This window comes from Kingella kingae ATCC 23330 (genome assembly GCF_900111845.1).
Taxonomy (GTDB): Bacteria; Pseudomonadota; Gammaproteobacteria; order Burkholderiales; family Neisseriaceae; genus Kingella; species Kingella kingae.
Window position 1 is genome coordinate 1 of record NZ_FOJK01000002.1, and the last position, 57,671, is coordinate 57,671.

Genomic DNA, 57,671 nt, shown 5'->3' on the forward strand with positions numbered 1-57,671 from the left:
TCTTTTTCTAGCAAACAAATTATTAACCATAAATCTATATTATAATGGCAAGGATTTTTTCAATGAAAAAAATATTATTTAGTTTATTGGGATTAACTATACTCTTATGCGGATGTCATTATGAAAAAAGTTATTTCTATGAGTTAGGTGATTTAAATAATAAAATTGATGTTTATTATTTTATAGATATTGACAAGAGCGATACTTATTCAATTTATATTAATTACTTTGTGGATGACATAAATAAGTGGGGAGAAACAATAGATCTTATAAGAACCGAAAGTAATACAGGAAAATATAAATCATCAATTTCAATATTCGATGAAAACAATAAATTAATTTATTCCATAACTGAATACCCCATACGGTTGCATCACCATAGTTCTAATCCAGCTGACAGAGTCATTTCTGTGGATGCATTTCCTAAATATTTTTATTTAGAAAAAGGGAGAAAATATTACTTTAAAATTAATATTGATAATATAGACTTAAGCTCTCTTGATAATTATCGAAAACAAATTGAAATTACTCTTTTATACAAAGCAAAGTAACGAGGTAAATGATGACTTATTCAGTAACCATCCATATTGCAAATAGAGGAACACCTTTGAAAAAAGGCGGAACTTCTTCAGTTGGTCATATGTGGTATGAAATCAATGATTATAAATCCAAACCCAAAAGTTACGGATTCGCACCTCTTGAACATGGAAAAGCATTTGGAAAAGGTCATGTATACGATGATGACAGTGACAACTACTTATCGACTTCTTATTCTAGAACAATAGAAATTACAAAAGAACAATATGAGCGATTAAAAGACTTTGGAGAACATTCCTCTAATTATGGTTTTGATAGAGACTATAATGGGTTATGGAATAGTTGCATTGATTTTACTTGGAGAGCATTAAATGTCGGGGGTATTAATCCTGTTAAAGATTTTGATGGAATGTTATGGCCAACATGGAATGAGTCTTGGTCTAATATGTTACCTGGAAGTGAGCCACTTTTCCCATATGGAGATGATGGTTACCAATGTTTAAAACCTTGGGTGGAACAGCCACCACGCACTAACAAAGCCCACGGCTACGACCCATTGGTTATCAACCTAGACGGCAAAGGCATTCAAACTCTCGCCCCCTCTTCTGTCAGCGCACGCTTCGACCACAACGCAGACGGCATCGCAACCGCTACGGGTTGGACAGCAGCAGGTAATGGTATTTTGGCATTGGATTTGGATAACAACGGCAAGATTGATTAGTGGTAAAGAAATTTTTGGTAATCATTCGGTTTTGTCTAATGGTGCGACAGCCGCTCATGGTTATGCAGCACCGGCAGAATTAGACAGCAATCACGATAATCTCATCAATCAAGCAGATGAATTGTTTAGCAGCCTGAAAGTATGGCAAGACATCAATCAAGATGGTATCTCCCAAGCCAATGAATTGTTCACTCTGGACGCATTAGATATTCAATCGCTTAATTTAGAACATCAAGAAAATAGCAAAGATTTAGGTAATGGCAACCGTTTAACTCATATCGGCAGCTACACTAAAATAGACGATACAACTGGTGAAATGGGCGATGTAGAATTTGCTAGCAACAGTTTGTATAGCCGTTACACCGATACGGTAGAGCTGACACCTGAACAATTAAAAGCTCCTAATTTACAGGGTTTAGGTCGCTTACGTGATTTACGCTGAATTAACCAGTAATGTTAAATAGTTTTGATATTTCAGGCAGCCTGAAAGCTAATTGAAGTATCAGAATTATAAAAATAAGAACAAGTCTTAAAGATGTTGACTGTAATTTTAAATTGTGATAATTTTTGTAAAATTTCTGTTGCAAGGATAAGTTAATGAGTAACTTGAAATGCGTGGGTGCAAGCACCCACCCTACGCTTGCTATTCAAGCAACAAATAGTTTTTTAGGTAGTATTGGTAGAGATAATAAAATACAAACACAGTTTCCTTATATGCTTCTCTTGATAATATATTCTTGAATTTAAAAAGCGTATCAGGATACCCAAGAACTTTTAAATAAGGATAATTTTATGTTTAATCCAAAAATATTTTTATATTCTATTTTAATTTTTTTTGTGGTTGCCTGTGATTTTGGATTTCCTAAAATGAAGGTGGATTTTTCCCTTTTGCCAGATAATGAAATAAGCAACTACATTATCAATGTATATCCCAACAACCCAAATAATCTTAAGTATATTTTTGAAGAAAAATTAGCTGGTAATCACAACTCGGAAAATATTAAAAATGTGGCATCTGGAATGGGTATGACTTGTACGGATACTCTATGCTCATATAGGGCGGTAGTAAAGCAGAGTATCGTTATTCATGGAGAGAAAAAAAATTCAACATTTAATTTTTATATAGAAATTGATCCGAATAGAGGGTTGGATTCTTTTGTGAGCAAGAAGTTTTAATTTTGTTATTTTAGGATGATAATTATGAGTCAATCAGAAAACTATAGAATTGTAAAATCACAACTTCCATTAGTCGGTGGGATGGGCGGACATAATTTTATAGCCGTTTTAGATCCTAGTGGAAAGGTTGTTCACGAACTTAATGGATTAGCAACATCTGAAGATGGGGCAATCAAACCTATAGGTTACTTGCCTTCAGATAGATTAAAAGTTTATTCCGAAACAGAAGCTGGAGGTTTTTTCTACAATCCATCACAACGTCAACAGACTTTGTATGAGGGTTCTTACGAAAGCGTAATGGATAAATACAATAAAGGTTATGAAGCAGGCAAGAAAATCAATGATCAGAATCTTCCTTACCCTTTCTTTGGATTAGGCAAAAACAGCAATTCCGTAGCATCAACATTACTAAATCAGATGGGTTTGGACGACCCAGATTTAGGTAATGCATTGACACCAGGCGAAGGTTCTTTATTACTTCCTGAAAAAAATTGGTGCGATCCGAGCGATTGGAAAGATTGGCAAGATGAAGTAAACCGAGACGGCAAAGCCTACGGCTACGACCCCCTAATCCTAAACCTAGACGGCAAAGGCATTCAAACTCTCGCCCCCTCTTCTGTCAGCGCACGCTTCGACCACAACGCAGACGGTATCGCAACCGCTACGGGTTGGGCAGCAGCAGGTAACGGTATTTTGGCGTTAGATTTGAATAACAACGGCAAAATCGACAGCGGCAAGGAAATCTTTGGTAACCATTCTGTTTTGTCTAATGGTGCGACAGCAGCTCATGGTTATGCAGCACTGGCAGAATTAGACAGTAATCACGATAATCTCATCAATCAAGCAGATGAATTGTTTAGCAGCCTGAAAGTATGACAAGACATCAATCAAGACGGCATCTCACAAGCCAATGAATTGTTTACATTACAAGCATTGGGTATTCAATCTCTTAATTTAGAACATCAAGAAAATAGCAAAGATTTAGGCAATGGCAACCGTTTAACCCATATTGGTAGCTACACTAAAATAGATGGTACAACTAGTGAAATGGGCGATGTAGAATTTGCTAGCAACAGTTTGTATAGTCGTTACACAGATACGGTAGAGCTGACACCTGAACAATTACAAGCTCCTAATTTACAGGGTTTGGGACGTTTGCGCGATTTGCGCGAGGCTGCCGCATTGAACGCTGAATTAGCAGATACGTTAAAAACCTATGCTGCTGCTCAAACCAAAGAAGAACAAACAGCATTGTTGAGTGAGTTGGTTACTAAATGGGGTGCAACTGACCCATTCAAATCCAAAACAGATGCGTTTACTTTATCTAGTGATTTGATTTTGACTGATAACGAGGGCATTGGGTTGACACCCACTCAAATCGCAGAATGGCGCAAAGGTATTGTGTTAGATGCTCAAACCAAAGCCGATTTTGAAGCTGTACGCAGCAAAATTGCCGTTCTTGATGCGTTTACAGGCGAAAAATCTGAAACGCTCTACTTTGGTACGCAAGCACAAGCTCGTCAAATTATTGATACGGTTAATCAAACTTATGATTCATTGGCAAATAATATCTATCAGGGTTTGTTATTCCAAACACGTTTACAGCCTTATTTGAATGAAATCGGCTTTAAATTAGATGATAAACAACAATTTACGTTAGATTACACCGATGTTCAAACCAAATTTCAAGAAACTTTTGCAACCAATGCTCAAAAAGCCTTTGTAGATTTAGGCGAATTTTTGGCTTTTGGTAGTGCAAAAGATTGGACTGCTGGAATGTCGTTGCTTTCTGATTTCGCTAAACAGGGTAAAGAGAGCGGTCAATTACAAGACTGGCTGAATGTACTAGGTGATAAAGCAGCTACCATTTTGGCAGAACAAAATGGTGATGCTGCTAACAATGTCTTACAAGCAGTTGGTTTGCTCGGTCGTGATGTATTGAATGGTAATGGGGGCGATGACCGTTTAATCGTAGGTTCTGCTACTGCTGTTGTGAATGGTGGTAATGGCTCTGATGTGTACGAGTTTAATAAAGGTTTTGGTGCAACCACGATTTACAATAGCGATACATCAGACAAACGTCATGATGTGGTACGTTTGAACGGTGTGAGCAAAGATGCCATTTCTTATAAACGCAATGGTAATGACCTGATTATTCGTGTATCTGGTGAGCAAAACAGTATTACTGTTAGCAATATGTTTGCTGGCGATGTTTTAACTCAACATATTGATGCGATTGAATATGACGGTGGTCAAATCAGCCTAGCAGAAATCAAAGAAACGCTGTTACGTGGTACAGATGGTAACGATTTCTTACAGGGTTATGGCGATGATGATACGGTTCATGCAGGGGCAGGAAATGACCATATTGAAACCTACAATGGCAATGACACCATTTACGCAGGGTTAGGCGATGACAATATTGATGCGGGCGGCGGTAACGATAGGATTTACCTAGAAACAGGAAATAATCGCGCTTATGGTGGAGATGGGGACGATACCATTGTTTCAGGCAGCCTGAATGATATTTTAGAAGGTGGAATGGGTTCTGATACCTATATTTTTGGTAAACAATTCGGTCAAGATACCGTTTTAAACTTCAATCCGCAACACGATAAAGATGTGCTGAAATTTACTCATACACGATTAAACGATGTCACCATTCACCGCAATGAAGCTGATTTATTGATTACGCAAAAAGACGGTCAGCAAGTTACTGTTCAAAACTTCTTTGAAAAAGACGGTAAGGGCGATTACACCGTTCAACGTATTGAATTTGCTGATGGCAAACAACTCAACACCGAGCAACTGCGTCAATGGGTCATCAGTCCGACTCGTGGTGATGATAAGCTGTATGCTTATACAGATGGCGGTAAATTGTATGGTGGTAACGGTAACGATACCTTAATAGGTAATGCAAGCATTGATTACCTTGTAGGCAATAATGGTCATGATACCTTAGCCGGTGGCAAAAATGATGACCGCTTAGAAGGGGGTTCTGGTAACGATACCTATCTTTTCAATCTTGGTGATGGCAATGACCGAATTTATGATAGTGCTGGTAATGATACTTTAAAACTAGGATCAGGTATTGCAAAACAAGATTTATGGTTTAGCCGCAATGGTCGTGATTTGACAGTTCAAGTATTGGGTCAAACAGACAGCGTAACCGTTGAAGATTGGTTTGGCATTATTCCGCGTAGGATTGAAACCATTCAAACCCATGACGGCTCACATCTTGATGTGAGTGCAGTACAAAAATTGGTACAAGCAATGGCGTCATTCGCTCCTGAAACAGGAAGTGGGTTAGGTGTTCTTGAACAAATGAAAGAATATTCACAGCAGGTATTCGCTGCAAATAACCTGTAATGTTTTGCGTAAAATCTGACTAAAGCCGCCTCATAATTTAGGGTGGCTTTTTGTTATATTAGCAAATATGAAACCACGATACTAAGAACCTGTATTCGCAAAAATGATAAAATATCTTGGGGCTATCCTAGATAACTGGGGAAATTCAAATTAAGTTAGAATTATCCCTATGAGAAAACGTAGTTTCAGCAAAGCTAAAAAGTCGTCTAAGTCAGTACAAACAAAATAAACTCATTGAGTTATTTGTCGCAGGCGTAACTGTAAGAACAGCAGCAGAGTTAGTAGGTGTTATAGTGAATTAAATTTAGATTAGTACAGCGTTGCCAACTCCCTTATGTACTAGGTGTACACGGCGGTCGTTGTCGCCTTGTCCTAATCTAAATTTAATCCACTATAATAAAAATACCGCAGCCTATTATTTTCATCGTTTACGATTACTTATCTATCAAAACAGTCCACATTTAGAAATGTTTGATGGCGAAGTAGAAGCAGATGAAAGTTATTTTGATGGGCAGCGAAAAGGTAAATGCGGTCGCGGTGCTGCTGGTAAAGTCGCTGTATTCGGGCTCTTGAAGCGAAATGGTAAAGTTTACACTGTTACCGTACCGAATACTAAAACAGCCACTTTGTTACCCATTATTCGTGAACAAGTTAAACCTGACAGCATCGTTTATACGGATTGTTATCGTAGCTATGATGTATTAGATGTGAGCAACAAAGCTATTTTAACTCCGCTGAAACTTCGTTTTCGTATCAATCACAGCACACATTTTGCTGAACGACAAAACCATATCAACGGAATTGAGAACTTTTGGAACCAAGCAAAACGTCATTTACGCAAGTTTAACGGCATTCCCAAAGAGCATTTTGAGCTGTATTTAAAGGAGTGCGAATGGCGTTTTAACAACAGTGAGATAAAAGTTCTTGTTCTATTTTAAAACAATTAGTAAAATCGAGTTTGTCCTAGTTATCTAGGACAGCCCCAAAATGAAAAAGCAGCCTGCACTTTTAATCAACCAAAAGTGCAGGCTGCTTTGTCTATTTCAGGAAAATTGTCTAGGTCATGCGCTGCGCTCTAAATTCAAGCAGCCTGCACTTTTTTCCAATGCAAATCTTGCGCGACCAAACGCACAGGCGTATTGGCTGCACCATACGCATCGTAGCCGCCAATGCGTTGAATCACTTCCAAGAAAAAGCGGTTTTCAATGATTTGCGAATAAACGTGCAAAAACTCGCCGCCCTTACCGTCTATGTCATACAGCATATGATGGGCGCGAAGTTTTGCCACAAATGCATCGTCCAAATCAAAACGTGCTTGCAAATCATCATAATAATTTTCGGGAATGTCCAACAGCTGTGCGCCGTTTTCACGCAGCGTTTTCACGGTGCTAAAAATGTTATCGCTGGCAAAGGCAATATGCTGCACGCCGCTGCCTTTATAGTTTGCCATAGAACGCGACACCACCGTGTTTTGGTTGTCCGATGCGTTCAGCGGAATGTGAATCGCGCCATTTTCACTGCGAACCAAGCGGCTTTTCATCAAGCCATAGAGGTCGGGCAAACTCATATCGGCGTCGTGGCGGAATCCAAAAATAGAGCGGAAATGCAGCGTCCAGCCGTCAATGCGGTCGGCAGGAATGCCCCACGCCAAGGCTTCGTAGCCCACTTGCACATCGTGTTTTTTGGCGACTTCGCCCAGCGCAAACAAATCGCCCGCCACAATATCATCGTTATGAATCGTGGTGGGCTGCACATTGCTGCACACCAAAATTTTATTTGTACCCAATTCGTGCATCAAATCAAATTTGCGCTCGGCTCGTTCCAATTGTTGCGCCAAACGCCCACGCGCACGCCTTCAAAATCGCGAAACAGCTGAAACAGCATGATTTCCAGCCCCAAGTCTTTGCACATTTTGCGAACATCGGCAGGGCTGCCATCAAAATAAAGCAAGTCGTTTTCAAAAATTTCCACGCCATCAAAACCCACGCCTGCAATGGCGCGAAGTTTTTCGGGCAAAGTGCCGCTCAACGACACGGTGGCGATGCTGTGTTTCATACAAACCTTTCAATATTGCACAATACTTAATGCTAAAAATTTTGAATTTTTGAAATAAAATAATAAAAATTAGATGATTTTTATTATTAAATATACATAAATAGTTGTTTTATAGCTAAAAAATGCAACGCATAATGTTGCACAAAATCGCCAAATTAAACAGCCTTATTCTGATGATTTTATTTTGCTTATTTTTTAGGCAATTTTATTTTTTAATTTGATTTCAATCGTGTAATATAGTTATCCACAACTTATTAAGTGTTTTGTCCTGTTTTAAATTAAGTAAATTTGTACAAAAATGCTTGTTACAGCAAATTGATAGCGTTATAGTCAGTCTTGCCTTCGGGCAATTTTCTATTACTTTTGAAAAGGATTGCATGATGAAACGTGATTTTGAAGCACAAAAAGAAGCACTCTTGAAAGAAATTCGCACCGTATTGAATGATGTCGAAGCCTTGTATGATGAAGGCGTAGAACGCGGCGCGGAAGAAACTCAAGCCTTAAAAGCGAAATTGCAAGCACGATTGGGCAACGCGCAATCTACTTTGCAAAATTTGGAAGACCGCACGGTGGAACAGGTTAAATACCACGCCAAACGCGCCGATGAATATGTAAACGATAAGCCTTATTACGCCATGGGCTTTGCCGCTTTGGCTGGCTTGGTGGTGGGCGTGTTGCTCAATCGCCGTTAATTGGGTTGTTTAGATAACCAAAGCAGCCTGCATTTTTGTATGTTTACAAAAGTGCAGGCTGCTTTTTTCACGTTTTTTATATATCAGGGGCAAAATACCTGTTTACAAATCAAACCACGCCGACACAGGTGCATGGTCGCTGGGTCGTTCTTGGGCGCGTTCTTCCAAATCCACACGCACATCGTGCAGGCTGCTTGCCAAACTTTGGCTGGCTAAAATGTGGTCAATACGTAAACCTAATTTACGTTGGAACATCGCGCCACGATAGTCAAACCAAGTGTAGTGCACACCCGTTGGGTGAATTTGGCGCAGGCAATCGGTTAAACCCAAATCCAGCAAAGTTTGAAACCAAGCGCGTTCTTCGCTGGAACAATGGATTTGCTCGCGCCATTTTTCGGGGTCGTACACATCGTCATCAGCAGGCGCAATATTGAAATCGCCCAACAAAACCAGTTTGTCATATTGCTGCATTTGCTCGCGTACCCATTGCGTGAGCGCGGCAAACCATTGGCGTTTGTAGACAAATTTGTCGCTTTCTAGCGATTCGCCGTTCACGCAATACACGTTAATCACGCGCACGCCGTTGATGGTTGCACTAATCACACGGCGTTGTGGGTCATCGGGTAGCGCAGGCAAGCCTGTTTGCACATCTTCAATCGCATGACGGCTAATGATTGCCACACCGTTATAGGTTTTTTGACCGCTCCACGCGCATTGCCAGCCCATCATCTGCAAGGCGGCAGCAGGGAATTTGTCTTGTTCCAACTTCAATTCTTGCAGCACCAACACATCGGGCTGATGCTGACTTAACCAGTTGCTCACATGCGGCAGGCGCACGTTGAGCGAGTTCACATTCCAAGTCGTGATATTCATGTTATTTCTTTCGGGTTGATAGAAAGCGCGCGCAACACGTTTTTGATTTCATCAGATGTGATGCGATATTGCATAATTCGCATAAAGCGCGTGTAGTCTACCATACCAAGCTGCCGCATTTTGTACAAATGGTTACCCACTTGCGTGGCAGTCAAACCCGTGGCTTGCACCAATTCTTGCAGGCTGCTTTCGTGTTCCAGCAGCAACAGCAAAATCGACAATCGCTCGCTATTGGACATGGCTTTGAGCATATCCGATGCGTTATTTAAATTTGAATGGCTTTTTGTGTTCATCATTATTGCAACTTATTTTGATTACTTATTACTATTGCTTTATACGATTGCAGGCTGCTTGACACGATATCGAAGCAGCCTGCATTTTTTATAACAATGTTTATTTAACTTGCGCGTTTGGATTAGGGTTAATCAAAATCTCCACACGACGGTTTTGAGCGCGGCCATAATCGGTGCTGTTGTCGGCGATTGGCTGACGCGAACCTTGACCCGATACGCTCATGCGATTAGCGGCTACGCCACGTTGATTCAAATACGAAGCAACGGCATTAGCGCGGTTGTATGACAATGGATTGTTAATCGCGTCTGAACCTGTGCTGTCGGTGTGACCTACAATCGTAATCGTGGTTTCGTTATACGTTGCCAAAGTTTGCGCCGCGTTTGCCAAAGCCGATTGTGCCGCTGGCGACAAATCGTAACGACCCGTGGCAAACGTTACGTTTTCTGGCATCGTCAATTTGATTTGGTTGCCTTGGCGTTCTACTTCTACGCCTGTGTTGGCAAGTTGTTCACGCAATTTGGTTTCTTGGTAATCCATGTAACCGCCCACGCCCGCACCCAACGCGCCACACGCCAACGCAGAGTTACGCGCACCTGTGCTGCCATGTGTTAATGCACCCACGATACCACACGCCACTGCCGCACCTACGCCATAAACCGCGGTTTTGCTGGCTTGTTGCTGACCTTGTGCGTTGGTTACGCAACCGCTCAATGCCAAAGCAGAAGTCGTTGCGATGATGATGAGTTTTTGAGACATTTTCATGATGTTTTTTCCTTGTGTGAAGACAGTTAAATGGAATAAGCCAAATGTGCAGGCTGCTTTTGATGCTGTCTGCACAATATAAATTGGTCGCGCAATATAGCTTATTTTTATCAAGTCGCGGATTTTTTAACGCTAAATTACGTTTTACAACTTGGCTTGGCGCAACTGCTTGTCCGACAAAGTCCACAGCAAAATCATGCCCACCACCGTGCTGGCAAACATACCGCCAGCCATCACATTTGCCGTACCATTGTGTAACAAAGTCACCACAAAACCTGCGCCTGCACCAATGAGCGATTGCGATGACGACAACACGGCGTTTGCGCTGCCACCCATTTCGGGCTTGAAGTTGCCCATAAACAAGGCTTGCGAATTGGCGGCAATTAAACCTTGTGCGCCCACCGAACACACCACGCACGGCACAAACCACCAAAATGCAGGCTGCTTGGCAATCATCACGCTGCTAAACAGCAATAAATTGGCGGTAAATTGAATGATGATGCCTACCAACAACAAATGGTGCGATTCCCAGTTGCGCTTCAAACCAAACGCGGTCAGTCGGTTGCACGACATCATCATCACGATATTGCAACCAAACACCCATGCGTATTGCGTGGGCGACAAGCCGTACAGTTTCATGTAAACAAACGGCGATTCGCTCAAAAACACCAGCATAGATGCGAATGATGCAGCTTGATAGAACAAAAATCCCAACGCAGCTTTATTGCTCAAAACGGCATAATAACGGCTGCCGATTTGACGGACTTGTTCGCGCGTAATCGGCTCGGCAGCTTTGCGTTGTGGCAAAAAGCGGAACAGTAAAATGGTTACAAAAGTCGCGTAAATAAACAAAAACGCAAAAATACTGCGCCAACCAGCCAATCCGCGCAAAAATGAGCCAAACAACGGCGCAATCAATGGTGCTGCCATAACGATAATGCCGATTAGGGCGAACATTTGTGCGGCTTCGCGTCCTTGATAGTTATCGCGCACCACCGCGCCGACCACGACCGCACTCATGCCTGCACCCAATGCCTGCACGATGCGTAGGGTTAGCAACTGGTCGGCGGTTTGCACAAAAATCAAGCCAAAACTGCCGATTAAGTAAATACACAAGCCAACCAATGCGATGTTGCGGCGACCTTTGATGTCGGATAGCGAGCCGCCTGTAATCTGCCCAATGGCAATGCCGAGCATGAAGCTGCTTAAACTTTGCTCAATGTGATGAATGTCGGCATTGAGCGCAGTGGAAATGTCCAACAATGCAGGCAAATAGGCATCAATGGAAAACGGCATAATGGTGATGAGCATAGCGAGTAAGGCTGCCATGTGTCCGCGTGAAAGCGGTTTGGTGGGTTTATAGAGTTTCATAATGTTTTGGGATTAAACCCTGAAAATTAAAATTTGTTTTATAGTGAAATGGAATCGCAATAGTACGGCGTTGCGAACGCCCTTATGTGCTATTTGCACACGGCGGTCGTTGTCGCCTTGTCCTAATCTAAATTTAATCCACTATATTTTCTGTTACCTAAATTGTACGTTAGATTCCTGCCTACGCAGGAATGACGGCGGATAGCATTTCACATTAAAGTGCAGGCTGCTTTTTGTCGGGGTCAAGACCCCGACCTACGAAACAACTGCCTATCCACCAGCCAAATCAGCAACAAAATCGGCAAGCCAATTAGCGTAGTAAACAAGAAAAATTGCGGATAGCCAATTTCCTGCACAATCGCGCCCGAATAGCCACCCAAGATTTTGGGCGACAGCGTCATCAAAGACGACAACAGCGCGTATTGCACCGCCGTGAAGCGGATATTGGTCAGGCTAGACAAAAATACGACAAACACGGTGGTTGCCAAGCCGCCAGCCAAATTGTCCAAGCCCACGGCAATATACAGCCATGCGGTGTTTTTTTCGTGCAACGCCAGCCACATAAACAGCAAATTGGTTGAAGCTGCCAAAATCGCGCCCAGCATCATCATGTGCATAATGCGAATTTTTTGCGCCAACACGCCACCTGCAAAACCGCCCAGCAACGACATCAACACGCCAAAAGTTTTGACGGCAGCGGCAATTTGTTCTTTATCAAAGCCCAAATGAACGTAAAAAATATTGGAAATCACGCCTGCGACAATGTCGGAAATGCGATACAAGCCAATCAATGCCAGCAACAGCAAGGCGCGTTTGCCATAGCGTTGAAAGAAATCGGCAACAGGCGTAACCCATGTTTGATAGACTTTTTGCTGACTCGCTACGCCCAGTTTGACCAAAAAGCAGCCTGCACCCGATGCGCCTGCAATCGCCAATAATAAATGTCCGCTTTCCAACGCAAAGGCGGTTAAAGGCGCGTTTTTGACGCTGGGAAACCAATCGGACGATGCGCGATACACACCAATCAATGCACACACCGATAGCAAAAACACAGCAAACAATCGGGCATTGTCTAGCGCGTTAATGGGTGCAGGCTGCCTGTGTTGTTCGGGTTCGTGCGCCAACCACGTTGCCAACAAACCCACGCTCATAACGGCTGCCATCGTCCAATAGGTTTGTTGCCACGCGGCATACACATATTGCTGTTCGGTTGAGCCAAACCAGCTTGCCAACCACAAACTGCCTGCGCCTGCAACAATCATGCCCAAGCGATAACCTGCGGCATAAGTAGACGACAACACGGTTTGCAAAGCAGGATTGTCGGGCGCGAGTTCAATGCGATAGGCATCAATCACCACATCTTGTGTGGCAGACGAAAAACCCAGCAACACCGCCGCCAATGCCATCAAGTGCAGGCTGCTTTCGTTTTGAGGATTGATGTTCGCCATCAACACAATCGCCAACATAATCAAACTTTGCGACAAAACCAGCCAAGCGCGGCGTTTGCCTAAACTGCGCGTCAAAAACGGCAACGATAAGCTGTCTATCAGCGGCGACCAGATGAATTTGAACGAATAGCCCAAGGCTGCCCAGCTAAACTGCGTAACCGTTTTGATGTTGATACCTGCTTCGTTGAGCCAAAACGACAAAGTAGAAAAAATCAACAAAATAGGCACGCCAGCCGAAAAACCCAGCAGCAGCAACAAACCTGCGCGGCGGTCTAAATACGCAGCAAGCGATTGGGCGACTTTGTTTGTCATATCAAAATCCGTTTTCCAAAATAATTTGCCCTGCCAATTTGTTGCGGTGCATGGCAAAGCCTTGTTCCAGCAGCGTTTTGAATGTGTCTTGTACCATGGCTGGGTTGCCGCAAATCATAAAACGGCTGGTTTGTGGATTAAATGGCAAACCAATGGCTTGGGCAAGTTGTCCATTTTGCAAACCAGCAGGCAGCCTGCAATGCAGCATGTCGGCATCGGTTTCGCGCGTGGTAACGGGGACAAAACGCAATTTGGCATAAAACTCGCCCACCAAAGGGTGTTCGGCAAGGTTGGCGATAAAATCGTTGAAAATCAAATCGTTTTGGTGCGACACGCTATGCACCAACGCCAAATGTTCAAAACGTTGCCAAATTTCGGGCTGCTGCAACATGGACAAAAACGGCGCAATGCCCGAACCTGTGGACAGCATAATCAAATCTTGCCCATCGGGAAAACGCTGTGGCATAAAAAAGCCTTGTGCGGTTTTGTCCAACAAAATTTCATCGCCTGCTTGCAAGTTGGCAAAATTTGCCGACATTGCGCCGCCTTCAATCAAAATCACAAAAAATTCCAATTCATCGGCGTATTCGGCAGACGTTACCGAATAGGCGCGCCAAATATAACCCTGCCCTTCGCGAAAGCCCAAACGCGAAAATTGCCCAGCGGCAAAACGGTAGCTGCTGGGGCGCGTCATGGCAAAGGTTAGGTGTTTGGGGCTATGGCGTTTGACCCATAGGACTTTTTCGCTGGTGAATTTTTGTTCGCTGGTCATGGTGTTTCTTTCTGGTTGCAGGCTGCTTTTGGGGCGCGATGTGGGTTAAATGCAATACCATCAAAGCAGCCTGCACTTTATTGATACTGGATTACGGTTTCATCTATACGAATTAGCCTTGCGTTGCAAAAACTGGAATCTTAATTTGCCGTCATTCCCGCGCAGGTGGGAATCTATCTAACTGATTTAGTTATTTAGATTTATCATCTATTACTTAAATATTACGTTAGATTCCTGCCTACGCAGGAATGATGGCGTGGTCGTAACGTGCAGGCTGCTTTTTAACTATAACTATCGCCCAAAATCATCGTACCAATACCCTTATCGGTAAAGATTTCCAACAGCAACACATTTGGCACTCTGCCATCAATAATATGCACCGCTTTCACGCCATTTTGCGCAGCTTCCAATGCCGATGCGATTTTGGGCAACATGCCGCCCGACAGCGTGCCATCGGCAACCAATGCGTCAATTTTGCTGGGCGTTAAGTTGGTCAAAAGATTGCCTTGTTTGTCCATTACGCCTGTGATGTTGGTCATCAACACCAATTTTTCGGCATTGAGTTCTTGCGCCAAGCGTCCTGCCACTAAATCGGCATTGATATTGAACGCTTCGCCATTTTCGCCCACACCAATCGGTGCAATCACAGGAATGTAGCCAGCCGCCGCCATTTGATGAATTAGCGTGCAGTCCATGCTTTCAATTTCGCCTACTTGTCCGATGTCTACCGCTTTTTGTTCGGGCGTGTCCACCGTCAATTTTTTGGCGCGAATAAAATGGTTGTCGCGCCCTGTAACGCCCACCGCTTTGCCGCCGTGTACGTTCAACAGCGACACGATTTCTTTGTTTACATGACCGCCCAACACCATTTCTACGATGTTCATGGTTTCGGTATCGGTTACGCGCATACCCTGTACAAACTCGCCCACTTTGCCGACCTTTTCCAGCATTTCGTTGATTTGCGGGCCGCCGCCATGCACGATAACAGGGTTAATCCCCACTAATTTGAGTAACACAATATCTTTGGCAAAACCTTCTTTTAGGTGCGGTTCGGTCATGGCGTTGCCGCCGTATTTGATGACCAAGGTGCAGCCTGCAAAACGGCGAATATAGGGCAAGGCTTCGGACAAAATCCCTGCTTTGTCTTGTGCGGATACAGTTTGAATAGACACGATGACATTCTCAAAAAATCAATAAAATCGTGCATTATACACTTCAAAAGCAGCCTGCAACTTTCAGATAGATTTTATCCAGTGTTACAGCGCACAACAAAAAATCACACAATCGTAGGGTGCGCATGGCACACCCTACATCAACATCATCAAACACAAAAGCAGCCTGCACTTTTTGCGTTATAATTGCGTTTTCACTCAACCACATCACGCAAAACACTATGCCGCAATCCAACCGAATCTTGTGTCGCGAACGCAGCTTGCTCGCATTCAATCGCCGCGTTTTGGCACAAGCACAAGATGCCAATATCCCACTTTTGGAACGACTCAAATTCCTGTGCATTGTATCTTCCAACCTAGACGAATTTTTTGAAGTGCGTTTGGCATACCTAAAACGCGAACACCGCGCCAATCCCAATCTCATTCTAGACTCGGGCTTAACTTCAGCCGAAACGATTGATATTGTGAGCCAAGAAGCACAACAGCTTATCCACGAACAATACCAATTATTCAACGATGTTTTACTGCCAGCGTTGGAACAAGAAAACATTGTGTTTTACCGCCGCCGCACATGGACAAGCGCACAACGCGAATGGATTGAAGATTTTTTCAACCGCGAATTGTTGCCGATTTTGACCCCAGTCGGTTTGGACGCATCGCACCCATTTCCGCGCTTGCTGAATAAGTCATTGAATTTTGTGGTAGAACTAGATGGCAAAGACGCATTTGGACGCGCATCGGGCATGGCGATTGTACAAGCACCACGCATTTTGCCGCGCGTGGTTAAGCTGCCACCCGAATTGTGCGACAACCAACACGGCTTTGTGTTTTTGTCGTCCATTGTGCATGAATATGTGTACAAATTATTCCGCGGCATGACAGTTAAAGGCTGCCACCAATTCCGTATCACACGCGACAGTGCGTTAATGGTAGATGAAGACGATTTAAGCAACCTGCGTCAAGCGGTGCAAAACGAGTTGCGCGACCGTGATTTTGGCGATGGCGTGCGCTTGGAAATCACCGAAAGCTGCCCAGCCCACATCAGCGAATTTTTGCTACAACAATTCCAGTTGAGCAAACGCGATATGTATCAAGTAAACGGCCCTGTGAATTTGGTGCGCTTAATGGCAGTCCCCGACATGGTAGAACGCGCCGATTTGAAATTTGCGCCCTATCGCGCCCAATATCCCAAAAATTTGCGTAAAACTTCATCGCTACTCAACGAAATCGCCAAGCAAGATATTTTGTTGCACCACCCCTATCAAAGTTTTGAGCCTGTGGTCAAATTTATCCGCGACGCAGCACACGACCCCGATGTAGTGGCGATTAAAATGACGATTTATCGCACAGGCACAAACTCTGCGCTTGCCGATGCGCTGCTTGCCGCTGCCGAAGCAGGCAAACAAGTAACCGTAGTGGTGGAATTAATGGCGCGATTTGACGAAGCGAACAACGTCAAATGGGCGCGGCGTTTGGAAGAAGCAGGCGCACATGTGGTTTATGGCGTGTTTGGCTACAAAATTCATGCAAAAATGGCTTTGGTGATTCGCCGCGAACAAGGCAGCCTGCACGCCTACGCGCATTTGGGTACGGGCAATTATCATCAAGGCACATCGCGGCTTTATACCGATTTTGGCTTGCTCACCGCCGACCCTGCGATTACGCGCGACATCAACACTTTGTTTATGGAAATTACAGGGTTAGGTCAAGCCAACAAATTAAAAAAAGTGTATCAAAGCCCGTTTACGTTACACAAAATGGTGATGGACAACATTGCGCGTGAAACCGAAAACGCCCAAGCAGGCAAACCTGCGCGGATCATCGCTAAAATGAATTCGTTGATTGAACCGCAAGTGATTGAAGCCTTATATCGTGCCAGCTCGGCAGGCGTGCAAATTGATTTGATTGTGCGCGGTATGTGTGCGTTGCGTCCGCAAGTGGCAGGCTTGTCCGACAACATTCGCGTGCGTTCTATTATTGGGCGATTGCTGGAACATTCGCGCGTGTATTATTTTTTCAACGAAGGCAAGGAAGACGTGTTCATTGCCAGCGCGGATTGGATGGGGCGCAACTTTTTTAGCCGCATTGAAACCGCCACGCCGATTGAGCAGCCTGCACTCAAACAACGTGTGATTGAAGAAGGTTTGACGTTTGCGCTGCACGACAACATTAAAGCGTGGGAAATGCACGGCGATGGCAGCTACACGCGCATTCAAGCTGGCTCGGAACAAGAGCAGATTGGTTTGCAAGAAACGCTGTTGCAGCGGTACGCGCAGTAAACACAAAAAGCAGCCTGCACTTTATCTTTCCCAAAGTGCAGGCTGCTTTGTATGCAAAACAACTAACCACTCACTCGCCCTGCACTGCTTTTGCTTTGATTTTTTGTTTCACAATATCCAAAATCTGCTTATCGGCATACCAATGCCCATCGCTCCATTGCACCGCGCCATTTTCTGCCACAAAATTTTCTTGTTTTGCCAACACATCATCGCGCTCCACAATTTTGACTCGCCGCCATTTACCCCAATCGCACACAGGCAAATCGTGCCAAGCAGCCTGCACTTCCGCATCGTGCAAAGCGTAATCCTGCTGCTCACACGCAGGCGAACACGTTTGACCGCTGGCAACCACAGGGCAAGGCGCGTTCGCAGGCAAAGTCGTTGGCAAAATGCCCAGCAAAGTCGGACAAAGATGCCATTTTTTTGCCCACGCCAACAAAACGCGCTTGGCTTGCTTGGGATACACAAACAAACCATGCGACAACTGCGTCAAGCAGCCTGCACTCAACGCGCGCACTTTGGCTTGCAAACGCCCCTGCTCCGACACAAATTGCACCGTATATCGCCCCGTTGCCGCCGTGTCTTCGCAACCCAACTGCTGCATGGTTTGCAAACGCAACACCGCCGCGTGCAGGCTGCCTACGGTTGGCACAAATTCAAACGACACCGCCAATTTTATCCATGCAGGCTGCTTGCGTAACGCAGGCACAATCTCGCGAAACGCCTGTTCGTGCGCCCACACATTGACCACATTGCCAGCTGCATCGCGCCAAATAGACACGCCACAGCCATCTGTTACACGGCTCAACGCTTTGCAAACGCCTGTTGCCACGTTTTCAGGCAACGGACACGGCTGCATCAACTGCTCTATCCACTGACGCATCGCCCCTGCCCCATGCTCTTGCAACGCCTGCTGCAAAAATTGCGCCAACGCGTCCACATCTGCCATGGCACGATGACGAGACGGCACAATCAAACCATTTCGCTCAATAATGCTATCCAAGCTATGTTTATGATATTGAGGATACAATTTGCGCGACAACTGCACGCTACACAAAGTCAAAGCCGCAAACGCCACACCAGCGCGTTGGCATTCGTTGCGCCAAAACGTGTAATCAAAACGACTGTTGTGCGCGATAAACAACGCACCGCGCAGCAAAGGCAACAAATCGGGCAAAATTTTTGCCAACGCAGGCGCACGGCGCACCATTTGGTTATCAATACCCGTCAATTTTTGCACAAACGGCGAAATTTCTTTTTGCGGATTAACCAGATAGCTCACACGTTGCACATCGCCCTGCCAAAAGCGCAAAAAAGCCACTTCGGTAATGCGGTCTTGCACAAAATGACCGCCTGTGGTTTCCAAATCCAAAATCACCACAGGCATATTCAACGTATCAAAAAATTGCGCCAAATCAGAAAAGTTCATCATCATCAAGAAAGGTTGAGAAATCACGCACATTATACGACAACGCCTATTTTTATACAAAAAAGGCTTGACAAGCAAATTGGGTGTATATAGAATTACGTTCTTTGCTGCTGCACCCGTAGCTCAGTTGGATAGAGTATTTGGCTACGAACCAAAGGGTCGGGCGTTCGAATCGCTCCGGGTGCGCCACGCAAACTTTTTTATCCGCGCCCATCGTCTAGCGGTTAGGACATCGCCCTTTCACGGCGGTAACCGGGGTTCGATTCCCCGTGGGCGTGCCAGTTTATAAAACCCTGCTATGTTTGTAGCAGGGTTTTGTTTTATGTTGATTAAAAGTGCAGGCTGCTTTTGAAACTTCAAGGATTCAGCGCAATGAACATCAAAAAACACCCCATCCTTATTTTATTGCTCGCCATTATGATGATGGCATTTGTTCAGCGTACACCTTTGGTCGCATTCGGGCCGGTTGTCAGCACCGTCAGCCAAGAATTAGCACTATCTGGCACAATGTCGGGCGTGATTGCCGCCGTGCCTTTGCTCACTTTTGCCGTATTCTCTCCATTCGCAGCGCGTTGGGCAAACCGTTGGGGCATGGAGCGCGTGTTGATTGGCTCTATTGTGGTGTTAATAATGGGTTTAGTAGTTCGCATCGCCCTGCCCTCGGTCGTACTCTTATTGCTGGGTACGTTGATTATTTCTGCTGCCATTGCCATGAGTAATGTTCTGTTGCCTGCTCTTGCTAAACGCGATTTGCCGACACGAGTGGGGCTGGTTATCGGCGTGATTTCTATCACTATGTCTATTTCGTCTGCACTAGCCGCCGCCGTTGCCATGCCGCTTGCTAACCAATTTGGCTGGCAATGGTCATTGGGCGTATGGATTGTGCCTGCCATGGGCGCATTGTGTATGTGGCTTGTGTGGCAACAAAAATTTCAGGCGCACTTTGCCCAACCTGCATCGTTATCCACACCCGAGCACGCCAACCCCAATCCAAGCAGCCTGCACGTTTGGCGATTGCCAGCCGCGTGGACAATAAGCATTTTTATGGGCGTACAATCGCTCGGTTTTTATTCTATTACCAATTTCTTGCCTGCCATGTTAATTGAAAAAGGCGCAACTGCCGTGCAGGCTGGTTTGTACGCATCGGTCTTTCAAGCCGCATCGTTGATTAGCATTGTGATTTCGCTATTCATTTTCCCAAAAAGTTCCCACAAACAAGGCTGGACAATGCTGCTAACCAGCTTGATTTTATTGGGTATGATAGGCATTTGGCAGCTCCCCCTATCGCAAACCTTATTTTGGGTCTTGCTACTCGGCACAGGCATATCAGGCACTTTTTCCATTATCATGATGCTGTTTGCGCTACGCACCGACAGCACACAAGAAGCCGCCGCCTTATCGGGCATGGCGCAATCGGTAGGCTATTTAATCGCCTGTTTAGGGCCGTTGGGCATCGGTTTTTTGCACGATTGGTTCGGCACATGGAACGCATCGCTCGGCATCTTAACCATACTTATGGCGATTGAAACCGCGTTGGCATGGTTTGCTTCATCGCCCAAAACATTGCGTCAGACCATGCAATAGACTATGCAATAAACCCAAAAGTGCAGGCTGCTTTTGGTGTTAAAATAGCTGCACTCAAATCAATCAAGTAAACCATAATGAAAAAACAAACCAAACACTTCCCCTTTTTGCGCGTGCAGCAACAACGCTTTGCGCTTGCCTACATCAACAACAGCAGCGCAAACGATGTCCCCAGCGAAAAGCAGTTTTACCAATGGATTTGGCACGCGCTCAAAAATTTTTATCGCTATGCCGAGCTGTCTTTGGTGCTGCTAGACGAAGAAGCGGCACGACAATACAACCGCGATTATCGTCAAAAAGACTACGCCACCAATGTATTGAGTTTCGCCCACAACGAAGGCGAGTTTTCTTTTGTAGAACAAGATAATATATTGCGTGGCGATTTAATTATCTGCCCACAAGTCGTGGCAAAAGAAGCGGCAGAGCAAGGCAAATCGCTGCACGACCATTTCGCGCATTTGGTCATTCACGGCACACTGCATTTGATTGGCTTTGACCACATTCAAGACGATGAAGCCGAGCAAATGGAGCAGCTAGAAACCGAATTATTGGCGCAACTTCGCATTGCCAATCCGTATGCCGAGCAATAAGCCAAGCAGCCTGCACTTTAATCCACACAGAAAAATAATATGGACACTCAATCCCCCAGTTTAATCAATCGCTTATTCAAACGCGTTTCGGGTCATTCGCCCGATAATTTGGACGATTTATTCAGCATTTTGCGCCAAGCCAACGCGCAAGATTTGATTGACAGCGACACGCTATCACGACAAGAAAACTTGTTAAAATTCAATCAAAAACAAGTACGCGATGTGATGATTAGCCGCGCCCAAATGGACGTACTCAAAACCACCGACAGCATTGAGCGGATTATTGCTTACACAGTGGACACGGCGCATTCGCGTTTTCCTGTCATCGCCGAAGACAAAGACCACGTTATCGGCATTTTGCACGCCAAAGACTTACTCAAATACGTTTCCAATGCCGACAATTTTAAGCTGGAACACATTTTGCGCCCTGCCGTGTTTGTGCCAGAAGGCAAGCCGCTGCCCACGCTGTTAAAAGAATTTCAAAGCCAACGCAACCACATGGCGATTGTAGTGGACGAATACGGCGGCATTTCGGGCTTGGTTACATTTGAAGATTTGATTGAAGAAATTGTCGGCAAAATTGAAGACGAATTTGACGAAGACGACAGCGCGGACAATATTTCCGCTGTGTCGGCAGAACGCTGGCGTATTAAAGCCACCACCGAAATTAGCGATTTTAATCAACACTTTGGCACACAATTTAGCAATGAAGAAGTGGATACCATTGGCGGATTGATTATTCACGAATTGGGGCATTTGCCTGTTCGTGGCGAAAAAGTACAATTGGGCGATTTGCTGTTCAACGTGGCACGAGCGGATAATCGCCGTTTGCATACGCTAATGGTTACGCGATTGAAAGACACCGAGCAGTAAGGCAAAGTGCAGGCTGCTTTTTTAACGATTTTATTTATGGAGAACGAACTATGTTAGACATTCAAAACAACACCTTAATCCCCACCGTGATTGAACAAAGCGGACGCGGCGAACGCGCTTTTGACATTTATTCACGCCTGTTAAAAGAGCGCATTATTTTCTTGGTGGGCCCTGTGAACGACCAAACCGCCAATTTGGTTGTGGCGCAAATGCTGTTTTTGGAAAGCGAAAACCCCGACAAAGACATTTATTTTTACATCAATAGCCCAGGTGGCAGCGTAACCGCAGGCATGAGCATTTATGACACGATGAAATTCATTAAACCCGATGTGCAAACTTTGTGCTTGGGTCAAGCGGCGAGCATGGGCGCGTTTTTGCTGTCGGCTGGCACAAAAGGCAAGCGTTTCGCCCTGCCCAATAGCCGCGTGATGATTCATCAACCGTTGATTAGTGGTGGCTTGGGTGGTCAAGCGTCTGATATTGAAATTCATGCACGTGAATTGTTGAAATTAAAAGAAAAGCTGAATCAAATGTTAGCAGAACACACAGGCAAAACCCTTGCCGAAGTGGAACGCGACACCGACCGCGATAATTTCATGTCGGCGCAAGAAGCGATGGAATATGGTTTAATTGATAAGGTGATTACGTCTCGCAACGAAGTCGCATAAATAGTAAATGAAAATTGCAGGCTGCTTTTTATAGATAAACCAAGCAGCCTGCACATTGTTATCCACATAAATAAGGATAATCCCATGAATTTCCGTTATTTAACCCTAATAGCAGCCTGCACCTTATTAGCCGCCTGTGCCCTAACGCCCGAACAGCAAGCCGCACGCGAAGCCGCGCAAAAGCAATATCAACAGCAACTACAAGTCCAACTGGCGGCACAATGCGACCCAGCCACCGCCGCCGTGATGCAAGAATACTTCACATCGCCGCCACCTGCCGATGAAAAAGCGCGTCAAGCCTTTCGCCTGCGCTATGTGGAAAAAGTGAACGACCCCATATTCCAAGCCTGCTACAAAATGGCATGGCAAAACCACATCGCCCAGCAACAAATCCGCGAAATGCAACGCTACTACGACCGCCCTAACCCATTTTATCCTTGGCATCACCCATTTTGGTGGTAACGCGCTATGAACGAAATCATTAATTTTGCAGGCTTTGTGATTGCGTCTATCGCACTCACGCTCACGCCTGGCAACGACACGATTTACATCATCACGCGCACCATTTCACAAGGTCGTGGCGCAGGTTTGGCATCGCTGGCTGGCATCACACTCGGCTTGCTGATACACATCACCGCCGTGTCGCTCGGTTTGGCGCAAATCATCGCCCATTCGCCCACGCTGTTTAACCTAATCCAATACGGCGGCGCGGCGTATTTAGTGTATTTAGGCATACAAATGTGGCGCAGCCCACCGCTGGATTTTCAAAGCAGCCTGCAACCCAAAATCCAGCCCATTAAATTGATACAACAAGGCTTAATCACCAATTTGCTCAACCCCAAAATTTTGATTTTCTTTTTGACCTTGTTACCGCAATTCGTGCAACCACACGCCAGCAGCAGCGCGTTTTTTATTTTGGGATTGACCTTTTTGGCGATTAGCACAACGTGGTCAATCATACTGGTTGTACTTGCCGAACAACTGGGCAAATGGTTGCGCCACAAACCCAGCATTAGCCAAATCATGAACCGAATCAGCGGCACGATTTTTATGCTGCTGGCAGCGAAATTGGTGTGGCAGTCTAAATAATGTGCAGGCTGCTTTTTTTTCTGCACACGATATAACTCCCTTTCTTACAGAAGAAGAAAAAAGCAGCCTGCACTTTGAATCAACCGAAAGAAAAAAATGTCGCAAATCAACGATTTCATCAACCGACTAGGCAAAAACCTAAAACACCAACTCAAATGGGCAAAACGCCAAAACATAGAAGCATGGCGCATTTACGACAAAGACATTCCGCAATTTCCGTTTGCGATTGACGTGTATGGCGAGCATATTCACCTGCAAGAATACGACACAGGCTGGCTCATGCACCCCGAAGATTACCAAAATTGGCTAGACGAAGTGTGCGAAGCTGTGCAATTTGTAACAGGATTTGAACGCACACATATCCATTTAAAACAACGTGCTAGACAAAAAGGCACAGCGCAATACGAAAAAACAGGCGCAATAGGCGAAGATTTTACCGTGCGCGAAAATGGTCGCCAATTTTGGGTGAATTTGGATAAATATTTAGACACAGGTTTATTTTTAGACCATCGCAACACGCGCAAAAAAGTCGGCGACACGGCAGCAGGCAAGCGCTTTTTGAATTTGTTTTCCTACACGGGCAGCTTTACCGTTTACGCGGCAACTGGTGGCGCGGTTTACAGTGAAACCGTTGATTTGTCTAACACTTATTTGGATTGGGCAAAACGCAATTTCCAATTAAACGGCATGGATTTGGACAAACATCAAATTGTTCGCGCAGACGTATTTCAATATTTAACGGACGCAGTCAAACAAAATAAACAGTTTGATTTAATCGTACTAGACCCGCCAAGTTTTTCTAACAGCAAGAAAATGTTGGATATTTTGGATATTCAGCGAGACCAAGCAAAATTGATTAACGGCGCAATGGCATTGTTGTCGAAAGACGGCGTTTTGTATTTTTCCAATAATCTGCGCTCGTTTACGCTAGACGATGATTTAGCGGAAAAATATGCGATTAAAGACGTGAGTAAACAATCCGTTCCCGAAGATTTCCGCAATAAGAAAATTCATCAATGTTGGGAAATTCGGCATAAATAATATCGATTTAGGCAAAAGTGCAGGCTGCTTTTTCATCATCAAAAAGCAGCCTGCACTTTATTTATCATTTATCACTATTCATCTCACAAATTTTTTCCACTCGCCATAACCTGCCGCATCCATTTGCTCCAACGGAATAAATTTCAAACTCGCGCCGTTAATGCAATAACGCAAACCACCTTTTTCAGGCGGTCCATCGGGGAAAACGTGTCCCAAATGCGAATCTGCCGCACGGCTACGCACTTCCACGCGATGCATATTAAAACTACTGTCATCGTGTTCCGTTACCGCTGCCGCTTCAATCGGTTTGCTGAAACTTGGCCAACCACAACCCGAATTAAATTTGTCGCTGGAACTAAACAATGGCTCGCCACTCACAATATCCACATAAATTCCTGCCTGAAATAAATGGTCGTATTCATGGCTGAATGCGTATTCCGTGTCACTTTTTTGGGTAACGCGATATTGCTCATCGGTCAAAATGCGTTTTAATTCCGCGTCGCTTGGCTTGCGGTAAGTCGCCAAATCAAAACCTTTTTGTTGCACCGCAGACGCTTTGTGGGGCAAAGGCTCGTCCGCTTTGCGAATATCAATATGGCAATAACCATTTGGATTTTTAATCAAATAATCCTGATGATATTCTTCCGCATCAAAAAATTGGCGCAACGGCTCATTTTCTACCACAATTGGCTGGCTAAATTTACGCTGCTCGTTTGCCAACGCTTGCGCGATGATTTCACGCTCCGCAGGGTCGGTGTAATACACGCCTGTGCGGTATTGCGTGCCACGGTCGTTGCCTTGTTTGTTCAGGCTGGTTGGGTCAATCACGCGCAAATAATATTGCAAAATATCGTCCAAACTCAATTTATCCGCGTCATAAGTTACGCGCACCGTTTCCGCGTGTCCCGTGTTGCGACGCGATACATCTTCATAGGTTGGGTTTTGCGTGTTGCCATTCGCATAACCAGACACCGCGTCAATCACGCCGTCAATGCGTTGAAAATACGCCTCTAATCCCCAGAAGCAACCGCCTGCTAAATAAATCGTTTTCATATTCATCGTGCTAGATACCTTTTTATCCGTAGGTTTATGAAATTTCGTTTTCAGGCTGCCTAATTCTGCGTTTGGGTCTCGAATCAAAGCCAACGCCTGTTGCTCGTTCAGGCTGCCTTTCACAATCCGAACCACATTGCCGCTATTATCCAACACCGCCCAAGATGGATAAACCTGAATATTCAGCTGCTTGGCAATGCTGCCGCCAGCGTCCACCAAAACAGGCAATTTTGGATAATTCAAACCTGCGTACCATTGTTGAAAATCGCCATCGCGTTTCTCGCCCAAAAAGTTTGGCGACGCAATCGTAACCAAATTGGCTGCCTGAAAATTAGGGTTGCTCGCCCATTGTTCGGTGTGCGCCAATTCCGACAAACATAAGGGACACCAACTCGCCCAAAATTTCACCAAAGTGGGCTTATTATTTTGCAAATGGATTTTGCCTGTTTGGTTGTGTGTATCACGCAAACGCGCTACGTTGTCGGCAACAGTTTGGGCGTGGGCTTCAGGCAGCGTGGCAATTTGCAATGTGGCAAAACTGATTGCTACGCCCAGTGAAAAAAACGCGCTTCGTTGCCAAAATTTTTTAGAAAAAATCATCTTGATTGACTCCTATTGTTTGTATGCTTATTAGACGATTTTCGCGCCAAAATCTAACAAAATGAAGTGTAAATATTTTTCAGGCTGCCTGAAAAACCTTACCACGAAAAAGTGGACTCGCTACGCGAAGAATTGTGCTGTTCATTGTGGCGATGGTCAAACATCGTGCTGCCTTGTTCGCGCTGTGATTGTGTGGAAAATGAGCTGTTTTGTTGCGATGATGTGCCGTTTTGTTGGCGAACACTTGCGCCGCCACCCAGTCCACCAAATGACGCAATCACGTCATCACCAAAACCGCGATGGTTACTGGTTTTGCGGCTTGAGTCATAGCTGGTTTGCGTCCAATCTACGCCAGCACACGCGCCCACTGATAATGCAATCGCCAAAATGGACATATTTTTTAATAAATTTTTCATGGAATTATCCTTTATGAAATAATAGTTATGGTGTAACAATAGTGTTTCAATAGTAACAAAATCATTTTTCTACGAGCAAATTGTTTTACTGAAATTAAACGTAAATTTACTTTTTTTACGGTTTCAGGCAGCCTTTAATTCCTTCAATTTAAAAGGAAAAATCCATAATTTTATTTAATTGTGATTTTGTGTTATAATTATCAAATACTTATCAATTTTGAGTTAAATCTCATCAAATTTCGCGCTGCACCGCAGCATTCAAATAATCTAATCAAACAAGGAGTTTGACCATGAGAAACACAAATTTCTGGCACAAACACTCATCGTTCAACCCATTTGTGGTGAGCGTTACACTCATCAGCGTGTTGGTTTTGGTTGCGTGTACATTATTCGTGGCTAACGGCACACAACACATTCTGAATACAGCTAAATCATTGGTTTTTCAAAATTTTAGTTGGTTTTATATTTTTTCGGTTTCATTATTTTTAATTTTTCTGTTGTTTGTCGCGCTGGGCGGTTTGGGCAAAATCAAACTCGGCAGCGATGAAGAAAAACCCGAATTTAGCTTTATGTCGTGGATGGCAATGCTGTTTGCGGCGGGCATGGGTGTGGGTTTGATGTTTTTTGGTGTGGCTGAACCGTTGTCGCATTTCAACAGCAGCATTGTTTCGGGCAGCCTGCACGAACGCAGCCAACAAGCGATTTTGCACACGGCTTTTCACTGGGGCATTCATGCGTGGGCGGTGTACGGCATGATTGCGTTGGCATTGGCGTATTTTGGTTTTCGCTATAAATTGCCGTTGGCGTTACGCTCGTGTTTTTATCCGCTTTTGAAGGACAAAATCAACGGCAAAATGGGCGATGTGGTGGATATTGTGGCGTTGATTGCAACACTATTCGGTATCATCACAACGCTGGGATTTGGCTCGGCGCAACTGGGTTCGGGTTTGGTGGAATTGGGTTGGATTGGCGAAAACAGTTTCGCGCTGCAAGTGGGCGTGATTGCGGTCGTAATGACGTTGGCAACGCTGTCGGCAATTTCGGGCGTGGGCAAGGGCGTGAAAATTTTAAGTGAAATCAATTTGTTGATTGCGATTGCTTTGTTGTTGTTTGTACTGTGTACTGCGCCTACGGTGCATTTGTTGTCGGCATTTAGCGATAATTTGGGAATGTATTTTAGTCAGTTGATTCCATTGAGTTTCCGCACCTATGTTTACCAGCCTGAACAAACAGAGTGGTTTCAAGGTTGGACGGTGTTGTATTGGGCTTGGTGGTGTTCTTGGGCACCATTTGTGGGCTTGTTTATTGCGCGGATTTCTCGTGGTCGCACGATTCGGGAATTTGTGTTTGGCGTGTTGGTGATTCCAAGCATATTTTGTATTTTGTGGTTTACGGTGTTTGGCAACAGCGCGATTTGGTTGGATACGAATGTGGCAAATGGCGCGTTGTCGGCTGCCACGTCTGCGCCTGAAAAATTGCTGTTTCAATTTTTGGACTATTTGCCATTATCGGGTTTAACCAGTGTGATGGCGTTGGTTAGCATTGCCTTGTTTTTTATTACGTCTGCGGATTCGGGCATTTATGTGTTGAATAATATTGCTTCTCGCGACAAAAGTTTGACAGCGAAACGCTGGCAAGCGGCAATGTGGGGCGTGTTGATGTCGGCGGTAGCGATTGTGTTGCTGCGTTCGGGCGGATTGGCGACTTTGCAAACCATGACTTTGATTGTGGCGTTGCCATTTGCGGTGTTGATGTTGTTGATGTGTGTGAGTTTGTTTACAGGTTTGGCGGCGGACAATAAATATTTCTCCACCAAATTCACGCCCAGCGCAACCATGTGGACGGGCGAAAAGTGGCGCGACCGTTTGTCGCATATGTTGAGCCAAGCAGAAGAGCAAGATATTTTGCGTTTTTTGAAGAAAACCGCTTTGCCTGCGATGTATCAATTGCAAAATGAATTGGTCAATCAATACGGCTTACACGCGCAAGTGAATAAGCGGTTTAATGATGATGTGCCTGCGTTGGAATTGATTATTCAAAAAGAAACCATGCGTGATTTTGTGTATGGCATTCGCTCGGTGGCATGTGAAGTGTCGCCGCATTTGGTGGCTGATGAGCGTTTACCGAATATTCAAAAGGAAACGGATTATGTGCCAACGACTTATTTTTCTGATGGACGCATTGGCTACGATGTGGGTTATATGAGTCAGAATGAATTGATTGCCGATATGCTGAAACATTATGAGCGATATTTGTCGCTGTTGAGTGATGTAGGGCAAGATTTGATGGCGCATGAACAAACGGAATTGGGCGAATAAGCATTTCGCATAACAAAGCAGCCTGCACTTTACGTAACAAAGTGCAGGCTGCTTTTTCTTACAATTTCGTGTGATAAAACTCGTATGCCTTATCCATGTTTTCAAACTGATGCAATTCACCGTTATCCAACACCATAGCATTGTCGCAATACTGCTTCATCGCGCTATTGCTGTGCGACACCAAAATCAACGAACGGTCTTGTCGGCGTTCAAACAATTCGTAGCGACATTTTTCGGAAAAACGCGAATCGCCCACGGCAATTACTTCATCAATCAAATAGCAGTCAAACTCCACCGCCAGCGACAAAGCAAACGCCAATCGCGCTTTCATGCCCGATGAATAGCGTTTGACTGGTTCGCGCAAATAATTGCCCAATTCGGAAAACTCTTCGGTGAATTCGCGCACATAATCGGCATCAACATTGTAAATCCGACAAATAAAATTCAAATTGTCTATGCCTGTTAAGCTGCCCTGAAACGCGCCCGAAAACGCTAATGGCCACGAAATACTCATCGTGCGGCGAATTTCTCCTTTGCTGGGCATTTCCACGCCGCTCATCAAGCGGATTAGCGTGGATTTGCCTGCGCCGTTGCGCCCTAAAATGCCCAGTTTTTCGCCTTTGTGCAGCGTAAAATTGATGTCATTCAACACGGTTTTTAAACCTTGTCGGGTTGGATAATATTTGCTGACGTGTTGTACTTCAATCATAACAATTCTACTTTCTGACTAAATCGGCTCACCATAAACAAGCCCAACCACGTTAGCACCAAATTGGATAGCACCAAAAACCACGGGCTTTCATAAGTGATAACCGATGAACCAAAATAACCGTGGCGGAACATTTCTGTGCCATGCACCATAGGAATGGACAGCGCGATGTCGCGTCCTGCATAGGGCAAAGAATGTACAAAGAAAAACACGCCCGAAAGCGGCATCAACACAAAGCTAAACGTGTTCCATAGCTTGCCAAATACTTCAAAGCGAAACGCAATCGAACAAATAATTAAACCCAGCCCAATAGCAAACCACGCCATCAGCAGCCACGCAATCAGCATATAGAACACGTCATCAGGGGTCGGAATCCAGCCAATTAAAATCAACACCGTCATAATGGCGATTTGGGCAATGGTTGCGCCTGCAATCTCCAATATCATTCGCGCCACAATCGTGTCCAACACGCGCACATTGCGGTGATATAGCAAACTTTGGTTTGCCGCAATCGCACCAATGGCGCGGTTGGACGCATTGCGCCACATCATTGCCATTGGGTAGCCCGTCATCACAAACGCTACCATATTGAGCGATGAAATTTGGTTAGCGCGAATAAATTTCCACATCAACACCAGCATCACCGTCATGGCAAGTGGCTCAATAAACAGCCACAAAAAGCCGATGTTGGCACGTCCATAGCGCGTGATGATTTCGCGCATCAACAATGCACCAATCACACGTTTTTGAATAGCCAGCGATTCACGAAAGCTGGTTTCATGTAAGGCTTTGCTTTTCATTAGTTTTTATGCTCACGAATGCTGGCAGACAGCAGGCTGCAAATGCCATATACCATTAAACTAATAATCAAAGTGGCAATGATGTTATACAAACGCGATGGCAGTTGCGCCATATCGGGTTTGCTGGGTTTGGACACCACTTCCAAATAAAGCTGTTGGCGTTCGGCTTCGGCTTTGGCGGTTTCCAGCGAGCCAATTGCCACGGTTAATTGTTTTTCGGCAAGGTCGTTGTCTAGCATCAAATGCTGATATTCGGCGGCTTTGTTGGCAATGGAACGTCCCGTCGCACCTGTCATCAATTTGGTTTGACGCGAAATTTCGCCCAATAAACTGCGCTCACGAGTTTGCAAGCCGTCAATTTGTGGGTTGTCGGGCGTAACGGCGCGAACTTGGTCAAGCTGCGTTTGAATGCTGATTAACTCGTCTTGCAGCTTGGAAATCAAAGCAGCCTGCATACTGGATTGCTCTTTCAAATCCAACACGCCATTTTGAGTACGGAATGTACGCAAGGCTTCGGCAGACGTGGCAACTTTATCTTGTGCGGTACGAACGGCTTTTTCGGCAAACGAAATCGTGTCCTGACGTGCACGGCTATTAATTCGGTTGATTAAATCTTCGCCCTTTTGCAACAAGGCTTGATTGATTTGATATGAGTTATCCGCATCAAACGACTGCACGCGCAAGGTAGAAATGCCCGATACAGCATCAAAATCAATGCTCACTTTGCGGCTGTAATATTGATAAAACGCTTCGTCTGAATCCAGTTTTTCCAATCCAAAGCCATTGAATTGGCTGAATATATCGCCACCTTTTTCATAGAACGAGCGCACAGGTATCTGTTTGGACAATTCGCCCAAAGCCGAACGCGAGCGCATATATTCTTGCACAGTGTAAATATCGTCTTGCGAGCGTGAAATGCCGACATTTTGAAACAACGCGCCCAAATTAGACACATTGCTTTGATTGTTTGCCGAACGCACGACAAAGCTGGATTCGGACACATAGCGGTCAGCAGCAATCGCGCCAAAATAAATTGCCGACAAAACCGTTGGTACAACCACGATGCCCAAAAATAGGAAATTGATTTTTTTGAGATTGAATTTGGGCTTTTTGGGTTCGGTATTTTCGGTATTGGATTCAGATGTCATGTCTTGTTTCCTTTGTAATTGAAAAGCAGCCTGCACATTGTTGTACAAACTCATATATAAAGTGCAGGCTGCTTTTTATATTTTTTGCGTTATGAATCATCACGTTAATTGGTCAAACCATTGATGCTACCCACGCCCGTTGTAACAGGCGCGAACACAAATTGCAGGAATTTTTGCAATTCCGACACAGGCGCGTTGGCAACATAAATAATATCTTTATCGCGCATCGCAAAGCGTTGTAGCCAGAACAAAGAATGTGGTTGGGTCAAATCCATGCGATACACCACAGGCACACTCATGTGTGGTGCGTAACCACGTTGTTTCCAAATAATTTGTTCGGCTGGCGACAAGCTGCTCATGGTTTGATAGCGGAACACAAACACACCACGTGGGTCAGAACGGCGGTCTAGCAAACCGCCCATTGCGCCCATTGCTTCGCCCAAATTCATGCCACGCGCCGAAATATTAAACGCTTGATTTTTTCCTACCGCGCCCAATGCCGTAAACGATTGCGGACTGGTTTGCAAAGTCAGCACATCGCCAGCGCGTAGCACGATATTTTGTGCAGGTTGTGCGGCAATATTTTCCAACGGCACAACGCGAACTTGATTGCCGCGCGTCAGTTGCAAGGAAATATTGTAGATTTCCTGCTCCACACCACCCACCGCCGCCACCGCGTCCAACACACGCTCGCGATTGGCAGTCAATGGCACACGCACGCTTCGTCCTGCGCGAATAATCGTGGCATTGGCAGAATTATTTTGCGTTAGGCGTACCAAGGCTTGTGGTTGATTGGCTTTGCGCTGTAAACCCGCTACAATTTGCTGTTGGATTTGCTCGGGCGTTTTGCCTTTAACCGCGATATTGCCCAAAAACGGCACAGAAATCGTGCCATTTGCGCTGACCATTTGTGCAGGCAATGCCACCGTTTGCGCCGTTCCCGACCCCATAGAATTGATTGCGCCACCAAATAACAACGCAGGCGGTGATTCCCACAAAGTAATTTCCAACACATCGCCCACGCCCACCGCATCTGCTGCGCCGTCTTTGCCTTGCGCCAAATCGGTTAAGGATTGCGGCACATTATCTTTTGCCATTTGCAGCGATACGGCATCGTCTATGTCTATGATTTGCACAGGCGGCAAAGCAGCCTGCACTTGGCTTCGCTCGCTTTCGGGCTGCATTTGGCTGATTTGTCGCAGACTTGGGCCTGTGGACGGTAACGATTGACAAGCCGATAACGCCAACAGCAACAAAGCAGCCTGCACCGAACGAGTAAACAAAGTGGGATTCATAAACACAACTCTATCAATATAAAAAGACGGCGTATTTTATACCAATCGCGCCTATCACGCGAACCTTGTGCCATGTTTGCGCGATGAAATTTGACAAGATGCAACAAAAAAGCCGTCTTACAATCAAGACAGCTCTTCTGCGTTAAGTGAGATTAAAACGTGCGGCTGGTTTCCACACCACCTTTAATCGTGCCATACATTTCGGTTTGACCGCTGCCCGATGCTGAACACGCCGTCAAACCCATCAACACCAATAAACCCATTGCATATTTTTTCATACGCCCTACTCCGATTTCTTAAATTTAACCACTTTGGCACGCGGTTCAGCAGGCTCGTCATCAGATTGCAGGCTGCTTTGGTCGCGGTCTAGTTCCTGACCTACGGTTGCCGCATCATCAGGTTGATACGGCTGCACTTCAAAGCCCATGCCCTCGCCCGTTTCTTTAGCATACAAGCCGATAACGTGTCCCACAGGAATCCAAATTTCGTGCGACACGCCGCCAAATCGCGCATGAAACGACACCCATTCGTTGTCAATTTGCAAGTCTTTGGTTGCGCTGGGGCTGATGCTCAACACAATTTGGTTGTCTTGCACATATTGCGCTGGCACGCGCGTGTGTTCGTTTACCCACGTTGCCAAATATGGCGTGCAACCGTTGTCCAAACACCATTCATACAAGGCGCGAATCAAATAAGGTTTAGTAGAAGTCATCGTCATAACAACACCTTATCGGCGCATGGCTTTTTCGGCTGGGGTCAGCGCATCAATAAACGCTGAGCGTTGGAAAATGCGTTCGGCAGATTTCAAAATTGGTGCAGCGGCTTTGCCCAGTTTGATTTCGTAGTGGTCTAATCGCCACAACAATGGGGCAAGCGCGACATCAATCATCGAAAAATCATCGCCCAAAACGTATTTGTTTTTAGTGAACGCTGGCGCAATCATGGTCAAACCATCGGCAATCGCTTCACGCGCTTTACTTTGTTCTTTGGCGGTTGATGTTGGGTTTTCTAGCGTTTTAACGTGGATAAACAATTCTTTTTCCAAGCGGTGCAACACCAAACGTCCGCGACCGCGCATTACGGGGTCGACAGGCATCAGTTGTGGATGTGGGAAACGTTCGTCAATGTATTCGTTGATGATGTTGGATTCGTATAACACCAAATCGCGTTCCACCAACACAGGCACTTCGTTATACGGATTCATCACCGCCAAATCTTCTGGCTTGTTGAACACGTCAATGTCTTTGATTTCAAAGTCCATGCCTTTTTCAAACAACACAAAACGGCAACGGTGACTAAATGGGCAGGTTGTGCCTGAATACAAAATCATCATGATAATTGTCCTTCTATTTTAATGATAAAAAATATAGGTGCAGGCTGCTTTTTACGCTTCAAAAGCAGCCTGCACAATTAGGCAGGTGCGTATTGTAACAAAAAAATCAATGCTTTGACTATTTTTTCGCTCTAATTATTTGTTTTGATTGTTTAATTCGTCCAGCAAGCCAATCACGCGCTCGGGCATCAGTTTACGCATACAATCGTGATGACCCAACGGACAATCGCGCTGCACACAGGGGCTGCAATCCAAATTCAACGAAGTAAGTCGTGCCACATCACTCAACGGTGGCGCGTGTTTGGGGTCGGTTGAACCATACACGGCAACCAATTTACGCCCCAACGCTGCCGACAAGTGCATCAAACCGCTGTCGTTGCCCACCACGCTGTCCACGCATGACAATAAATCTATCGCGTCTGCCAAGCTAGTTTTGCCACACAAATTAACACACGCACCGCCTGCCTGCTGGTTGATTTGCTCCGATACGTCAAAATCTTTGGGCGAACCAAACAGCCAAACTTGCCAGCCTTGTTGCAGATAATGCTGCGCGGTGGCGGCATAGTGTTCAGGCAACCAGCGTTTTGCCGTACCAAATTCTGCGCCTGCACACAAAGCCAAAATCGGCTGATTGTGGTGCAAGTTGTATTGCGTTAAGGCATTTTGCTGGGCGACTTCGTTTACCTGCAAACGTGGATAATCCGAACCTGTAAAGTCTGCCAGATTATCGTGTGCCAACGCGGTGTATCTATCCACCATCAAATACAGCGCGGTTTTATCCAGTTTACGCGCATCGTTGAGCAAGCCGTAACGCATTTCGCCCACCCAACCTGTGCGCCGTTTCGCACCTGTTGCCACTGCCACAATCGCGGATTTGAGCGAGCCTGGCAACACAATTACTTGTGTATAACCGCGTTTACCCAATTCGCGCCCTACTCGCCAACGTTCGCGCAACTGCAATGCACCATGCCCAAATGGGTTGTCCAAAATCTCGCTAACTTCGGGCATACGCGCATACACGGCTTGCGACCATTTGGGCGCGAACACATCGATTTGGCAACCTGCACGCAATTCGTGCAAACGCCGTAACATGGGTTGCGACATCACGCAATCGCCAATCCACGATGGGGAAATGATTAAGATTTTGTCTGACATGATTACTTTCGTTTCTAATACAACAAAATGAACGACATTAAGCCGATTTACTCCCTCTCCTTTAGGAGAGATTGGGGAGAGGGCAAATCTTGTTAGCCATAGCCAATCATCGCTTTATGCAACCGTTTTCCCTCTCCCTAGCCCTCTCCCACAGGAGAGGGAACAAGATTACCTAAAATTGAACCATTTCTGCCATGCGCCGAAATGTTTAAAAGCAGCCTGCACTATTCTTTCTGCGCCCAAGTCGCCCAAACAAACAATTTGCGCCAATCGTCTGCATTCAAGCTATCGGGCAACAAAAATTGGCGCACGCTGCGTCCGTTGTCCAGCTGCCAATGCACGATGGCAACACGCGGCACAAACAAGCAGCCTGCACCCAATCTAGCCTGACACGATTCGTGGGCGATGAATAACCGCGCCACACCGTCATCATGCAGTTGAATGGTGTGGACGCGCAGCGCTGTTTGCCGTTGTTGCCGCCACGCCCACGCGCCAGTCATCAAAGTCAAACACAACAACAGCCAACGCAAACCGCCTGCAAAATAAAGCCACACGCAAGCAGCCTGCACCGCGCACAACCCTATCCACAAAACATCATAAAGCTTGGAACGCTTGATGGCGATGATTATTCCAGCACTTCGCCGCCCTGCCATTGCGCTTCTTCCAAATCCAGCACCATATCGTGAACGTCTAGCTCAAAAAACGCCCAAAACTGAGCCAAATCAAACGGTTGTGGAAAATCTTTCTCGTCTATGCTCCACGATGCTAATTCCGCCGCAAACAGCGATTGATAACGCTCACCCACATACGCCACCGCTTCTTCGGGTTCGTCAAACACGGGTAACAAAAACACGCTGCAATTCGCGCGAAGTTGCTCTACCGTCAAATCGGGGAAATCGAGGTTATGCTGTTTGAGCCACGCCAAAAACGCTTCGGTGGGTTTTAACACGGCTGCCATTCTATCTACAAAAAACATAGTTTTTCCTGATATGTTGTTCAGTACACGACAAAACTTTAAGTTACAGCAATCTTGTTCCCTCTTCTTTGGGAGAGGGTTAGGGATTTGCCTATATACAAAATTTTTTTTCGTATACCGAACATATGTTGCAAAAGGCGAATTGTACCTAAATATGCAGGCTGCTTGCGAAATTACATCACACTACATAAGCATTTATTCAATCCAATAATTCGCTACAAAATAGCAAATTTTTTATTTACTTTGCTGATTTATGCTATTTCTATCCCAATAAATCTGCCAAACAAATAGAATTTTGCTCAAAAAATAAAACAAACTACATCAAACAACAAAAGCAAAAACCAAGCAGCCTGCACTCACCCCCCCCACAAAAACACATGACATTAAGCACAACACAGGCTAAAATGCGCCGCATGGTTTACCATTTCTTTACATTTTTTCTACTAACCTGACAAAAGGACACAAGCAATGTCTCAAAACGTGATTTGGTTTGAAAACTTACGCATGACCGATGTGGAAAGCGTGGGCGGTAAAAATGCCTCTTTGGGCGAAATGATTTCGCAACTTGCCAACAAAGGTGTGCGCGTTCCAAGCGGTTTTGCCACAACGGCAGCCGCGTACCGCGCGTTTTTGGCGCACGAAGGCTTGGCTGACCGCATTTCGGCAGCGTTGGCGGCGTTGGACGTGGACGATGTAACCGAATTGGCGCGTGTCGGCAAAGAAATTCGCCAATGGATTTTGGAAACGCCTTTCCCTGCGGAATTAAACGCGGACATTGAAACCGCGTGGAACAAAATGGTGGCGGACGCTGGCACTGACCAAATTTCGGTAGCAGTGCGTTCTTCGGCAACGGCAGAAGATTTGCCTGACGCTTCTTTTGCAGGTCAGCAAGAAACATTCTTAAACATCAATGGGTTGGAAAACGTGAAAGAAGCCATGCACCATGTGTTTGCGTCTTTGTACAATGACCGTGCCATTTCTTATCGCGTTCACAAAGGTTTCGCGCATGACATCGTGGCGTTATCGGCTGGTGTGCAACGCATGGTGCGTTCGGATAGCGGCGCGGCTGGCGTGATGTTCTCCATTGACACGGAAAGCGGTTTTGAAGATGTGGTTTTCGTTACATCGTCTTACGGTTTGGGCGAAACGGTGGTTCAAGGTGCGGTAAATCCCGATGAATTTTACGTTCATAAACCGACTTTACGCGCGAGCAAACCTGCGATTTTGCGTAAAACAATGGGTTCTAAACTGATTAAAATGACGTTTACCGACAGCGCACAAGCAGGTAAATCAGTGCAAGTGGTGGACGTGCCAGCCAATGAGCGCAAGCAATTTTCTATTAGTAATGAAGAAATTACCGAGCTTGCCAAATACGCGCTGATTATTGAAGAACACTACGGTCGCCCAATGGATATTGAATGGGGGCGCGATGGTGTGGACGGTAAATTGTATATTTTGCAAGCGCGTCCTGAAACGGTGAAATCGCAAGAAAAAGAGCAGGGAAATAGTTTGCGCCGCTACACTATTTCGGGCGAACGCAAAGTGTTATGCGAAGGTCGTGCGATTGGTCAAAAAGTAGGTCAAGGCAAGGTGCGCTTGGTTAAAGACGCTTCGGAAATGGACAGCGTTCAGGCAGGCGATATTTTGGTTACGGATATGACTGACCCTGACTGGGAACCTGTGATGAAACGCGCAGCAGCAATCGTAACCAATCGTGGCGGACGCACTTGCCACGCGGCAATTATTGCGCGTGAATTGGGTATTCCTGCGGTAGTGGGTTGTGGTAACGCTTCGCATATTTTGCAAGAAGGTCAAGAAGTTACTGTATCTTGTGCCGAGGGCGATACAGGTTTGATTTACGAGGGTTTGTTGAATGTGAATGTTGATGAAGTCGCATTGGACAATATGCCCAAAGCCCCTGTCAAAATCATGATGAATGTGGGCAACCCTGAATTAGCGTTTAGCTTTGCCAGCATTCCAAGCGAGGGCATTGGCTTGGCGCGTATGGAATTTATCATCAACCGTCAAATCGGTATTCACCCGAAAGCCTTGATTGATTTTAATAAACAAGACGCTGATTTGCAAAATGAAATCCGCGACCGCATTGCAGGTTACACATCGCCTAAACAATTCTATGTAGATAAAATTGCGGAAGGCGTGGCAACTTTGGCGGCTTCGGTTTATCCGCGCAAAGTGATTGTGCGTATGTCCGATTTCAAATCCAATGAATACGCTGGTTTGGTTGGCGGCAATGTCTATGAACCACACGAAGAAAACCCAATGTTAGGTTTCCGTGGTGCCGCGCGTTATGTGTCGGAAGATTTCAAAGAAGCGTTTGCGCTGGAATGCCAAGCCTTGAAATATGTGCGCGATGAAATGGGTTTGACCAATGTGGAAATCATGATTCCGTTTGTTCGCACGTTAAGCGAAGCGGAACAAGTGATTCACGCGCTAAAAGCAAATGGTTTGGAACGCGGCAAAAACGGTTTGCGCTTAATTATGATGTGCGAAGTGCCAAGTAATGCCTTGCTTGCCGAGCAATTCTTAAAATACTTTGACGGCTTCTCTATCGGTTCAAACGATATGACGCAACTGACTTTGGGCGTAGACCGCGACAGTGGCGGCCCAATCGCCAGCACGTTTGACGAACGCAACGCGGCGGTTAAAGTGATGTTCCACTTGGCGATTTCCGCTTGTCGCAAACACAATAAATACGTTGGCATTTGTGGACAAGGCCCGTCTGACCACCCCGATTTTGCGAAATGGTTGGTGGAAGAAGGCATTGAAACAATTTCGTTGAACCCAGATACTGTGATTGAAACGTGGTTGTATTTGGCGAAAGAGTTGGGCGATAAGGCTGCGGCGTAATTTATCGCGTAAACATAAAGTGCAGGCTGCTTTTTAACGGATTTTCCCGCTAAAAAGCAGCCTGCACTTTTTTATACTGCATGAACATGCGTTGCCAAAATATCGGCCAAATTATTTTCCAGCCAATCTACCAAATCCTGCAATTTATCCGCCGCCGTTTTGCCAAAATCGGTTAGCGAATATTCAACGTGTGGCGGAACAGTTTGAAAAGATTGGCGAACCACCATGCCGTCTTGTTCCAAATTTTTCAGCGTTTCCGTCAGCATACGCTCGCTCACGCCGTCAATGCTGCGGCGCAATTCGCTGAATCGTTGTGGCTTGTTTTGCTGCAACACAATCAACACCAATACGCCCCAACGACTCGTCAAATGGCGCAAAATTTCACGCGATGGACACGCGCTCGCCAATACATTACCTTTTTCCATAAAATAAATTCCATATAAAATCAATAAACTAATCAAAATTTTGTTTACTTACTTTTTTGTAAGTACTTACCAAAAGTAAGTAACTTCATTATACTTCGCCTCACTTAATCAACGCAAACATTTTTCAAACAACTGAAAAATATTTTTATTTTTTAACCTATTTATTTATAAGGAAAAAAATCATAAAAATCGCAGTAATCGGCTCAACTGGTTTGGTAGGTAACGCAACCGTTCAAGAATTGGCAGCACGCGGACACGAAGTAACCGCATTGGCGCGTAGCCCTAAAAAAGTATTTCAAAATCCAACTGTTACTGCTGTAAAAGCGGACGTAAACGACGCGGATTTTGCGGAAAAATTGGCAGGTTTTGACGCTGTGATTAGCGCGTTTAACGGTGGTTGGGAAAACTCAAACATCGTGGCGGACATCAACAAAGGCTACGACAGCATTTTGGCAGCAGCGAAAACCGCGCAAGTGCCGTATTTGTTGGTTGTGGGCGGTGCAGGCAGCCTAAATGCTGCGCCTAATTTGGCTTTGGTGGATACGCATGACTTCCCTGCGGAAGTGTTCCCTGCTGCGAATGCCATGCGCGTTTTGTTGGATAACTTGCGTGAACGCCGTGATGTGAACTGGTCGTTTGTGTCGCCCGCTGCGATGTTTGCGGTGGCAGAAGTGCAATTTGAGAAAACAGGCGTGTACCGTGTGGGCGCAGATGATGTGTTGTTGAACGCGGACGGTTCGCCTGCGGATATTGCCTTGCCTGATTTGGCGGCGGCTTTGGTTGATGATGTTGAGAAAAAAGCGCATTTATTCCAACGCTTTACCGTAGCGAACTAATATAAAGCAGCCTGCACATTACAGTGGGTTGGTTTTCTGAACCAACCTGCTATTGTTTTTGTATAGTGGATTAAATTTAGATTAGGACAAGGCGACAACGACCGCCGTGTACATCTAACACATAAGGGAGTTGGCAACACTGTACTAATCTAAATTTAATCCACTATAAAACACAAAAGAAATGGAAAATAAACTCCGTCCCCATTTGCTATTTGCAGGCTGCTTTACAGTTTACGAAACAATCGCCCAATCCAAAAACTCAAACACCGCCGCCAATTCTTCCGCCGTTTCCGCTTGCGTGCCGTTGCCTGTGTGTCCGCCTTTTTCGGGCGCAAACAGCCACGCTTTCGCATTCGGATTGTCGCGCAATTTCGCATAAAATTTCAGCGCGTGAGCAGGGTGAACGCGGTCGTCCGACAAACTGGTCGTGATGAACGCTGGCGGATAATTCAGGCTGCCTGAAAGTTGATGATACGGCGAAAACGCCGCCAAATACTCGCGCATTTTCGGGTCGGCAGGGTCGCCATATTCGTCAATCCAACTCGCGCCTGCGTACAATTCCGTGTAGCGCAACATATCCGTAAGCGGCACTTCGCAAATCATCGCGCCCAAATTTTCAGGCAGCCTGCAAAATGCGGATGCAACCACCAAACCGCCATTGCTGCCGCCTTGAATGGCGATTTTTTTCGCGCTGCTGTACCCGCGTTCCACTAAATCATTGATTACCGATAACAAATCATCAACGCTCTTATGTTTATTTTCACGCTGCGCCGCCGTGTGCCAATGCGTAAACTCGCCGCCGCCGCGCACATTCGCCAACACAAACGCACCGCCACGCTCCAACCAATGCCGCCCAATCGCGCCCATATAATGCGGCAATTCAGGCACAGCAAAACCGCCGTACACATAAACCAAAGTCGGCGTATCGGGCGATTGCGTTTTGCCAACGTGATAATACGGGATGCGCGTACCGTCCGCCGAAGTAGCAAAATTCTGTGTAACCACAATACCTTGCGCGTCAAACTGTTTCGGCTGACGGCGCAAAACCGTCAATTCCATCACATTCAAATCCAACGCAAACAAAGTCAAAGGCGTAACAAAATCACTCGCCGCCAAGTAAACCGTATCGCCACCCCAAGGCTGGTCGGCAAGCTCAATCGCGCCATTTGGAAAACGCGGTAACGCCTGCTCAACCCACGCGCCATTTTCCCATTTCCACGCTTTCAGGCTGCCTGAAACATTGTCCAACAAACTCGAAATCACAAATTTCCGTGTCGTTTCAATCAGTTCCAACGCTTGCGAACTCGTTGGCGCAAACAAACAAAACGCTTCGCCCAACTCGCCCTTATTCAATTTCACCGCAATCAGGCTGCCCGAAACATATTTTTGCTTACTGCGCTGCCAATCCGATTTCAAATGCAAAAATAATTGCCCAGCCAAATAACCCACGACTTCACAATCTCGCGGCAGAGCCAATTTCACCGCTGCCAAATCCGCATTCACATAAAAATAATCCTTTTGAAAGAAAGATGTATTCGCTTCAATCAAATCCAACGGCGCACCCTGCGCGTCCAAATAACGCCACGCGCTGACCATTACGCCGTCCGCATCCATTTCGTAAACAGGCGTGGCTTCGTCAAACGACTGACCGCGCTGCATCAACCAAACCTGACGCGGATAACCCGAAGTCGTGAGCTGCCGCTCGTCCCACGCAGGGCAAACCCAAACGCTGTTTTCATCGCGCCAAGCCACATGATTTTTGCCTAATGGAAAATGAAAACCACCCGACACAATTTCGCCCGTTTTCAGATTAAATTCAATCGTGTACGCACTATCCGAACCTTGTGAAGACAACGAAATCAACGCCAATTCAGGGCGTTCCACATAATGCGACACGCCGTCTAAATACACATCATCGCCCAAAATTTCATCAAAATCCGCAACTGAAAATAAAATTTCCCAATCAGGAATTCCAGCACGATAGCTTGCTGCGCTGCACATGCGATACACGCCTTTGGGCAAATCCGCCGACTGATGAAAATGGTACATTCGGGCGCGGTGTTCTTGGCAAAAGGGGATTTGTCTCTCGTCTTGTAATTGTTCGGTAATTTGTTGTTTTGTTTTGTGGAAATTTTCGGATTGGCAAAATTGCGCCAGCGTTTCGGCGTGGGCAGATTGGTGGAATTTTTGCGTTTCGGAGGCGTGTAAATTTTCTAAATATTGATAAGGGTCGGTAAACATGGTGCAGGCTGCCTGAAAATAAAATAATGAAAAATAATGCAGGCTGCTTTTTCATCGCTCAAAGCAGCCTGCACAATATTATAAAGTGCGATTAACCTTTCTTCACGCCTTGCAAATACAACATTTCCAGCGCAATCGTTGCGCCAGCCAACGCAGTAATGTCTGCATGGTCGTAAGATGGCGCAACTTCCACCACGTCCATGCCCACAATATTCACATCAGTCAAACCGCGCAAAATTTTCAACGCACGGTCGCTGCTCAAACCGCCACAAACAGGCGTACCCGTCCCTGGCGCGTAAGAGGGGTCAAGACAGTCAATATCAAACGTCAAATAAACAGGCATATCACCCACTACTTCCTTGATTTTGCTAACCGTTTGTTCCACGCTATCATCGTTTACTTGTGGCGCAGTCAAAACGGTAAACGGCAATTTTTTGCTGTGTTCCGTGCGAATACCGATTTGCACCGAACGCGCAGGGTCAATCAAACCTTCTTTTGGCGCGGTGTAAAACATCGTGCCGTGGTCGTATTCGCTGCCGTTGTCGTAAGTATCAGTATGCGCGTCAAAATGGATTAACGCCAATTTGCCAAAATGTTTGGCGTGGGCGCGGAGCAAGGGCAATGTGATGAAATGGTCGCCTCCAAAACTTAAACATTTTTTGCCCGATTGCAATAATTGGGTGGTGTGGGCTTCCATTTTTTCCACGAAATCGCGGCTGTCGCCAAACGAAAACACCAAATCGCCACAATCTACAATGTTCAAGCGTTCACGCACATCAAACGTCCATGGAAATTTGCGATGTTCCCACGCCAAATTAACCGAAGCACGGCGAATCGCTTCCGCGCCAAATCTCGCGCCCGAACGCCCCGACACCGCCATATCATACGGAACGCCTGTGATGACCCATTCCGCATCACTGTCGTAGGGCATGAAATTGAGCGGTAAACGCAAAAAGCCAAAATTGTTAGAAACCAATGAATTATCGGTTTGTCCTGCTAGGGTGCTGTATTGCATGGTTTTTTCCTTGTGTGAATTTATTTTGTGAATGTGTTTTCAGGCAGCCTGAAACGCCAAATTACTCATCTTCCAAATAAGTATAGCCGTTCAAGCCAATTTCCAATTCCTTCAAAAATATCATCGCTTGAGACGCTGGCAAATCCGATTGCTCAATTTGTTCGCGGTAACGCTTCATCAACTCTTTCGGGTCTTGGTAAACGTATTCCAACATATCCGCCACCGTGTTGCCTTCATCGTAATCGGCTAATTCAAATTGATTTTTCTCGTTAATCAACACATCAACCGTTGTCGTGTCGCCAAACAAATTGTGCATATTACCCAAAATTTCCTGATACGCGCCCACCATAAAAAAGCCCAACAATGGTGGATTGTCTTCCGAATATTCAGGCATTGGCATGGTGGTTGCCACGCCGTCGCCATCAATATAATGGTCAATCGTGCCGTCCGAATCGCAAGTAATATCCAACAACACCGCACGACGTGCAATCGGCTGATTTAATTGCGTAATCGGACAAACTGGGAATAATTGGTCAATTCCCCAAGCATCAGGCAGCGACTGAAACAGCGAAAAATTCACATACAATTTATCCGCAAAACGCTCTTGCAATTCATCAATAATTGTCCGATGTGACCGATGTTTCTCGTTGAACAACTCGCCAACTTCATGGCAAATATTCAAATAAAGCTGCTCCGCCCAAGCGCGTTGTTGCAAATTCAACAAACCAACATTGTATTGATTATGCACGTCCGACAAATCAAACTGACTTTCGTGAATCCAACTACGCAACGAACGCTTTTCGCGTGAAGCAAAAATATCCGTCCACGTTTCCCACATACTATGCAAAACTCGTGGGTCTTCGGGGCTAGGTGGATTGAGTTGCTCCGCTTTATAGCGTTCCACACCAATCACATTCGCCACCAAAACCGCGTGATGTGCCGTAATGCCACGACCGCTTTCTGTGATAATCGTCGGGTGCGGCAAATCGTACTCTCGACACGCCTGACCAATTCCCCAAACCACCGTACTCGCATATTCGCTCAAACTGTAATTAACCGAACAATCCGATTGCGTGCGATTGCCTTCATAATCCACACCCAAACCGCCGCCCACGTCAAAACATTGAATATTCACGCCTAATTTATGCAATTCCACATAAAAACGCGCCGATTCATGCACACCAGTCGCCACGTCGCGAATATTGCCCAACTGCGAACCCAAATGAAAATGCAATAATTGCAAACAATCCAAATGATTATTTTGTTTTAATAATTCAACCAGTTGCAAAACCTGCGAAGCCGACAAACCAAATTTAGATTTATCGCCGCCCGAAGCCTGCCATTTCCCCGAACCCTGCGAAGCCAAACGCGCCCGAACACCCAAACGTGGTTTCACGCCCAATTTCGCCGCTTCTTCCAACACCATTTGGATTTCAGATAATTTTTCAATCACCAAATAGACTTTGTGTCCCAATTTCTCGCCCATCAGCGCGAAACGAATGTACTCACGGTCTTTGTAGCCATTGCAGACAATCAGCGTTTGCGTTGTGCCAGCGTGTGCCAACACCGCCATCAATTCCGCTTTTGAGCCAGCTTCCAAACCGTGCGGTTGATTGCTGTGAATCAAACTTTCAATCACACGGCGATGTTGATTCACCTTAATCGGATACACCAAACAATAATTGCCGTTGTAACCAAAATCTTCACGCGCTGCCTGAAAAGCCTGATTGATAGAGCGCAAACGGTGCTGCAAAATTTGCGGAAAACAAAGCAAAATCGGCAAACGCGCCTGATGTTTTTGTTGCACTTCTTCGGTTAATTGTTGCAGCGAAATGGTTTTTTCAGGCTGCTGCGGATTGGGGCGCACGATAATGTCACCACGTTCATCAACATCATAATAGCTAATGCCCCAATAATTGATGTTGCAGACTTCACGAATGGTAGTGGGCATGGTTTTTTTGTCCTTTTGTTTCCATGAAAAAGAAAGCGCGATTATAAGGCGAAATATGTTGTGTGCAGGCTGCTTTTTTTGTTTTTTGATAGCAAGCGAAAGCAGCCTGCACTTGATATATAGTGGATTAAATTCAAACTAGGACAAGGCGACAACGACCGCCGTGTACAGCCAATACATAAGGGAGTTGGCAACGCTGTACTAGTTTGAATTTAATTCGCTATAATCAACCGATAATCCAATCCTCCACATAAAAGAACTCTCTTTATGAAAAACATCGTTATTTTGATTTCTGGTCGCGGCAGCAATATGCAATCGATTGTGAACGCAAACATTCCCAACGCGCACATCGCCGCCGTGTTGTCGAACAATCCGCAAGCAGCAGGTTTAGCTTGGGCGGCAGAACGCGACATTGCCACCGCATCACTCAATCACAAAGAATTTACCAGCCGCGAAGCCTTTGACCAAGCTATGATGCAGCTCATCGACACCTATCAGCCCGATTTGGTGGTACTGGCTGGCTTTATGCGGATTTTGACACCTACGTTTTGTAAGCATTACGAAAATCGCTGCATCAATATTCACCCATCATTGCTGCCTGCGTTTACAGGGCTGCACACGCATCAACGCGCTTTGGACGAAGGCTGTCGCATTGCAGGCTGCACGATTCATTTTGTAACCAAAGTATTGGACAACGGCGCGATTATCGCCCAAGGTGTTGTGCCGATTTTGGACAACGATACGGCGGATGACATTGCCGCGCGTGTACTCAAAGTAGAGCATCAACTGTTGCCACAAGCGGTTGCCGATTTTGTCGCAGGCAGCCTGCACATCAATGGCAAGCGTGTCATCAAGCAAACGGCTGGCAACTCGAATCATCAACTTTTAGCATAAGGAAAATAGTATGAAAAACGTATGGATTATTGGCGCATTAGTATTGAGCTTGGCAGCGTGTGGCGGCAGCGAAAAGCAGCCTGCAACCCAAACCGAAAACAAACAGCCCAACCCCAACAGCATAGGCGACCAAGCGGTTGAGATGCGTAAAAAAGTGGACAGCTCGGCAGCAAAAGTGCAAGGCGCAATGCAGCAAAGCACGCAGCAAATTGACCAAGAGACGAAGTAAGACAAATAAAAATGCAGGCTGCTTTTGCCCTTTTGTCCAAATCTCCGATTTAGGTATAAAAGGGTATGCCGTAGGCATGATTGCCTACAAACAAAGCAGCCTGCACTTTTATTTGTTGGGTTTACACATTAAACAAGAAATGAATCACGTCGCCGTCTTGTACAACGTATTCCTTGCCTTCCGCGCGCATTTTGCCTGCTTCTTTCGCTTTGGCTTCGCCGCCGAGCGCAATAAAATCATCATAGGCAATCACTTGTGCGCGAATAAAGCCGCGTTCAAAATCGGTATGAATCACACCAGCCGCTTGCGGTGCAGTATCGCCTTTGTGGATTGTCCAAGCGCGAATCTCTTTCACGCCAGCCGTAAAATACGTTTGCAAACCGAGCAAATCATAACCAGCGCGAATCAAACGATTTAAACCAGGTTCAGCCAAACCCATTTCCGCCAAAAATTCCACTTTTTCCGCGTCGTCCAATTCCGCAATTTCGCTTTCCAATGCCGCGCAAACCGCTACCACAGGCGCATTTTCACGTGCAGCCAATTCTTGCAAACGCGCTAAATGTGAATTGTTTTCAAAACCGTCTTCCGCCACATTGCCAACATACATCGCAGGTTTAGCCGTCAATAAAAACAATGGTTTAATCAATGCCATTTCTTCTTTATCCAAGCCAAATGCGCGAACAGGTTTACCTTCATTCAAATGTGGCAACAATTTTTCCAAAATCGCGACCAATTTTTGCGCGTCTTTGTCGCCTGATTTGGCGCGTTTGCCTTCGCGTAAAATTGCTTTTTCCACGCTCGCCAAATCCGCCAACGCCAATTCTGTACCAATCGTTTCAATATCTGCAATCGGGTCCACGCGACCTGCAACGTGAATAATATTATCATCATCAAAACAACGCACTACGTTTACAATCGCGTCTGTTTCGCGGATATTGGCAAGAAATTGATTGCCTAAACCTTCGCCTTTGCTCGCGCCCGCTACCAAGCCCGCGATGTCCACAAATTCCACGATTGCAGGCTGCATTTTTTGCGGATTAACGATTTTCGCTAATTCGTCCATGCGTGGGTCGGGTACTTCTACAATGCCGACATTGGGTTCGATGGTGCAAAATGGATAGTTTGCCGCTTCAATGCCTGATTTGGTTAAAGCGTTGAAAAGGGTAGATTTGCCCACGTTTGGCAAACCGACGATGCCGCATTTTAAGCTCATGATGATTCCTTGTTGATAAAATTAAAAAACGCGCGATTTTAGCACAAAAGCAGCCTGCACTTTTTGTTTACGCAATGTGCAGGCTGCTTTTGCGTGTTTACTTCAATTTCAAATGCGGCAACGCCAAATAATCTTCCGATTGCATTTCCACCAAACGGCTCACCGTCCGCACAAATTCGTGTGCAAAATCGCCTTCGGTGTACAACGCGTCCATTGCCACTTGCGAAGTAACACACAATTTGACGCGATAATCGTAAAACACGTCCACCAGCAAAGTTAATCGCCGCGCTTCGTTTTTCTCGTTGGGCGACATTTTTTCTACGCCTGAAATCAAAACGTGTGTATAGTTTTCCGCCAGCCACAAATAATCCGCCTGCGAGCGCGTACCAAAACACAAGGTTCTGAAATCAAACCAAATCACGCGATGATTGCGCCCTTTGCAGCTTAATTCGCGCTCGTGAATGCTGATTTTTTCAGGCAAACGCGCATCGCTGCCAGCCAGTTGTGCGAACAAATCCGCCAATTTTTGCTCGTTTTCCGCGTTGTTGGGGATATAGAACACTTCGGCTGGTTTCAAGGTTCGCATACGGTAGTCTTCGCCGCCGTCCACGTTTAACACGGTTAATTGCTTTTCAATCAATGTGATAGTTGGCAAAAAGCTGCTGCGGTTTTGCCCTTGTGGATAGAGTTCGGACGGCGCGTAGTTGGAAGTCGCCACCAGCACCACGCCTTCGGCAAACAGGTTTTCCAGCAATCGCCCCAAAATCATCGCGTCTGCAATGTCGCTAACGTGAAATTCGTCAAAACACAGCACGCGCGTTTCCACAGCAATGTCTTTAGCGACGGCTTTGAGCGGGTCTTGCTCGCTGCGTTTATCGCGCATACGTTGATGGATTTCTGCCATAAAGGCGTGAAAATGTACGCGGCGTTTGCGTTTGTAGGGCAGGCAGCCAAAAAATGCGTCCATCAAAAAACTTTTGCCGCGCCCCACGCCGCCATAAAAATACAAACCTGTCGGCACCTCGGGCGAGCGCAAACTGCGTCCCAAAAAACGATTGCGTTTGCGTTTGAACATCATCAATTCTGTCCACAAGCGGTCTAGGTGTTCAATGGCTTTGGCTTGCGCTGGGTCGCGGATAAACGCTGGGTGCTGCGCGGCGGCTTGATACCACGTTTGCGGACTGTGGTTGGCAAAAGGCGGCGGAGTAAAGCGGTTGTCGGTCATGGTGTTGTCTTTGTTGATAGAAGTGGGCGCATTATATAGTAAAAAGCAGCCTGCACTAGGGTAAACAAAGTGCAGGCTGCTTTTGAGCGATTTCAAAAGCAGCCTGCATTTTTTATCGTGCGTTTTACTTAATTACTGCGTCAAAACGTCCACACCTTTTGGCGGCGTAAACTGAAACGCAGAGCGCGACAAGTTCGGCTTGGTATTCAGTTGTCCAAATTGAATAGACGTTTGATTGCCAAAACTGTCTTTCAATTCCATTGCCGCTAATTGATTGTTTTTGAAGCCAATACGGATAAATTGATAGCCAACATTGTTTTTGCGCGGCGTTGCCAACACATAATCCACACCGTTTTGGCTGCCGTCTTCTTTGAGTGTGTAACTCGTGTCCAGCGCGGACTTGTTGGACAAAATCGCCGCGGGGCTATCGCCAATCGTTTGGTCTTGGTTGGACTGCGTTACCTGCTTCAAATCCACGTCATACAACCAAATATGTTTGCCATCGCCCACAATCATTTGGCGATACGGTTTGGTGTATTCCCATTTGAACAAACCTGGGCGCAAAATCTGAAAACTGCCCGAAGTGGTTTGTTTTTTGTTGCGAGTTTGTACTGTTTGTGTAAACGCACCGCTAATGCCATCGGCATCATTGTTGAACTGGCGCAGCGCATCAATCGCACCTGCATGGGCGGTGGCAGTAGTGGCGGCAAGCACGGTGGCGGCTAAAATCGTTTTCCAATTTTTCATATTTCTCTCCTGTGATTCGGTTAAAATGATGCGGTATCTTAACATTTTTACTTTTTTTGCCAAGCCTATCGCCCAAATGTAAAAGCAGCCTGCACTTTTAATCACTTGTTTACACAATCAAAAAATCCATTTTTTTAACTTAATTTGATGACTTTTTTACCATGCAAACTTTGTATTCCCTGCTCTATCAAGCCCTAACCGCAACCGACCCCGACCAAAAATGCGCCCAAACCTTTGCTGCATACGATTATTGGTGTGCAGGCTGCTTGCGTGAATCGCCCGAACCTGAATCGCCCATAGACGTTTTGATTGCAGGACGACCCAAACGCCCGATTTTAGTGCCACACACCCAAGTGGAACAGCGCAAACCGTCCACACCCGAAGGCTATGCCGCTATGTTGCACGCCATCGCCCACATCGAGTTTAACGCGATTAACTTGGCATTGGACGTGGCGTATCGCTTTCGCACGCTGCCACGCGAATTTGTCGGCAACTGGCTGGGCGTTGCCAAAGAAGAGTGCGAACATTTTATGCTGATGCGCGACCGATTGCGCGAACACGGCTTTGATTACGGCGATTTCCCTGCCCACGCGCATTTGTGGGACATGGCAAAACACACGGCATACGACCCTTTGCTGCGAATGGCACTCGTGCCACGTGTGTTGGAAGCGCGTGGTTTGGACGTAACGCCTGCCATTCGCGCCAAAGTGGCACAGCGCGGCGATGACGCGACTTGCGATGTGTTGGACATTATTTATCGCGATGAAGTGGGGCACGTTAAAATCGGCAACCGTTGGTATCACTATTTGTGCCAACAACGCGGATTAGAGCCGCTCGCCCTGTTTCGCCAGCTATTGAAGCAGCACGATATGTTCGTGTTTCGCGGTTATGTGAACTTGGAAGCGCGACAACGAGCTGGGTTTAGCGAATTTGAATTGTCGCTGCTACACGATTTTGAACAGGCGCAAAAGTTATGACGCAAATAAATATGGTGCAGGCTGCTTGCGTTGCCATTGGCGCGATTTTGGGCGCGTGGAGTCGTTGGGGATTGGGCGTGTGGCTCAATAGCAGCCTGCACTTTATGGCGTGGGGAACGTGGCTTGTCAACACTTTGGGCTGTTTGTTGATTGGCATGGCGTGGGGCGCAAGTTGGGGGACAACGTGGCAGTTGCTGGTGGTAACAGGTTTTTTGGGCAGTTTTACTACGTTTTCCGCGTTTGCCAACGAAGTCATCACGTTGGCGTATCAAGGGCGTTGGGGCAGCGCGATGTGGGTTTGGCTGCTGCACAATGCGAGCGGTTTGGGCGCGGTGGCGTTGGGGGCTGGCTTGATGCGGTGGATTGTGGGTAAATCGTAGGTATCTACACAACGTAATCGTTCAAATTTATATCAAAATTATGCGATAACCGCGAATCTACTCCCTCTCCTTTGAGAGAGGGTTGAATCGCTGAATATTCAAAATTTTCACAAAAATAAAGTGCAGGCTGCTTTTGAGCGATTTCAAAAGCAACCTGCACTTTTATCCAAGCCAATAATTAGAATTTATAGGTATATTGAACACCCAAAATATTGGCATAGTTTTTAAAGTTTGCCGATGCCGCACCTTTGCTGTCCACCGTTGTGCCGTCTGATGCCTTACCTTTAAACGATGTGTCATTGATGTGAATATGCGAATACGCTACATCGATAATATGATTTTTGTTAAACGCATATTTCGCGCCTACCGAGAACCAAATGCGGTTACCGTCTGGCAGCGTGTTCAAGCGGTCGTCTGCGCTGCGAATTGGGCTTTGGTCAAACGCAATACCTGCGCGAAGTTGCAATGGCTCGCTCACTTGATACGATGCACCCAATGCCACTTTAACGGTGTTGCGCCAATTTGGGGTAATCACGGTGCGGTTACTGCGTACTGGGCCTGTACCACTTACGCCAATAGTTTTTTGGTTTTCAAAATACAAAGTGGCTTGATTAAAGCGGCTGTGGCGTGTCCAAGTAATGTCGCCAAACAGATTCAATTTATCGTTGGCACGATACATACCGTGCAAGGACAACGATTCAGGCGTAACGATTTTCACACTTGCTCCTTCTTTGGTAACATAACCCAAACCACGAATAGTAGGTTGAGCAGCTTGTAATGCAGTAGATACGTCCCATTCCGCATCGCCTTTTAGATTGTGTTCAATTTTAGAGCGATAGTTTACACCCATACGGAAACGGTCGTTCACATCAAACATCCACGCCAAATGGTAGCCAAAGCCCCAGTCGTCGCCTTTTACTTTGGCATGTCCATCAACCAAACCAGAAGCATTGGTTACTGCACCACTAGTCGCCATACTAATTAACCGATTGAATGCACCAGACGCATTCCAGTCAGCAAACTTACGCAATTCCGCTTTGGAATATTGGGCAATCACGCCTGCACCAAACGAATGCTGGTCGTTGGCTTTGAATGCCACCACAGGCTCAAACGCGATAGAAGTCAAGCCCAGTTGGTTCAAATGATGGCGCAGCACCGAATCTTTTTCGTATTCGGTTGATGACGCGAACGGGATATACATACCCAAGCCCAAGGTGATGCGGTCGTTCAATTTGTATGCGCCATAAACGTGTGGAGCAGGAACGGCTGTATCGGTGATTTTGCCGCTGGTGCTACCACGCACGGCAGAACCGCCACGATAAGTGGCTTGTGCATTGCTGTATTTGATATGTGGCAACACCAAGTTCGCAGCGGCAGAGATTTGGTTAGAATCGAGTTTGGTCAAGCCTGCTGGGTTATAGAACAAAGTGGTGGCATCAGCCGCTTCGGCAGCCGCAGCATTGGCTGTGCTTTGTGCGTTTACCGATTGCGTACCAAAGTGATAGCCCGATGCGGCTGCTTGTTGTGCCAATGCCAACAAAACCATGCCAACGCTAACTTTTAAATGACGAGAAATATTCATGTTTAATCCTTAATCCAATAAATTGAAGCAGCCGCAATCTGATGCAGGCTGCTTGTAGAATGATGTATCTATTCTATGTCAAAAAGTTAAGCTGTGCAAAGTTATTTTTTGTTTTGTGATTCAATGAATAACAAAAAGCAGCCTGCACATTTGGTAAACAAAATGCAGGCTGCTTTGTTTATTTGTAGATATACGACTCGGGCATCGTATCAAACGTAACCACTTTGCCGCCGTGTTGTTGTGCGTAGGCTTGCGCTTTGCTGGCATCGGCAAACGGCAACGCATCGGCTATGCCCATGCCACCAACAAATTGACTGTCAATCACATAATACGCGGTTTTGGCATCAATCCACACATCGGAATTGGGCGTGTTCCAATCGGCAACCGCGCCCATGTCGGACACATAAATCGCAGCAATGTCTTTGGGTTCGCCTGGGTGCTGCACAAAGCCAAAAATCTGTGTTACGGTGGAAAACCACAAAGGCTCGTTGGGCTTGCTATCCAAAAAGATTTGCGCTTTGGGCCCGTTGTGTTCGGCTAGATTCATGGTGCAGTAATAGCCTTTGGAATGTTCGGTGATGACTTGCGCTTTGGGCAATTCGGCTGGTGCGCTGGTAGCGGTTTGTCCGCAGGCTGCCAGCGCGAGTGTAATAACAATGGAAGCGATGTATTTTTTCATAATGATGTTCCCTGATGATTTTGGTACACGATAATAGTTAGCAAACTGGCTCCCTCTCCTTTAAGGAGAGGGAATGAAATCACTGAAAATGAATACTAAATCTGACGGCGATTAAACAACCATGCCGCCAACGCAAACGGTACAACAATCCAACCAAATTGCGCCAGCAGCAACACGGTTTTGCTCAACCCAATTTGTCCGCTCACGCCTGCCATGCCCGAATACATGGCGGTGTTTTCAAAACCTGTTAGATTGAGCAAGCGATAAATATCGGTCGGGTTCAGCAATAACACGTTTTCTAGCACTTTGGCGGTGATTTTTTGTTGCGTGTCGGCAACCAAAATGCCCAGCAACGCCATATCAAAAATCACGACAAAAAACAACCACACGCCAATCGCCAAACCTGCTGCTGTGCCACGTTCTTTTACCTTTGCGCTGATTAAGTAACCCAACGACAAAAACGCTGTGCCAAGCAACACGCTGGCGGCAATGAGCAAGAAAAACGGTTTCCACGCTGCGGCTTGAATGCCACCAAAATTCAGTTGCAACACCACGCCTGCGATGCCGTAACCAATGGTGGTTGCCAACGCCAGCATAATCGTGTGTCCAAGCAGTTTGCCGACTAAAATTTGCCAGCGCGAAATGGGGTAGCTCAACAGCAGAGCCATTGTGCCACGTTCAATTTCGCCAATGAGCGCGTCATACGCCATCAGCATGGCAATGAGCGGAATCAGGAAAATGGACAGGCTGGATAGGCTGACAACGGTTACAGTCAGCGGGTCCACTTTGACGCTGCCTGTGGGTGCGCTGCCCATAAAGCCCAGCGACAACGCCAAGGCACACAGCAAAATGGTGGCGGCAATCACCCAGCGATTGCGTAAATTATCGCGGATTTCTTTTTGCGCGATGATGAAAATAGGGGACATGGTTGTGAAGTCTCGTTTTGTGGGTTGATTTAAAGTGCAGGCTGCTTACACATCTTCGCGTTTCAAAAATTCAGCATACATCTCGTCCAGCGTGGGCGCGTGAATATCAATCTGTGTGATGTTATCCAAGCTGCCCAATTCGCGCAAACGCTGTACTTTGTCTTCGGCTTGGCATTCGCTCGTATAAGTGTGCAGGCTGCTTTGCGCGTCTTTTTGCCAATGTGCTGGTAACGCTAAATCTTGTGCCAACGACACGCGAATTTTAATCGGCAAACCGCTTTGAATGTGCAATTCGTGCATATTGCCGTCTGCCACTTTGTTGCCGTTTTTCATCACCACAATGCGGTCGGCGTGTCCGTCCAATTCTGCCAGCGCGTGAGTGGAAAGCAGCACCGTTGCGCCTTGTTCTTTGAGTTCGCGAATAATTTGGTAGAACATTTGGCGCGAAGCTGGATCTAAACCTGTGGTCGGCTCGTCAAACAGCAAGATTTTTGGTTTGCCCAACAAGGCTTGTGCCAGCGCAAGACGTTGGCGCATACCTTTGGAATACGCACCGACTCGTTTTTGTGCCGATTGCGCGATGCCGACTTTTGCCAGCAAATCCATGTTGTGCGACAAATCTGTGCCTTTGAGTTTGGCGTAAAAATCCAGCGTTTCCTTGCCTGTGAGCGATGGGTGCAAAGCAACGGTTTCGGGCAAATAGCCAATTTGTCGGCGGATTTCGGCGGCACGGTTGCCTGATACGTTTTCGCCCAACAGCGTTACGCTGCCCACGGTGGGGCTAATCAAGCCCAAAATCAATTTCATCATGGTGGATTTGCCTGCGCCGTTGTGTCCAGCCAAGCCCACGCATTCGCCAGCTTGCAGCGTTAAATCCACGTTGTTCACGGCTTTTTGTGCGCCGTATTGTTTGGTTACTTGCGATAGGGTTAATAAGGTATTCATTGTGTTTTCTGGGTGGAAATCTTAAAACTGCCGTCATTCCCGCGTAGGCGGGAATCTATCTAACTCATTCAGTTATCAGAATGATTTTTCCATTACCGAAATGCTACGTTAGATTCCCGCCTACGCGGGCATGACGACTTATATATCTAAATAAAAATTCACGCTGCTTTTTGACTTTGAAATTCACGCAAGCGTTTGAGCGCATCGGTTTCGGGAATGTTAATCAACGGCTTGGTATCCGTAATGCCGCCCGTGCCAAGCGCAGGAAATTGTTGTTGCGCCCACTTAACAATGCTAATCGCAGGGCTGTTCATCAACAAACGTGCGGCTGGTGCGCGCCACAAAATTTGGTCGGTAATGCTGTTGGGGCGATAAGCGGTATCGGCAATGCCATCGCCGTCCAAATCAAACGCGCTGTTGTCGCTCCAATAATTGCCACGTCCGTCTTTGACCCAATCAAAAAAGCGTGTGCCAACGTATTTGATTTGGGTTTGATTATTCACAAACGCATTGCCATAAATTTCCAAATTTTCAGGCGCGGCAGTAAAGTGAATGCCCATGGTGCAGTGCGTAAAATAATTGTTTGCCAATTTATTGTTGTTGGCGTTGTAAACAAACACGCATTTGTCGGCGGTATCAATCGCGTTGCCCGTGATTTCGGAATGAATGGTGGCATTGAGCATAATGCCTTGGTTGATGCTGTTCACGGCGATGTTGTCGTTTACCTTTAATCGCTCGGAAAACATAATCGCGTAACCAATTTCGTTGTTGTCGGAAATATTGCCGCTCACTTCGCTGTCGTTGGTGTACATATAATGCACGGCGTAACGCAGTTTCGTAAAATAATTGTTTTTAAAAACATTGAATTTGCTGATGTTGGAAAAAATGCCGTCTCGCCCTTCGGAAATGTGATTGCCAACCACTTGCGAGTGTGGCGCGTTCCACACGGTTACGCCATTGCCGCGTTCGTTTTGGCGCAACTGGGTGTTGCCAACAATTTTGTTGCCGCGCACCATAGATTTTTCCGAACCCCACAAATACACACCCACCGAATTATCTAAAATGTGGTTGTTTTCAATCAGTGCGTTGGTGGAAGTTTTGTCCAAAAACACACCTGCGTCCATTTTGGGCAAACTCAAACCCGATTGTGTGATGGTTAGATTGCGAACCACGACATCAGGCGATTGTACCCAAACGGTACGCCCTGTGCGGTCGCCACGAATTTCCGCTTGGTGTGGTTGCTCGCTTTCAATCGTGAGTGGTTTGTTGATGATGATTTTGCCGTATGTGCCAGCAGCCAGTTTGAGCGTGTCGCCTGCTTGGGCTTGGTCAATCGCCGCTTGCAAGTCTGCGCCTGCTGGAACGTGAACATCCGCAGTAAAAGCAGCCTGCACATTCAACAAAATCGCCAAGAAAAGAAATTTGGAATACATGATTTGTGCGCGTGAGAAGTAAACAATATTGAAATTATAGTGAATTAAATTTAGATTAGTACAGCGTTGCCAACTCCCTTATGTACTAGCTGTACACGGCGGTCGTTGTCGCCTTGTCCTAATCTAAATTTAATCCACTATATATTAGTAATAAAAAGCAGAGCAAACCGCCCTGCCCTTATTGACTAAAAGCAG

At 46.0% G+C, this 57,671-nt stretch carries 56 protein-coding genes, 2 tRNA genes and 2 pseudogenes; 26 read left to right on the forward strand and 34 right to left on the reverse strand.

Annotation, left to right across the window (positions count from 1 at the left end):
* The first annotated feature begins 62 nt into the window (after positions 1 to 62).
* The 8 genes and pseudogenes from BQ5809_RS00345 to BQ5809_RS00365 all read left to right on the forward strand — a co-directional run.
* Positions 63 to 551 carry a hypothetical protein gene (locus tag BQ5809_RS00345; protein WP_032827764.1) on the forward strand — a complete coding sequence of 163 codons (489 nt, stop codon included), beginning with the start codon at positions 63 to 65 and terminating at the stop codon, positions 549 to 551.
* An 8-nt stretch (positions 552 to 559) separates the two neighbouring features.
* Positions 560 to 1,258 (forward strand): hypothetical protein, encoded by a 699-nt coding sequence (locus BQ5809_RS11180; protein ID WP_231954143.1) that lies wholly within the window; start codon positions 560 to 562, stop codon positions 1,256 to 1,258.
* Positions 1,212 to 1,700, forward strand: a complete 489-nt coding sequence (locus tag BQ5809_RS00350; protein WP_234982863.1) for a FrpA/C-like protein — start codon at positions 1,212 to 1,214, stop codon at positions 1,698 to 1,700. The genes BQ5809_RS11180 and BQ5809_RS00350 overlap by 47 nt, the downstream gene beginning before the upstream one ends.
* 350 nt (positions 1,701 to 2,050) lie before the next feature.
* Positions 2,051 to 2,434, forward strand: a complete 384-nt coding sequence (locus tag BQ5809_RS00355) for a hypothetical protein (RefSeq protein ID WP_038302904.1) — start codon at positions 2,051 to 2,053, stop codon at positions 2,432 to 2,434.
* Between the two features lie 24 nt (positions 2,435 to 2,458).
* A complete protein-coding gene (locus BQ5809_RS11185; protein ID WP_231954145.1) occupies positions 2,459 to 3,310 on the forward strand; it encodes a hypothetical protein in 852 nt (283 codons plus the stop codon).
* Between the two features lie 39 nt (positions 3,311 to 3,349).
* Positions 3,350 to 5,803, forward strand: coding sequence for a calcium-binding protein (locus BQ5809_RS11190; protein WP_231954147.1), 2,454 nt, complete (start codon positions 3,350 to 3,352; stop codon positions 5,801 to 5,803).
* 197 nt (positions 5,804 to 6,000) lie between these two features.
* Positions 6,001 to 6,093, forward strand: a pseudogene (locus tag BQ5809_RS10625) (IS1595 family transposase); the annotation flags it as partial.
* A gap of 105 nt (positions 6,094 to 6,198) precedes the next feature.
* Positions 6,199 to 6,770, forward strand: a pseudogene (locus tag BQ5809_RS00365) (IS1595 family transposase); the annotation flags it as partial.
* A 114-nt stretch (positions 6,771 to 6,884) separates the two neighbouring features.
* On the opposite strand, the gene BQ5809_RS11195 reads toward BQ5809_RS00365, so the two are convergent.
* Together BQ5809_RS11195 and BQ5809_RS11050 are read right to left on the reverse strand one after the other, a co-directional pair.
* A complete protein-coding gene (locus BQ5809_RS11195; RefSeq protein WP_038307934.1) occupies positions 6,885 to 7,640 on the reverse strand; it encodes a VOC family protein in 756 nt (251 codons plus the stop codon).
* Positions 7,598 to 7,858 carry a sugar phosphate isomerase/epimerase gene (locus tag BQ5809_RS11050; RefSeq protein ID WP_003787386.1) on the reverse strand — a complete coding sequence of 87 codons (261 nt, stop codon included), beginning with the start codon at positions 7,856 to 7,858 and terminating at the stop codon, positions 7,598 to 7,600. Before BQ5809_RS11050 ends, BQ5809_RS11195 begins: the two co-directional genes overlap by 43 nt.
* Before the next feature lie 377 nt (positions 7,859 to 8,235).
* Between BQ5809_RS11050 and BQ5809_RS00380 the strand changes: the two genes are divergently transcribed.
* On the forward strand, positions 8,236 to 8,550 hold the full coding sequence (locus BQ5809_RS00380) for an ElaB/YgaM/YqjD family protein (protein ID WP_407928301.1): 315 nt from the start codon (positions 8,236 to 8,238) through the stop codon (positions 8,548 to 8,550).
* A gap of 102 nt (positions 8,551 to 8,652) precedes the next feature.
* On the opposite strand, the gene xth is transcribed toward BQ5809_RS00380, so the two are convergent.
* The 7 genes from xth to argB all read right to left on the reverse strand — a co-directional run bounded on the left by xth (position 8,653) and on the right by argB (position 15,554).
* On the reverse strand, positions 8,653 to 9,423 hold the full coding sequence (xth, locus tag BQ5809_RS00385; RefSeq protein WP_003787382.1) for an exodeoxyribonuclease III: 771 nt from the start codon (positions 9,421 to 9,423) through the stop codon (positions 8,653 to 8,655).
* Positions 9,420 to 9,719 (reverse strand): helix-turn-helix domain-containing protein, encoded by a 300-nt coding sequence (locus BQ5809_RS00390; RefSeq protein ID WP_003787380.1) that lies wholly within the window; start codon positions 9,717 to 9,719, stop codon positions 9,420 to 9,422. Before BQ5809_RS00390 ends, xth begins: the two co-directional genes overlap by 4 nt.
* 97 nt (positions 9,720 to 9,816) lie before the next feature.
* Positions 9,817 to 10,479 carry a YiaD family glycine zipper/OmpA-like lipoprotein gene (locus BQ5809_RS00395; protein WP_032133123.1) on the reverse strand — a complete coding sequence of 221 codons (663 nt, stop codon included), beginning with the start codon at positions 10,477 to 10,479 and terminating at the stop codon, positions 9,817 to 9,819.
* 144 nt (positions 10,480 to 10,623) lie between these two features.
* Positions 10,624 to 11,850 (reverse strand): multidrug effflux MFS transporter, encoded by a 1,227-nt coding sequence (locus tag BQ5809_RS00400; protein WP_003787376.1) that lies wholly within the window; start codon positions 11,848 to 11,850, stop codon positions 10,624 to 10,626.
* 242 nt (positions 11,851 to 12,092) lie between these two features.
* The gene (locus BQ5809_RS00405; RefSeq protein WP_003787374.1) at positions 12,093 to 13,610 is read right to left on the reverse strand and encodes an AmpG family muropeptide MFS transporter; all 1,518 of its coding nucleotides are present in this window, start codon (positions 13,608 to 13,610) and stop codon (positions 12,093 to 12,095) included.
* A 1-nt stretch (position 13,611) separates the two neighbouring features.
* On the reverse strand, positions 13,612 to 14,382 hold the full coding sequence (locus BQ5809_RS00410; RefSeq protein WP_003787372.1) for a ferredoxin--NADP reductase: 771 nt from the start codon (positions 14,380 to 14,382) through the stop codon (positions 13,612 to 13,614).
* A 281-nt stretch (positions 14,383 to 14,663) separates the two neighbouring features.
* Positions 14,664 to 15,554, reverse strand: coding sequence for an acetylglutamate kinase (gene argB / locus BQ5809_RS00415; RefSeq protein ID WP_003787371.1), 891 nt, complete (start codon positions 15,552 to 15,554; stop codon positions 14,664 to 14,666).
* Between the two features lie 221 nt (positions 15,555 to 15,775).
* On the opposite strand from argB, the gene ppk1 reads away from it, so the two are divergent.
* Positions 15,776 to 17,833 (forward strand): polyphosphate kinase 1, encoded by a 2,058-nt coding sequence (gene ppk1, locus BQ5809_RS00420; RefSeq protein WP_003787366.1) that lies wholly within the window; start codon positions 15,776 to 15,778, stop codon positions 17,831 to 17,833.
* A gap of 70 nt (positions 17,834 to 17,903) precedes the next feature.
* Here the strand turns inward: ppk1 and BQ5809_RS00425 are convergent, their stop codons facing one another.
* Positions 17,904 to 19,295, reverse strand: a complete 1,392-nt coding sequence (locus BQ5809_RS00425) for a 3'-5' exonuclease (protein WP_003787364.1) — start codon at positions 19,293 to 19,295, stop codon at positions 17,904 to 17,906.
* A gap of 79 nt (positions 19,296 to 19,374) precedes the next feature.
* Between BQ5809_RS00425 and BQ5809_RS00430 the strand changes: the two genes are divergently transcribed.
* The 9 genes from BQ5809_RS00430 (at position 19,375) to BQ5809_RS00470 (ending at position 25,107) form a co-directional block, all read left to right on the forward strand.
* Positions 19,375 to 19,451: transfer RNA gene (locus BQ5809_RS00430), tRNA-Arg, on the forward strand.
* A 17-nt stretch (positions 19,452 to 19,468) separates the two neighbouring features.
* Positions 19,469 to 19,543, forward strand: a tRNA-Glu gene (locus BQ5809_RS00435).
* Between the two features lie 91 nt (positions 19,544 to 19,634).
* Positions 19,635 to 20,846: an MFS transporter gene (locus tag BQ5809_RS00440; RefSeq protein ID WP_003787363.1), complete on the forward strand. Its 1,212-nt coding sequence runs from the start codon at positions 19,635 to 19,637 to the stop codon at positions 20,844 to 20,846.
* A 77-nt stretch (positions 20,847 to 20,923) separates the two neighbouring features.
* The gene (ybeY, locus tag BQ5809_RS00445) at positions 20,924 to 21,436 is read left to right on the forward strand and encodes an rRNA maturation RNase YbeY (RefSeq protein WP_003787361.1); all 513 of its coding nucleotides are present in this window, start codon (positions 20,924 to 20,926) and stop codon (positions 21,434 to 21,436) included.
* A gap of 39 nt (positions 21,437 to 21,475) precedes the next feature.
* Positions 21,476 to 22,309 carry an HlyC/CorC family transporter gene (locus tag BQ5809_RS00450; protein ID WP_003787359.1) on the forward strand — a complete coding sequence of 278 codons (834 nt, stop codon included), beginning with the start codon at positions 21,476 to 21,478 and terminating at the stop codon, positions 22,307 to 22,309.
* Positions 22,310 to 22,359: 50 nt separating this feature from the next.
* The gene (gene clpP, locus BQ5809_RS00455) at positions 22,360 to 22,977 is read left to right on the forward strand and encodes an ATP-dependent Clp endopeptidase proteolytic subunit ClpP (RefSeq protein WP_003787357.1); all 618 of its coding nucleotides are present in this window, start codon (positions 22,360 to 22,362) and stop codon (positions 22,975 to 22,977) included.
* Between the two features lie 84 nt (positions 22,978 to 23,061).
* Complete coding sequence (locus BQ5809_RS00460) at positions 23,062 to 23,439, forward strand: hypothetical protein (RefSeq protein WP_003787354.1); 378 nt, start codon at positions 23,062 to 23,064, stop codon at positions 23,437 to 23,439.
* A gap of 6 nt (positions 23,440 to 23,445) precedes the next feature.
* Positions 23,446 to 24,066, forward strand: coding sequence for a LysE family translocator (locus BQ5809_RS00465; RefSeq protein WP_003787352.1), 621 nt, complete (start codon positions 23,446 to 23,448; stop codon positions 24,064 to 24,066).
* Positions 24,067 to 24,162: 96 nt separating this feature from the next.
* A complete protein-coding gene (locus tag BQ5809_RS00470; protein WP_003787348.1) occupies positions 24,163 to 25,107 on the forward strand; it encodes a class I SAM-dependent methyltransferase in 945 nt (314 codons plus the stop codon).
* Positions 25,108 to 25,185: 78 nt separating this feature from the next.
* Here BQ5809_RS00470 and msrAB read toward each other — a convergent pair whose 3' ends face one another.
* On the reverse strand, positions 25,186 to 26,760 hold the full coding sequence (gene msrAB, locus BQ5809_RS00475; RefSeq protein WP_003787346.1) for a bifunctional peptide-methionine (S)-S-oxide reductase MsrA/peptide-methionine (R)-S-oxide reductase MsrB: 1,575 nt from the start codon (positions 26,758 to 26,760) through the stop codon (positions 25,186 to 25,188).
* A gap of 98 nt (positions 26,761 to 26,858) precedes the next feature.
* The gene (locus BQ5809_RS00480) at positions 26,859 to 27,176 is read right to left on the reverse strand and encodes a hypothetical protein (RefSeq protein ID WP_003787344.1); all 318 of its coding nucleotides are present in this window, start codon (positions 27,174 to 27,176) and stop codon (positions 26,859 to 26,861) included.
* A gap of 290 nt (positions 27,177 to 27,466) precedes the next feature.
* Here BQ5809_RS00480 and BQ5809_RS00485 point away from each other — a divergent pair, with 290 nt between their 5' ends.
* Positions 27,467 to 29,494, forward strand: coding sequence for a BCCT family transporter (locus tag BQ5809_RS00485; protein ID WP_003787343.1), 2,028 nt, complete (start codon positions 27,467 to 27,469; stop codon positions 29,492 to 29,494).
* 58 nt (positions 29,495 to 29,552) lie between these two features.
* Here BQ5809_RS00485 and BQ5809_RS00490 read toward each other — a convergent pair whose 3' ends face one another.
* The 10 genes from BQ5809_RS00490 to BQ5809_RS00530 all read right to left on the reverse strand — a co-directional run bounded on the left by BQ5809_RS00490 (position 29,553) and on the right by BQ5809_RS00530 (position 36,910).
* Positions 29,553 to 30,203 carry an ABC transporter ATP-binding protein gene (locus BQ5809_RS00490; RefSeq protein WP_003787342.1) on the reverse strand — a complete coding sequence of 217 codons (651 nt, stop codon included), beginning with the start codon at positions 30,201 to 30,203 and terminating at the stop codon, positions 29,553 to 29,555.
* Complete coding sequence (locus BQ5809_RS00495; RefSeq protein WP_003787341.1) at positions 30,200 to 31,003, reverse strand: ABC transporter permease; 804 nt, start codon at positions 31,001 to 31,003, stop codon at positions 30,200 to 30,202. Before BQ5809_RS00495 ends, BQ5809_RS00490 begins: the two co-directional genes overlap by 4 nt.
* Positions 31,003 to 32,151: a capsule biosynthesis protein gene (locus BQ5809_RS00500; RefSeq protein WP_032827763.1), complete on the reverse strand. Its 1,149-nt coding sequence runs from the start codon at positions 32,149 to 32,151 to the stop codon at positions 31,003 to 31,005. The genes BQ5809_RS00495 and BQ5809_RS00500 overlap by 1 nt, the downstream gene beginning before the upstream one ends.
* 104 nt (positions 32,152 to 32,255) lie before the next feature.
* The gene (locus BQ5809_RS00505) at positions 32,256 to 33,446 is read right to left on the reverse strand and encodes a polysaccharide biosynthesis/export family protein (RefSeq protein ID WP_003787333.1); all 1,191 of its coding nucleotides are present in this window, start codon (positions 33,444 to 33,446) and stop codon (positions 32,256 to 32,258) included.
* Between the two features lie 152 nt (positions 33,447 to 33,598).
* Positions 33,599 to 33,724 carry a hypothetical protein gene (locus BQ5809_RS11365; RefSeq protein WP_003787330.1) on the reverse strand — a complete coding sequence of 42 codons (126 nt, stop codon included), beginning with the start codon at positions 33,722 to 33,724 and terminating at the stop codon, positions 33,599 to 33,601.
* Between the two features lie 5 nt (positions 33,725 to 33,729).
* Positions 33,730 to 34,164: a ClpXP protease specificity-enhancing factor gene (locus BQ5809_RS00510; protein ID WP_003787329.1), complete on the reverse strand. Its 435-nt coding sequence runs from the start codon at positions 34,162 to 34,164 to the stop codon at positions 33,730 to 33,732.
* A 9-nt stretch (positions 34,165 to 34,173) separates the two neighbouring features.
* Positions 34,174 to 34,779 carry a glutathione S-transferase N-terminal domain-containing protein gene (locus BQ5809_RS00515; protein WP_003787327.1) on the reverse strand — a complete coding sequence of 202 codons (606 nt, stop codon included), beginning with the start codon at positions 34,777 to 34,779 and terminating at the stop codon, positions 34,174 to 34,176.
* A gap of 135 nt (positions 34,780 to 34,914) precedes the next feature.
* Positions 34,915 to 35,934, reverse strand: a complete 1,020-nt coding sequence (gene waaF / locus BQ5809_RS00520) for a lipopolysaccharide heptosyltransferase II (RefSeq protein WP_003787325.1) — start codon at positions 35,932 to 35,934, stop codon at positions 34,915 to 34,917.
* Between the two features lie 224 nt (positions 35,935 to 36,158).
* Complete coding sequence (locus BQ5809_RS00525; protein WP_003787323.1) at positions 36,159 to 36,587, reverse strand: protein YgfX; 429 nt, start codon at positions 36,585 to 36,587, stop codon at positions 36,159 to 36,161.
* Positions 36,560 to 36,910 carry a hypothetical protein gene (locus BQ5809_RS00530; protein ID WP_003787321.1) on the reverse strand — a complete coding sequence of 117 codons (351 nt, stop codon included), beginning with the start codon at positions 36,908 to 36,910 and terminating at the stop codon, positions 36,560 to 36,562. Before BQ5809_RS00530 ends, BQ5809_RS00525 begins: the two co-directional genes overlap by 28 nt.
* A 468-nt stretch (positions 36,911 to 37,378) precedes the next feature.
* On the opposite strand from BQ5809_RS00530, the gene ppsA reads away from it, so the two are divergent.
* Positions 37,379 to 39,778, forward strand: coding sequence for a phosphoenolpyruvate synthase (gene ppsA / locus BQ5809_RS00535; protein ID WP_003787316.1), 2,400 nt, complete (start codon positions 37,379 to 37,381; stop codon positions 39,776 to 39,778).
* A 71-nt stretch (positions 39,779 to 39,849) separates the two neighbouring features.
* Here the strand turns inward: ppsA and BQ5809_RS00540 are convergent, their stop codons facing one another.
* Positions 39,850 to 40,203 carry a winged helix-turn-helix transcriptional regulator gene (locus BQ5809_RS00540; protein ID WP_003787313.1) on the reverse strand — a complete coding sequence of 118 codons (354 nt, stop codon included), beginning with the start codon at positions 40,201 to 40,203 and terminating at the stop codon, positions 39,850 to 39,852.
* Positions 40,204 to 40,385: 182 nt separating this feature from the next.
* Between BQ5809_RS00540 and BQ5809_RS00545 the strand changes: the two genes are divergently transcribed.
* A complete protein-coding gene (locus BQ5809_RS00545) occupies positions 40,386 to 41,039 on the forward strand; it encodes an NAD(P)-dependent oxidoreductase (protein ID WP_032827762.1) in 654 nt (217 codons plus the stop codon).
* A 231-nt stretch (positions 41,040 to 41,270) separates the two neighbouring features.
* Here BQ5809_RS00545 and BQ5809_RS00550 read toward each other — a convergent pair whose 3' ends face one another.
* The 3 genes from BQ5809_RS00550 to speA form a co-directional block, all read right to left on the reverse strand.
* On the reverse strand, positions 41,271 to 43,280 hold the full coding sequence (locus BQ5809_RS00550; RefSeq protein WP_003787309.1) for a prolyl oligopeptidase family serine peptidase: 2,010 nt from the start codon (positions 43,278 to 43,280) through the stop codon (positions 41,271 to 41,273).
* 91 nt (positions 43,281 to 43,371) lie between these two features.
* Positions 43,372 to 44,295: an agmatinase gene (gene speB, locus BQ5809_RS00555; protein WP_003787307.1), complete on the reverse strand. Its 924-nt coding sequence runs from the start codon at positions 44,293 to 44,295 to the stop codon at positions 43,372 to 43,374.
* A gap of 61 nt (positions 44,296 to 44,356) precedes the next feature.
* Positions 44,357 to 46,246, reverse strand: a complete 1,890-nt coding sequence (gene speA / locus BQ5809_RS00560; protein WP_003787305.1) for a biosynthetic arginine decarboxylase — start codon at positions 46,244 to 46,246, stop codon at positions 44,357 to 44,359.
* 267 nt (positions 46,247 to 46,513) lie between these two features.
* Between speA and purN the strand changes: the two genes are divergently transcribed.
* A complete protein-coding gene (gene purN, locus BQ5809_RS00565; protein ID WP_003787303.1) occupies positions 46,514 to 47,140 on the forward strand; it encodes a phosphoribosylglycinamide formyltransferase in 627 nt (208 codons plus the stop codon).
* A 10-nt stretch (positions 47,141 to 47,150) separates the two neighbouring features.
* Positions 47,151 to 47,369 carry a hypothetical protein gene (locus BQ5809_RS00570; RefSeq protein WP_003787300.1) on the forward strand — a complete coding sequence of 73 codons (219 nt, stop codon included), beginning with the start codon at positions 47,151 to 47,153 and terminating at the stop codon, positions 47,367 to 47,369.
* Positions 47,370 to 47,490: 121 nt separating this feature from the next.
* On the opposite strand, the gene ychF is transcribed toward BQ5809_RS00570, so the two are convergent.
* From ychF to lolA, 3 genes are all read right to left on the reverse strand, one after another.
* The gene (gene ychF / locus BQ5809_RS00575) at positions 47,491 to 48,582 is read right to left on the reverse strand and encodes a redox-regulated ATPase YchF (RefSeq protein ID WP_003787299.1); all 1,092 of its coding nucleotides are present in this window, start codon (positions 48,580 to 48,582) and stop codon (positions 47,491 to 47,493) included.
* 97 nt (positions 48,583 to 48,679) lie between these two features.
* Positions 48,680 to 49,807 (reverse strand): cell division protein ZapE, encoded by a 1,128-nt coding sequence (gene zapE, locus BQ5809_RS00580; protein WP_003787296.1) that lies wholly within the window; start codon positions 49,805 to 49,807, stop codon positions 48,680 to 48,682.
* Between the two features lie 132 nt (positions 49,808 to 49,939).
* Positions 49,940 to 50,554 (reverse strand): outer membrane lipoprotein periplasmic chaperone LolA, encoded by a 615-nt coding sequence (lolA, locus tag BQ5809_RS00585; protein WP_019389746.1) that lies wholly within the window; start codon positions 50,552 to 50,554, stop codon positions 49,940 to 49,942.
* A 161-nt stretch (positions 50,555 to 50,715) separates the two neighbouring features.
* Here lolA and BQ5809_RS00590 point away from each other — a divergent pair, with 161 nt between their 5' ends.
* Positions 50,716 to 51,531, forward strand: a complete 816-nt coding sequence (locus BQ5809_RS00590) for a ferritin-like domain-containing protein (protein WP_003787292.1) — start codon at positions 50,716 to 50,718, stop codon at positions 51,529 to 51,531.
* Positions 51,528 to 51,911: a fluoride efflux transporter FluC gene (locus tag BQ5809_RS00595; RefSeq protein WP_003787290.1), complete on the forward strand. Its 384-nt coding sequence runs from the start codon at positions 51,528 to 51,530 to the stop codon at positions 51,909 to 51,911. Before BQ5809_RS00590 ends, BQ5809_RS00595 begins: the two co-directional genes overlap by 4 nt.
* Positions 51,912 to 52,089: 178 nt before the next feature.
* Here BQ5809_RS00595 and BQ5809_RS00600 read toward each other — a convergent pair whose 3' ends face one another.
* The 5 genes from BQ5809_RS00600 to BQ5809_RS00620 form a co-directional block, all read right to left on the reverse strand.
* Complete coding sequence (locus BQ5809_RS00600) at positions 52,090 to 53,493, reverse strand: OmpP1/FadL family transporter (protein ID WP_003787286.1); 1,404 nt, start codon at positions 53,491 to 53,493, stop codon at positions 52,090 to 52,092.
* 178 nt (positions 53,494 to 53,671) lie between these two features.
* Complete coding sequence (locus BQ5809_RS00605; protein WP_003787282.1) at positions 53,672 to 54,172, reverse strand: nitrous oxide reductase accessory protein NosL; 501 nt, start codon at positions 54,170 to 54,172, stop codon at positions 53,672 to 53,674.
* 95 nt (positions 54,173 to 54,267) lie between these two features.
* Positions 54,268 to 55,098 carry an ABC transporter permease gene (locus BQ5809_RS00610; RefSeq protein WP_003787280.1) on the reverse strand — a complete coding sequence of 277 codons (831 nt, stop codon included), beginning with the start codon at positions 55,096 to 55,098 and terminating at the stop codon, positions 54,268 to 54,270.
* Between the two features lie 45 nt (positions 55,099 to 55,143).
* Complete coding sequence (locus tag BQ5809_RS00615; protein ID WP_003787278.1) at positions 55,144 to 56,043, reverse strand: ABC transporter ATP-binding protein; 900 nt, start codon at positions 56,041 to 56,043, stop codon at positions 55,144 to 55,146.
* Between the two features lie 158 nt (positions 56,044 to 56,201).
* Entirely contained in the window at positions 56,202 to 57,476 is a 1,275-nt protein-coding gene (locus tag BQ5809_RS00620) for a nitrous oxide reductase family maturation protein NosD (protein WP_003787276.1), read from the reverse strand.
* Between the last annotated feature and the right edge of the window lie 195 nt (positions 57,477 to 57,671).

Coding starts and splice junctions, on each gene's coding strand:
- BQ5809_RS00515 (WP_003787327.1), bottom strand. CDS start 34,779: ATGATGATTTTGTATTCAGGCACAACCTGCCCATTTAGTCACCGTTGC.
- xth (WP_003787382.1), bottom strand. CDS start 9,423: ATGAATATCACGACTTGGAATGTGAACTCGCTCAACGTGCGCCTGCCG.
- BQ5809_RS00620 (WP_003787276.1), bottom strand. CDS start 57,476: ATGTATTCCAAATTTCTTTTCTTGGCGATTTTGTTGAATGTGCAGGCT.
- BQ5809_RS00355 (WP_038302904.1), top strand. CDS start 2,051: ATGTTTAATCCAAAAATATTTTTATATTCTATTTTAATTTTTTTTGTG.
- BQ5809_RS00605 (WP_003787282.1), bottom strand. CDS start 54,172: ATGAAAAAATACATCGCTTCCATTGTTATTACACTCGCGCTGGCAGCC.
- BQ5809_RS00525 (WP_003787323.1), bottom strand. CDS start 36,587: ATGGCAGGGCGGCGAAGTGCTGGAATAATCATCGCCATCAAGCGTTCC.
- BQ5809_RS11365 (WP_003787330.1), bottom strand. CDS start 33,724: ATGAAAAAATATGCAATGGGTTTATTGGTGTTGATGGGTTTGACGGCG.
- BQ5809_RS00485 (WP_003787343.1), top strand. CDS start 27,467: ATGAGAAACACAAATTTCTGGCACAAACACTCATCGTTCAACCCATTT.
- clpP (WP_003787357.1), top strand. CDS start 22,360: ATGTTAGACATTCAAAACAACACCTTAATCCCCACCGTGATTGAACAA.
- BQ5809_RS00405 (WP_003787374.1), bottom strand. CDS start 13,610: ATGACAAACAAAGTCGCCCAATCGCTTGCTGCGTATTTAGACCGCCGC.
- BQ5809_RS00600 (WP_003787286.1), bottom strand. CDS start 53,493: ATGAATATTTCTCGTCATTTAAAAGTTAGCGTTGGCATGGTTTTGTTG.
- speB (WP_003787307.1), bottom strand. CDS start 44,295: ATGCAATACAGCACCCTAGCAGGACAAACCGATAATTCATTGGTTTCT.
- BQ5809_RS00440 (WP_003787363.1), top strand. CDS start 19,635: ATGAACATCAAAAAACACCCCATCCTTATTTTATTGCTCGCCATTATG.
- BQ5809_RS00615 (WP_003787278.1), bottom strand. CDS start 56,043: ATGAATACCTTATTAACCCTATCGCAAGTAACCAAACAATACGGCGCA.
- BQ5809_RS00400 (WP_003787376.1), bottom strand. CDS start 11,850: ATGAAACTCTATAAACCCACCAAACCGCTTTCACGCGGACACATGGCA.
- BQ5809_RS00390 (WP_003787380.1), bottom strand. CDS start 9,719: ATGATGAACACAAAAAGCCATTCAAATTTAAATAACGCATCGGATATG.
- waaF (WP_003787325.1), bottom strand. CDS start 35,934: ATGTCAGACAAAATCTTAATCATTTCCCCATCGTGGATTGGCGATTGC.
- BQ5809_RS00480 (WP_003787344.1), bottom strand. CDS start 27,176: ATGAAAAATTTATTAAAAAATATGTCCATTTTGGCGATTGCATTATCA.
- speA (WP_003787305.1), bottom strand. CDS start 46,246: ATGCCCACTACCATTCGTGAAGTCTGCAACATCAATTATTGGGGCATT.
- purN (WP_003787303.1), top strand. CDS start 46,514: ATGAAAAACATCGTTATTTTGATTTCTGGTCGCGGCAGCAATATGCAA.
- ychF (WP_003787299.1), bottom strand. CDS start 48,582: ATGAGCTTAAAATGCGGCATCGTCGGTTTGCCAAACGTGGGCAAATCT.
- BQ5809_RS00510 (WP_003787329.1), bottom strand. CDS start 34,164: ATGACGATGACTTCTACTAAACCTTATTTGATTCGCGCCTTGTATGAA.
- ppsA (WP_003787316.1), top strand. CDS start 37,379: ATGTCTCAAAACGTGATTTGGTTTGAAAACTTACGCATGACCGATGTG.
- BQ5809_RS00590 (WP_003787292.1), top strand. CDS start 50,716: ATGCAAACTTTGTATTCCCTGCTCTATCAAGCCCTAACCGCAACCGAC.
- BQ5809_RS00395 (WP_032133123.1), bottom strand. CDS start 10,479: ATGAAAATGTCTCAAAAACTCATCATCATCGCAACGACTTCTGCTTTG.
- BQ5809_RS00450 (WP_003787359.1), top strand. CDS start 21,476: ATGGACACTCAATCCCCCAGTTTAATCAATCGCTTATTCAAACGCGTT.
- BQ5809_RS00595 (WP_003787290.1), top strand. CDS start 51,528: ATGACGCAAATAAATATGGTGCAGGCTGCTTGCGTTGCCATTGGCGCG.
- ppk1 (WP_003787366.1), top strand. CDS start 15,776: ATGCCGCAATCCAACCGAATCTTGTGTCGCGAACGCAGCTTGCTCGCA.
- BQ5809_RS00465 (WP_003787352.1), top strand. CDS start 23,446: ATGAACGAAATCATTAATTTTGCAGGCTTTGTGATTGCGTCTATCGCA.
- BQ5809_RS00460 (WP_003787354.1), top strand. CDS start 23,062: ATGAATTTCCGTTATTTAACCCTAATAGCAGCCTGCACCTTATTAGCC.
- BQ5809_RS00410 (WP_003787372.1), bottom strand. CDS start 14,382: ATGACCAGCGAACAAAAATTCACCAGCGAAAAAGTCCTATGGGTCAAA.
- BQ5809_RS00350 (WP_234982863.1), top strand. CDS start 1,212: ATGGTATTTTGGCATTGGATTTGGATAACAACGGCAAGATTGATTAGT.
- BQ5809_RS00380 (WP_407928301.1), top strand. CDS start 8,236: ATGATGAAACGTGATTTTGAAGCACAAAAAGAAGCACTCTTGAAAGAA.
- BQ5809_RS00530 (WP_003787321.1), bottom strand. CDS start 36,910: ATGTTTTTTGTAGATAGAATGGCAGCCGTGTTAAAACCCACCGAAGCG.
- msrAB (WP_003787346.1), bottom strand. CDS start 26,760: ATGATTTTTTCTAAAAAATTTTGGCAACGAAGCGCGTTTTTTTCACTG.
- BQ5809_RS00425 (WP_003787364.1), bottom strand. CDS start 19,295: ATGTGCGTGATTTCTCAACCTTTCTTGATGATGATGAACTTTTCTGAT.
- BQ5809_RS00495 (WP_003787341.1), bottom strand. CDS start 31,003: ATGAAAAGCAAAGCCTTACATGAAACCAGCTTTCGTGAATCGCTGGCT.
- zapE (WP_003787296.1), bottom strand. CDS start 49,807: ATGACCGACAACCGCTTTACTCCGCCGCCTTTTGCCAACCACAGTCCG.
- BQ5809_RS00550 (WP_003787309.1), bottom strand. CDS start 43,280: ATGTTTACCGACCCTTATCAATATTTAGAAAATTTACACGCCTCCGAA.
- BQ5809_RS00570 (WP_003787300.1), top strand. CDS start 47,151: ATGAAAAACGTATGGATTATTGGCGCATTAGTATTGAGCTTGGCAGCG.
- BQ5809_RS00610 (WP_003787280.1), bottom strand. CDS start 55,098: ATGTCCCCTATTTTCATCATCGCGCAAAAAGAAATCCGCGATAATTTA.
- BQ5809_RS00470 (WP_003787348.1), top strand. CDS start 24,163: ATGTCGCAAATCAACGATTTCATCAACCGACTAGGCAAAAACCTAAAA.
- BQ5809_RS00345 (WP_032827764.1), top strand. CDS start 63: ATGAAAAAAATATTATTTAGTTTATTGGGATTAACTATACTCTTATGC.
- BQ5809_RS00505 (WP_003787333.1), bottom strand. CDS start 33,446: ATGAATCCCACTTTGTTTACTCGTTCGGTGCAGGCTGCTTTGTTGCTG.
- BQ5809_RS00540 (WP_003787313.1), bottom strand. CDS start 40,203: ATGGAAAAAGGTAATGTATTGGCGAGCGCGTGTCCATCGCGTGAAATT.
- BQ5809_RS00500 (WP_032827763.1), bottom strand. CDS start 32,151: ATGACATCTGAATCCAATACCGAAAATACCGAACCCAAAAAGCCCAAA.
- BQ5809_RS11180 (WP_231954143.1), top strand. CDS start 560: ATGATGACTTATTCAGTAACCATCCATATTGCAAATAGAGGAACACCT.
- BQ5809_RS11050 (WP_003787386.1), bottom strand. CDS start 7,858: ATGAAACACAGCATCGCCACCGTGTCGTTGAGCGGCACTTTGCCCGAA.
- lolA (WP_019389746.1), bottom strand. CDS start 50,554: ATGAAAAATTGGAAAACGATTTTAGCCGCCACCGTGCTTGCCGCCACT.
- ybeY (WP_003787361.1), top strand. CDS start 20,924: ATGAAAAAACAAACCAAACACTTCCCCTTTTTGCGCGTGCAGCAACAA.
- BQ5809_RS00490 (WP_003787342.1), bottom strand. CDS start 30,203: ATGATTGAAGTACAACACGTCAGCAAATATTATCCAACCCGACAAGGT.
- BQ5809_RS11185 (WP_231954145.1), top strand. CDS start 2,459: ATGAGTCAATCAGAAAACTATAGAATTGTAAAATCACAACTTCCATTA.